Annotated in this window: 59 protein-coding genes, 2 tRNA genes and 1 pseudogene (1 of these 62 running past the window's edge); 36 read left to right on the forward strand and 26 right to left on the reverse strand. The window is 57.4% G+C overall.

The window, feature by feature from the left end; genetic code table 11:
• Positions 1 to 161: 161 nt before the first annotated feature.
• From FIL88_RS00005 to FIL88_RS00015, 3 genes are all read left to right on the forward strand, one after another.
• The gene (locus tag FIL88_RS00005; RefSeq protein WP_142851778.1) at positions 162 to 446 is read left to right on the forward strand and encodes a hypothetical protein; all 285 of its coding nucleotides are present in this window, start codon (positions 162 to 164) and stop codon (positions 444 to 446) included.
• Positions 447 to 538: 92 nt separating this feature from the next.
• Entirely contained in the window at positions 539 to 934 is a 396-nt protein-coding gene (locus FIL88_RS00010; RefSeq protein ID WP_142851779.1) for a YybH family protein, read from the forward strand.
• A gap of 119 nt (positions 935 to 1053) precedes the next feature.
• Positions 1054 to 1839, forward strand: a complete 786-nt coding sequence (locus FIL88_RS00015; protein WP_142851780.1) for an NAD(P)/FAD-dependent oxidoreductase — start codon at positions 1054 to 1056, stop codon at positions 1837 to 1839.
• Between the two features lie 173 nt (positions 1840 to 2012).
• On the opposite strand, the gene FIL88_RS00020 is transcribed toward FIL88_RS00015, so the two are convergent.
• A tRNA-Met gene (locus FIL88_RS00020) sits at positions 2013 to 2089 on the reverse strand.
• Positions 2090 to 2233: 144 nt separating this feature from the next.
• On the opposite strand from FIL88_RS00020, the gene FIL88_RS00025 reads away from it, so the two are divergent.
• Positions 2234 to 2746, forward strand: coding sequence for an acyloxyacyl hydrolase (locus tag FIL88_RS00025; protein WP_142851781.1), 513 nt, complete (start codon positions 2234 to 2236; stop codon positions 2744 to 2746).
• A 333-nt stretch (positions 2747 to 3079) separates the two neighbouring features.
• Here FIL88_RS00025 and FIL88_RS00030 read toward each other — a convergent pair whose 3' ends face one another.
• The 6 genes from FIL88_RS00030 to FIL88_RS00055 all read right to left on the reverse strand — a co-directional run bounded on the left by FIL88_RS00030 (position 3080) and on the right by FIL88_RS00055 (position 6510).
• Positions 3080 to 3481 carry a hypothetical protein gene (locus FIL88_RS00030; RefSeq protein WP_142851782.1) on the reverse strand — a complete coding sequence of 134 codons (402 nt, stop codon included), beginning with the start codon at positions 3479 to 3481 and terminating at the stop codon, positions 3080 to 3082.
• Positions 3471 to 4109 carry a DUF5671 domain-containing protein gene (locus FIL88_RS00035; RefSeq protein ID WP_142851783.1) on the reverse strand — a complete coding sequence of 213 codons (639 nt, stop codon included), beginning with the start codon at positions 4107 to 4109 and terminating at the stop codon, positions 3471 to 3473. Before FIL88_RS00035 ends, FIL88_RS00030 begins: the two co-directional genes overlap by 11 nt.
• A gap of 129 nt (positions 4110 to 4238) precedes the next feature.
• Entirely contained in the window at positions 4239 to 4976 is a 738-nt protein-coding gene (locus FIL88_RS00040) for an alpha/beta fold hydrolase (protein WP_142851784.1), read from the reverse strand.
• 64 nt (positions 4977 to 5040) lie between these two features.
• Entirely contained in the window at positions 5041 to 5355 is a 315-nt protein-coding gene (locus tag FIL88_RS00045; protein ID WP_142851785.1) for a DUF1244 domain-containing protein, read from the reverse strand.
• 75 nt (positions 5356 to 5430) lie between these two features.
• On the reverse strand, positions 5431 to 5670 hold the full coding sequence (locus FIL88_RS00050; protein WP_142851786.1) for a DUF6868 family protein: 240 nt from the start codon (positions 5668 to 5670) through the stop codon (positions 5431 to 5433).
• Positions 5671 to 5769: 99 nt separating this feature from the next.
• Positions 5770 to 6510: an N-formylglutamate amidohydrolase gene (locus tag FIL88_RS00055; RefSeq protein ID WP_142853391.1), complete on the reverse strand. Its 741-nt coding sequence runs from the start codon at positions 6508 to 6510 to the stop codon at positions 5770 to 5772.
• A gap of 126 nt (positions 6511 to 6636) precedes the next feature.
• Between FIL88_RS00055 and pyk the strand changes: the two genes are divergently transcribed.
• The 15 genes and pseudogenes from pyk (at position 6637) to FIL88_RS00125 (ending at position 18975) form a co-directional block, all read left to right on the forward strand.
• Positions 6637 to 8076: a pyruvate kinase gene (gene pyk, locus FIL88_RS00060; protein ID WP_142851787.1), complete on the forward strand. Its 1440-nt coding sequence runs from the start codon at positions 6637 to 6639 to the stop codon at positions 8074 to 8076.
• A gap of 86 nt (positions 8077 to 8162) precedes the next feature.
• Positions 8163 to 8399: a hypothetical protein gene (locus FIL88_RS00065; protein ID WP_142851788.1), complete on the forward strand. Its 237-nt coding sequence runs from the start codon at positions 8163 to 8165 to the stop codon at positions 8397 to 8399.
• 130 nt (positions 8400 to 8529) lie between these two features.
• A complete protein-coding gene (gene rpmI / locus FIL88_RS00070; protein WP_142851789.1) occupies positions 8530 to 8730 on the forward strand; it encodes a 50S ribosomal protein L35 in 201 nt (66 codons plus the stop codon).
• 14 nt (positions 8731 to 8744) lie between these two features.
• Entirely contained in the window at positions 8745 to 9110 is a 366-nt protein-coding gene (gene rplT, locus FIL88_RS00075; protein WP_142851790.1) for a 50S ribosomal protein L20, read from the forward strand.
• Positions 9010 to 10833 carry a hypothetical protein gene (locus tag FIL88_RS16880; RefSeq protein WP_246066569.1) on the forward strand — a complete coding sequence of 608 codons (1824 nt, stop codon included), beginning with the start codon at positions 9010 to 9012 and terminating at the stop codon, positions 10831 to 10833. The genes rplT and FIL88_RS16880 overlap by 101 nt, the downstream gene beginning before the upstream one ends.
• A gap of 14 nt (positions 10834 to 10847) precedes the next feature.
• Positions 10848 to 11027: pseudogene (locus tag FIL88_RS16885) on the forward strand (50S ribosomal protein L20); the annotation flags it as partial.
• A gap of 170 nt (positions 11028 to 11197) precedes the next feature.
• The gene (locus tag FIL88_RS00085) at positions 11198 to 11695 is read left to right on the forward strand and encodes a GNAT family N-acetyltransferase (RefSeq protein ID WP_142851792.1); all 498 of its coding nucleotides are present in this window, start codon (positions 11198 to 11200) and stop codon (positions 11693 to 11695) included.
• A 125-nt stretch (positions 11696 to 11820) separates the two neighbouring features.
• Positions 11821 to 12171 carry a YciI family protein gene (locus tag FIL88_RS00090; RefSeq protein ID WP_142851793.1) on the forward strand — a complete coding sequence of 117 codons (351 nt, stop codon included), beginning with the start codon at positions 11821 to 11823 and terminating at the stop codon, positions 12169 to 12171.
• A gap of 6 nt (positions 12172 to 12177) precedes the next feature.
• Entirely contained in the window at positions 12178 to 13425 is a 1248-nt protein-coding gene (locus tag FIL88_RS00095; protein WP_142851794.1) for an RNA polymerase sigma factor, read from the forward strand.
• 70 nt (positions 13426 to 13495) lie between these two features.
• Positions 13496 to 14569, forward strand: a complete 1074-nt coding sequence (gene pheS / locus FIL88_RS00100) for a phenylalanine--tRNA ligase subunit alpha (protein ID WP_142851795.1) — start codon at positions 13496 to 13498, stop codon at positions 14567 to 14569.
• A gap of 35 nt (positions 14570 to 14604) precedes the next feature.
• The gene (locus tag FIL88_RS00105; protein WP_185960792.1) at positions 14605 to 15228 is read left to right on the forward strand and encodes an SMI1/KNR4 family protein; all 624 of its coding nucleotides are present in this window, start codon (positions 14605 to 14607) and stop codon (positions 15226 to 15228) included.
• Positions 15229 to 15237: 9 nt separating this feature from the next.
• Positions 15238 to 17634, forward strand: coding sequence for a phenylalanine--tRNA ligase subunit beta (gene pheT, locus FIL88_RS00110; RefSeq protein WP_142851797.1), 2397 nt, complete (start codon positions 15238 to 15240; stop codon positions 17632 to 17634).
• Positions 17635 to 17748: 114 nt separating this feature from the next.
• Positions 17749 to 18198 carry a YtoQ family protein gene (locus FIL88_RS00115; protein WP_142851798.1) on the forward strand — a complete coding sequence of 150 codons (450 nt, stop codon included), beginning with the start codon at positions 17749 to 17751 and terminating at the stop codon, positions 18196 to 18198.
• 128 nt (positions 18199 to 18326) lie between these two features.
• A complete protein-coding gene (mscL, locus tag FIL88_RS00120; RefSeq protein WP_142851799.1) occupies positions 18327 to 18755 on the forward strand; it encodes a large conductance mechanosensitive channel protein MscL in 429 nt (142 codons plus the stop codon).
• 143 nt (positions 18756 to 18898) lie between these two features.
• Positions 18899 to 18975 (forward strand) — tRNA-Met (locus tag FIL88_RS00125).
• Positions 18976 to 19027: 52 nt separating this feature from the next.
• Here FIL88_RS00125 and FIL88_RS00130 read toward each other — a convergent pair.
• On the reverse strand, positions 19028 to 19438 hold the full coding sequence (locus FIL88_RS00130) for a DUF1801 domain-containing protein (RefSeq protein WP_142851800.1): 411 nt from the start codon (positions 19436 to 19438) through the stop codon (positions 19028 to 19030).
• A gap of 87 nt (positions 19439 to 19525) precedes the next feature.
• Positions 19526 to 20644, reverse strand: a complete 1119-nt coding sequence (gene ald / locus FIL88_RS00135; RefSeq protein ID WP_142851801.1) for an alanine dehydrogenase — start codon at positions 20642 to 20644, stop codon at positions 19526 to 19528.
• 162 nt (positions 20645 to 20806) lie between these two features.
• On the opposite strand from ald, the gene FIL88_RS00140 reads away from it, so the two are divergent.
• Complete coding sequence (locus tag FIL88_RS00140) at positions 20807 to 21265, forward strand: Lrp/AsnC family transcriptional regulator (protein WP_108855201.1); 459 nt, start codon at positions 20807 to 20809, stop codon at positions 21263 to 21265.
• A gap of 214 nt (positions 21266 to 21479) precedes the next feature.
• Here the strand turns inward: FIL88_RS00140 and FIL88_RS00145 are convergent, their stop codons facing one another.
• Positions 21480 to 22721, reverse strand: coding sequence for an MFS transporter (locus FIL88_RS00145; RefSeq protein WP_142851802.1), 1242 nt, complete (start codon positions 22719 to 22721; stop codon positions 21480 to 21482).
• Between the two features lie 98 nt (positions 22722 to 22819).
• Here FIL88_RS00145 and zapE point away from each other — a divergent pair, with 98 nt between their 5' ends.
• Positions 22820 to 23905: a cell division protein ZapE gene (gene zapE / locus FIL88_RS00150; RefSeq protein ID WP_142851803.1), complete on the forward strand. Its 1086-nt coding sequence runs from the start codon at positions 22820 to 22822 to the stop codon at positions 23903 to 23905.
• 414 nt (positions 23906 to 24319) lie between these two features.
• Here zapE and FIL88_RS00155 read toward each other — a convergent pair whose 3' ends face one another.
• From FIL88_RS00155 to FIL88_RS00165, 3 genes are read right to left on the reverse strand one after another with little or no spacing between them, the layout of a single operon-like run.
• Positions 24320 to 25594: a bifunctional folylpolyglutamate synthase/dihydrofolate synthase gene (locus tag FIL88_RS00155; protein WP_246066570.1), complete on the reverse strand. Its 1275-nt coding sequence runs from the start codon at positions 25592 to 25594 to the stop codon at positions 24320 to 24322.
• The gene (gene accD, locus FIL88_RS00160; RefSeq protein WP_142851804.1) at positions 25591 to 26550 is read right to left on the reverse strand and encodes an acetyl-CoA carboxylase, carboxyltransferase subunit beta; all 960 of its coding nucleotides are present in this window, start codon (positions 26548 to 26550) and stop codon (positions 25591 to 25593) included. Before accD ends, FIL88_RS00155 begins: the two co-directional genes overlap by 4 nt.
• A gap of 31 nt (positions 26551 to 26581) precedes the next feature.
• Positions 26582 to 27508, reverse strand: a complete 927-nt coding sequence (locus FIL88_RS00165) for a CPBP family intramembrane glutamic endopeptidase (RefSeq protein WP_142851805.1) — start codon at positions 27506 to 27508, stop codon at positions 26582 to 26584.
• Positions 27509 to 27734: 226 nt separating this feature from the next.
• On the opposite strand from FIL88_RS00165, the gene FIL88_RS00170 reads away from it, so the two are divergent.
• The 6 genes from FIL88_RS00170 to FIL88_RS00195 all read left to right on the forward strand — a co-directional run bounded on the left by FIL88_RS00170 (position 27735) and on the right by FIL88_RS00195 (position 33742).
• Positions 27735 to 28442 carry a hypothetical protein gene (locus tag FIL88_RS00170; RefSeq protein WP_142851806.1) on the forward strand — a complete coding sequence of 236 codons (708 nt, stop codon included), beginning with the start codon at positions 27735 to 27737 and terminating at the stop codon, positions 28440 to 28442.
• Positions 28443 to 28512: 70 nt separating this feature from the next.
• Positions 28513 to 29286 (forward strand): DUF6478 family protein, encoded by a 774-nt coding sequence (locus FIL88_RS00175; RefSeq protein WP_142851807.1) that lies wholly within the window; start codon positions 28513 to 28515, stop codon positions 29284 to 29286.
• A 24-nt stretch (positions 29287 to 29310) separates the two neighbouring features.
• Positions 29311 to 29691, forward strand: coding sequence for a hypothetical protein (locus FIL88_RS00180; RefSeq protein ID WP_142851808.1), 381 nt, complete (start codon positions 29311 to 29313; stop codon positions 29689 to 29691).
• Entirely contained in the window at positions 29688 to 30173 is a 486-nt protein-coding gene (locus FIL88_RS00185; protein WP_142851809.1) for a 2-thiouracil desulfurase family protein, read from the forward strand. The genes FIL88_RS00180 and FIL88_RS00185 overlap by 4 nt, the downstream gene beginning before the upstream one ends.
• Before the next feature lie 179 nt (positions 30174 to 30352).
• The gene (locus FIL88_RS00190; protein ID WP_142851810.1) at positions 30353 to 32380 is read left to right on the forward strand and encodes an NADPH-dependent 2,4-dienoyl-CoA reductase; all 2028 of its coding nucleotides are present in this window, start codon (positions 30353 to 30355) and stop codon (positions 32378 to 32380) included.
• A gap of 456 nt (positions 32381 to 32836) precedes the next feature.
• Entirely contained in the window at positions 32837 to 33742 is a 906-nt protein-coding gene (locus tag FIL88_RS00195) for a LysR family transcriptional regulator (RefSeq protein WP_142851811.1), read from the forward strand.
• Positions 33743 to 33818: 76 nt separating this feature from the next.
• On the opposite strand, the gene FIL88_RS00200 is transcribed toward FIL88_RS00195, so the two are convergent.
• Genes FIL88_RS00200 through FIL88_RS00215 form a run of 4 tightly spaced genes read right to left on the reverse strand, consistent with a single transcriptional unit; the run spans position 33819 to position 36783 of the window.
• The gene (locus tag FIL88_RS00200) at positions 33819 to 34742 is read right to left on the reverse strand and encodes an OmpA family protein (protein WP_142851812.1); all 924 of its coding nucleotides are present in this window, start codon (positions 34740 to 34742) and stop codon (positions 33819 to 33821) included.
• Positions 34739 to 35314: a peroxidase-related enzyme gene (locus tag FIL88_RS00205; RefSeq protein ID WP_185960793.1), complete on the reverse strand. Its 576-nt coding sequence runs from the start codon at positions 35312 to 35314 to the stop codon at positions 34739 to 34741. Before FIL88_RS00205 ends, FIL88_RS00200 begins: the two co-directional genes overlap by 4 nt.
• A gap of 12 nt (positions 35315 to 35326) precedes the next feature.
• Entirely contained in the window at positions 35327 to 36058 is a 732-nt protein-coding gene (locus FIL88_RS00210) for a GNAT family N-acetyltransferase (RefSeq protein ID WP_142851813.1), read from the reverse strand.
• Entirely contained in the window at positions 36055 to 36783 is a 729-nt protein-coding gene (locus FIL88_RS00215; RefSeq protein WP_142851814.1) for a competence/damage-inducible protein A, read from the reverse strand. Before FIL88_RS00215 ends, FIL88_RS00210 begins: the two co-directional genes overlap by 4 nt.
• 38 nt (positions 36784 to 36821) lie before the next feature.
• Between FIL88_RS00215 and sfsA the strand changes: the two genes are divergently transcribed.
• Together sfsA and map are read left to right on the forward strand one after the other, a co-directional pair.
• Positions 36822 to 37520, forward strand: a complete 699-nt coding sequence (sfsA, locus tag FIL88_RS00220; RefSeq protein WP_142851815.1) for a DNA/RNA nuclease SfsA — start codon at positions 36822 to 36824, stop codon at positions 37518 to 37520.
• A 35-nt stretch (positions 37521 to 37555) separates the two neighbouring features.
• On the forward strand, positions 37556 to 38404 hold the full coding sequence (map, locus tag FIL88_RS00225) for a type I methionyl aminopeptidase (RefSeq protein WP_142851816.1): 849 nt from the start codon (positions 37556 to 37558) through the stop codon (positions 38402 to 38404).
• A 61-nt stretch (positions 38405 to 38465) separates the two neighbouring features.
• Here map and FIL88_RS00230 read toward each other — a convergent pair whose 3' ends face one another.
• Positions 38466 to 39707 carry a hypothetical protein gene (locus FIL88_RS00230; protein WP_142851817.1) on the reverse strand — a complete coding sequence of 414 codons (1242 nt, stop codon included), beginning with the start codon at positions 39705 to 39707 and terminating at the stop codon, positions 38466 to 38468.
• Positions 39708 to 40069: 362 nt separating this feature from the next.
• Here FIL88_RS00230 and FIL88_RS00235 point away from each other — a divergent pair, with 362 nt between their 5' ends.
• Complete coding sequence (locus FIL88_RS00235) at positions 40070 to 41128, forward strand: TRAP transporter substrate-binding protein (protein WP_142851818.1); 1059 nt, start codon at positions 40070 to 40072, stop codon at positions 41126 to 41128.
• A 96-nt stretch (positions 41129 to 41224) separates the two neighbouring features.
• Entirely contained in the window at positions 41225 to 41740 is a 516-nt protein-coding gene (locus FIL88_RS00240) for a GNAT family N-acetyltransferase (protein ID WP_142851819.1), read from the forward strand.
• A gap of 226 nt (positions 41741 to 41966) precedes the next feature.
• On the opposite strand, the gene rsmD is transcribed toward FIL88_RS00240, so the two are convergent.
• Positions 41967 to 42533, reverse strand: coding sequence for a 16S rRNA (guanine(966)-N(2))-methyltransferase RsmD (rsmD, locus tag FIL88_RS00245; protein ID WP_142851820.1), 567 nt, complete (start codon positions 42531 to 42533; stop codon positions 41967 to 41969).
• The gene (locus FIL88_RS00250) at positions 42530 to 43738 is read right to left on the reverse strand and encodes an NAD(P)/FAD-dependent oxidoreductase (RefSeq protein WP_142851821.1); all 1209 of its coding nucleotides are present in this window, start codon (positions 43736 to 43738) and stop codon (positions 42530 to 42532) included. The genes rsmD and FIL88_RS00250 overlap by 4 nt, the downstream gene beginning before the upstream one ends.
• A gap of 150 nt (positions 43739 to 43888) precedes the next feature.
• Between FIL88_RS00250 and FIL88_RS00255 the strand changes: the two genes are divergently transcribed.
• A complete protein-coding gene (locus FIL88_RS00255) occupies positions 43889 to 44383 on the forward strand; it encodes a peroxiredoxin (RefSeq protein ID WP_142851822.1) in 495 nt (164 codons plus the stop codon).
• Between the two features lie 4 nt (positions 44384 to 44387).
• Here FIL88_RS00255 and FIL88_RS00260 read toward each other — a convergent pair whose 3' ends face one another.
• From FIL88_RS00260 to FIL88_RS00280, 5 genes are all read right to left on the reverse strand, one after another.
• Positions 44388 to 45575, reverse strand: coding sequence for a GNAT family N-acetyltransferase (locus tag FIL88_RS00260; protein WP_142851823.1), 1188 nt, complete (start codon positions 45573 to 45575; stop codon positions 44388 to 44390).
• Positions 45576 to 45606: 31 nt separating this feature from the next.
• A complete protein-coding gene (locus tag FIL88_RS00265) occupies positions 45607 to 46374 on the reverse strand; it encodes a glycerophosphodiester phosphodiesterase family protein (RefSeq protein WP_142851824.1) in 768 nt (255 codons plus the stop codon).
• Complete coding sequence (locus tag FIL88_RS00270; RefSeq protein ID WP_142851825.1) at positions 46371 to 46832, reverse strand: RidA family protein; 462 nt, start codon at positions 46830 to 46832, stop codon at positions 46371 to 46373. Before FIL88_RS00270 ends, FIL88_RS00265 begins: the two co-directional genes overlap by 4 nt.
• A gap of 118 nt (positions 46833 to 46950) precedes the next feature.
• A complete protein-coding gene (locus FIL88_RS00275) occupies positions 46951 to 48273 on the reverse strand; it encodes an HlyD family type I secretion periplasmic adaptor subunit (protein ID WP_246066571.1) in 1323 nt (440 codons plus the stop codon).
• The gene (locus FIL88_RS00280; protein ID WP_142851826.1) at positions 48270 to 49994 is read right to left on the reverse strand and encodes a type I secretion system permease/ATPase; all 1725 of its coding nucleotides are present in this window, start codon (positions 49992 to 49994) and stop codon (positions 48270 to 48272) included. The genes FIL88_RS00275 and FIL88_RS00280 overlap by 4 nt, the downstream gene beginning before the upstream one ends.
• A 191-nt stretch (positions 49995 to 50185) precedes the next feature.
• On the opposite strand from FIL88_RS00280, the gene FIL88_RS00285 reads away from it, so the two are divergent.
• Positions 50186 to 50929: an MlaA family lipoprotein gene (locus FIL88_RS00285; protein WP_142851827.1), complete on the forward strand. Its 744-nt coding sequence runs from the start codon at positions 50186 to 50188 to the stop codon at positions 50927 to 50929.
• Positions 50910 to 51527: an MlaC/ttg2D family ABC transporter substrate-binding protein gene (locus FIL88_RS00290; RefSeq protein ID WP_246066572.1), complete on the forward strand. Its 618-nt coding sequence runs from the start codon at positions 50910 to 50912 to the stop codon at positions 51525 to 51527. Before FIL88_RS00285 ends, FIL88_RS00290 begins: the two co-directional genes overlap by 20 nt.
• An 82-nt stretch (positions 51528 to 51609) precedes the next feature.
• Here the strand turns inward: FIL88_RS00290 and FIL88_RS00295 are convergent, their stop codons facing one another.
• The gene (locus FIL88_RS00295) at positions 51610 to 53835 is read right to left on the reverse strand and encodes a transglycosylase domain-containing protein (protein ID WP_142851828.1); all 2226 of its coding nucleotides are present in this window, start codon (positions 53833 to 53835) and stop codon (positions 51610 to 51612) included.
• 385 nt (positions 53836 to 54220) lie between these two features.
• On the opposite strand from FIL88_RS00295, the gene FIL88_RS00300 reads away from it, so the two are divergent.
• Positions 54221 to 54559, forward strand: coding sequence for a P-II family nitrogen regulator (locus tag FIL88_RS00300; RefSeq protein ID WP_142851829.1), 339 nt, complete (start codon positions 54221 to 54223; stop codon positions 54557 to 54559).
• A 14-nt stretch (positions 54560 to 54573) separates the two neighbouring features.
• Positions 54574 to 55673: the 5' portion of an ammonium transporter gene (gene amt / locus FIL88_RS00305; RefSeq protein WP_185960794.1), read on the forward strand. Its footprint extends 211 nt past the window's final position; the window shows 1100 of its 1311 coding nt (coding positions 1-1100); the start codon lies at positions 54574 to 54576; its stop codon lies beyond the right edge, outside the window.

Consider the following 55673-nt stretch of genomic DNA (forward strand, 5'->3'; position numbering starts at 1 on the left):
ATGAACGACATGAACCTGATCGCAGCCAGCGTTCGTATGTTCCCAGCGATGAAGCGTGGTCTGGGCTACGCATCGACCTGCCAGATCCTACTGGCGTCTTAGTCAGATGATCTGAGCCAAAGGTCGGTGGAAACAGCGGCTGGGTGAGGAGGGCCCTACAAATGCAAACCGAAATGAGAAACGGCGCGGCTGATAGGCAAACCCGCATTCGAACAATAGTGGCCTTGGCATGCATTGTTGTTGCGGTGCTGAGCCAGACTTGGTTGTGGGGAGTGCTGTTTGCGGCTTGGGCGGCCCAAGGTACATTGACCGGGAAAGCGTACCTCCTTGAGGATCTTACAAGCAAAAACTTCCCGATGTTGTGCCGTGCCATCAATTTGGTCTGGTTCGCGATAGGCCTTCTTATGATCGTTGAGACATTCGGACCCGAATGGACATTATTTTAAGAAAGGCCAACCGAGAAGCAGATATTCTGGCCTGTTGCGCGGGCGACGTTGCTACGCATCACCAAAATTCCTGACAAGATGGAGGAAAACCCATGACACAAGTCCAAACAGATAAGGCAGAGTGTCTGGCTCTAACGGGCGCTTTGGCAGAGGCCTATAGCGCAAATGATCCACAGGCCGTTGCATCCTTGTTCGCCGAGAACGCGGTTTTCTATAACTCAAATGGTACAAACCATGTTGGTCGGGACAGCATTCTCAATGCGACGCATGAGATCATGTCGATGGGTGGTCTGCACTTCGTTGTCAAAGATGCTGTGGTCGAGGAAGCCGTTGGCAAGGTTGTCACACATTGGCTGCTTATCATCTCTGGACCAACAGGACCCGTTGCCAAATTAGAAGGTACCGATGTTCTGCATTGGGCCGACGGTCTGCTGGTCTACAAATCCGCGTTTTTAAAGACTGGCGCACCCAAACACATGCCTGCCTGACAGACTGGGTTCCCACCTACGCTGAAGGGTTTTGACCTTAGTCGCAGGTGAATTCTTCGCACCGTTTCTGAACCGGCACCACCTGCCTCGAACACTAAGTAACCGCGATCGGAACTCCGATGATGAACACAAGCTATTCCTTCTGGGAAGACAATTATGGATGCTACACCCTAAATGTACCTCTCACAGGAGATCACACAGCTGATGTTGTCATAGTCGGCGGAGGGTTTACCGGTCTTACCGTTGCAAGAGAAATAAAGTACGACAATCCCAGTGCGCGTGTCGTTGTTCTCGAGGCGCAGTATGTTGGTTTTGGCGCGTCGGGTCGAAACGGCGGGTTCAATGCCTCTCAGTTTGGTTTTGAGCCAGGCTTAGTGAAGCTCATGCGGGGGAAAGAGCGCGCGAGCGAGGCCCAACTCTATATGAAGAAAGCCGTCGACTATGTGCGCAACCTCAGCAAGGAGCATGAACTAGACAATGATTACGAGCACAAAGGCGGACTGAGGATCGCCTACACCCCGCCACAAGTCGCGCGCCTCAGAAAAACCTTTGAGCTCCTGAACGAATTCTCGCCAAACAATAGCGAATGGCTAAATGCACCAGAGGTTCAAGCACGGGTTAATAGTCCAAGGCCTCAGGCGGCATTCTTTGAGCCAGACGTTGGTGTCCTAGACCCGACCAAACATGTGCGCGCATTGAAAAGACTGGCTGAATTTGCGGGCGCCGAGATATACGAGAACACACCCGTTACCACTTTCAAGCGTCGCCATGCTGGTGTCGACGTCATTTACCGCGATGGCCGGATCAAAGCTGAGCGAATCGTCATTGCGCTTAACGCTTGGGCCCACCTGTTTGAGGGCCCAAGAAAGCTGAAAAGCGCGACAGGTCCAAAGGGAAGCATCTGAGCTTATTCGCTCGATGATCGAAGCGATTGTAATCACCTCGTCAGAAGACAGGGACGGTTCGATTGTTGATTTGTTTGACGATCTGGCAGGTACTCTGTCGACAGCCTCAAAACGCAACAAGTCCTCGCTGAGCGAGGACTTGTTGAACTTTCACCCTGATGGGTGCGAGGCGTTGGTTGCGGGAGTAGGATTTGAACCTACGACCTTCAGGTTATGAGCCTGACGAGCTACCGGGCTGCTCCATCCCGCGCCAGCGGTGAGGCGTGTATAGCTCCGGCTTTCGGGAAGCTCAAGCGCAATCGGCAAAAAAACTGTTACAAAATGATTGGTGGTGATCTCGTAGGTGACTCGGCCTGTGGACTCCGCTAAGTCTTTGGCAATAAATGAGGGTTTTATGGACGGTACTCTGGCCATTTTATTTCTGCTGACCGCGTTGATTGATATGTGGGTCAATCACTGCGGTCGTGGTTGTGTTAAGCCCGCTGTGGAGATAGCGCGCCATACCCTGTCGGTTGGTAGTCTGATCTTCGACGCAGATTCGATCGGCGGCGAAGCCTATTACCGTCACGACCTTCCAGTCAGCTTCGGCCCCTTCCGTCCAGTGGTGGGGATTTCTGTGGACAGCCTTGGCGATGTTTGGATCGGCGCGGGTGCTGTGAATGAGTTTAGGATGCCAAGCGGTCCTGGATACGCCGAATTCAGTTTCATGCCAGGCTGGTGGATGCGCTCCGAGAGCGGTCCGCATCTTGGTTATCCTATTGAGTTCCGCTCGGGGATCGAGGCAGGAATCTATCGCAACACGGGCGAGCGGATCGGATTGTCATTGGATCATCGCTCGAACGGAGAGCTAAGCTATCCGCTTCCCAATCCCGGTTTGGAAACAGTCCTGATCAGAGTTGGACGCTAATCGGAGTTAACATGCGACCCTTGCGGTTCTTGAAACCAGAAGAATGACTTGAGCCAGGTGCGGGCGCTCATGGGTGCCCCGGACGTGTCCGGTCAGGCGTCTATGCGGATGACGCATGAGTGGTCAGATGGTTTCGCGGCCGAGGGCGCGTCGAACAACGTATACAGCGTCAAAGACGGCAAAATCCTTAAGCCTGGCCTGCTCAACGACTCCTGCAGGGCATCACCCGTGCCGCCATTCTGCGCTTCGCTGAAGAAGCCCAGATGGAGATCGAGGCGCGCTTTTACTGTCGAAGAAGCCCGGAACGCGGATGCTGCCCTTTACGCTTCGGGATTATTTCAACGTAAACCGAAAACACTCCGATTCTTTCTGCCATTGGCCAGATGGTCTGGTATAGCGACTATAGCTCTGGAAACGCTCGGGCAATTCGAAATCGGCACATAGATCGAAACTGTTTTCCGATATCACATTGTATCGGTACGGCTGCCTGTTGGTTTGGTCAACCAGGGGTGCAGCCTTGCAGCGTTCATCGGACTTAAGGGTATCCGGCAGCGCATCATCATGCGATTTGATGCAAGATACCAGCCGAGATAGATCACGTATGTCCCGATGTCTTGCGTCATCGCGCTTTTCTGCCCGCGCGGTGTTTGGTCCGCCAGTAAACATCAGGCCGGCAGCAATGGCCGCAACGGCCAGCACACCAATCAGCGTTGGGGCGATGACATCACGCTGCATCGTCAACCTCGCGAATTTCAGATCTGAAATAGATGAATATTGTTCCCGCAACTACGGCCACTGACAGAGCTTTCAGTGCGAAGCGTAGCGTTAGGTCCCCATTCAAAAGGGCATAGATTGTTGCGGTCAAGTCCCCAAGAAGGGCGAGTGCAGAGAAGAAAAGGGTTACATAGATAAACCACTTTCGTACGCCCGACCGGCGCTTGCCGGGGTCCAGTTTTGCGGATTTCGCGGCCGCGCGGTTCATCATAAGGAAGGTCGGTGCAAAGACGATCAAAGCTGCGATCGACCAGCGTGCCCATTCCAAATCATATCGGCTTGTATAGTCACTCAGCGGGTCATCGACCCAATGATTGATCAGCCGATGGGCCAAGTCCACCAGATGCCATGCCGTCATCGCAAGTGCCGCGAACATGATACCATAGAAAAAGGCTTCCTTGGCAGAGACATATGGGCGTGGACGCGGGACCGGCGTTGGGAAATCGATATCTGCCCAAGCGTCCAAAGCTCCAGCTACTTCGTTCGGTGCCCAGCCCGCTTGGCTGAGTGCGTCGCGGATATCTTCGCGCGATTTTCCAGCTGATATTGCCTTGCGTGTGAACTCGGCAAGTTGGTCTGATGGTCGCATTTCTTGCCCCTTGGTTGATTGTGTCTAGCGTAGGTTGTCACGACAGGGTTGATTGTGGAAGGTCAGCATATCCGGACCTAAAGTCAGGCCGGGCATCTCAGCACGTTATGGGGTGCTTCCTCAATGCAGCTAGCTGTCGCCTAAAGCTGCCCTCAACGCATTATTCGTGAATTCGACGGCATCGCGGTTGGCGATGTGGCCGGCACCGGGGATTACCCGGAAATTGGCGGCTTTGATTGTGCGTGATGCGTCTTCGGCGCGTGCATGGGTCGCCTTGTTTTTCTCGCCTACCATAATGGTCGCAGGCATAGATATATGCGGCAGATGCGGGCGACCGTCATAGGCGAGCGCCGCGCGCATAACTGCATAGATATTGCTGGTGCTCATACGCCCGATCGCGCCCTGAACGTATTTGGCGGCGTCATCAGTCTCGGCACCCATAGAACGTCCGGGCAGCTTGGCCAGAAGTTTAACGGGGATAAGTCTTAGCAGCATCAACATGACGTGCGCAAATGGCCGGGCGATCCGCGAGTCGATTGCGTTGGGGACGGACTCGATCATCACAAGGTGTGAAACGTGGTCCGGATGCCGAGAGGCAAGCTCTAGGGCGACCATGCCGCCAAGAGACAGCCCAATAACGCAATATCGATTTATGCCAAGATCGGTGAGTTGGCGATGCACCCAATCTGCCATGTCTTCGACGCTGCCAACCGCAGGAACGGTGCCGTGACCGGGAAGGTTAAGGGCAATCACACGGTGCGTCTTCTCGAAGACAAGAAGCTGTGGATCCCAGAGCCGGTTGTCAACGCCTGCGCCGTGCAGGAAGACCAACACAGGTCCCTGTCCGTGATCGATAATATCAGCCATGTCGGAACCTGTTGGTGAATGAGAAAAGAGGAAACCTGCAGCACATGTTGCTGTCGCTGTATGTCTATTCTTTGTCTGTAACGTTTTCTTTAAATGCCACCGCAAACTTCGCCTGTTTCTCTGGGCTGGTGTCGGTCTGATAGTTCGCCTTCCACTCGGCCATGGTCATGCCATAGAACGCCTCGCGGCCTTCGTCTTTCGTCATCTCGATGCCACGTTCATTGGCCGCTTCCTGATACCAGCGGGCGAGGCAGTTGCGACAAAAGCCAGCCAGATTCATCAGGTCGATATTCTGTGCGTCGGTGCGGTCTTCCATCAGGTGCTTTTGCAGGCGGCGAAAGGCGGCGGCTTCGATCTCGATACGGGTCTGGTCGTCCATGATGGGCTCCGATAGGTTTGTGGGTCGCGGTATTGGAACGGTTGCGCCCGGTAAGGTCAACCGGGCGCGTTTGGCTTACATCAGTTTCAGTGCCAGCCACGGGGCCACACAGAGGACCAGCGTCAGGATCTTCAGGTTGGCGAGGTAGTTGAAATAGGCGCGGTTCAGCGCGTCCTCGTTCAGCGAAAAGAACACTGTGTGAAGCCGAACGGCCACAGGGCGCAGCAGCGACAGGCCAATGGTTGCCAGCAACAGAAAGGTGATGTTCAAGACTGACATCCAGCCGAAAAACGTCGTCAGTTGTTCAAGTGTCATGGCAGGTCTCCTTTCATTGAAGCCTGCTATATATATGGGGTCCGAGGGCGGTATGGACAAGAAGATCCATATGCGTCAAAGCCGCCCGGTCGTTGCGTGTTACAGGCCGTTTTGGGCCAAAACTTCAGTTAAGATCGGTGCCAAGCGCTTGGCCCAGGCGCGTTGCTGGTCCTGAGTTTCGATCAGGTCATTTCGGATCTCGATCAGCACGTTGGGACGTTTTTGTACAACCGCGTGGCGGTCGATGGAATCTCCGTCCAAATGGCCGCCATATGGTTCATTCTCGCCGACGCATAGATCGGGCTCTTGCTCTAACCGTTTGATCAAGGGCGTTGCAAGGCGGCTGTCGCGCTCGTGCAAGACTGCAATGTGCCACGGGCGCGGTGCCCGGCCATTCAGCTTGGGCGTATAGGAGTGCATCGCCACGATCACGGTATTGTCTTGACGTGCCGCCAGATCCGCCAGCGCATTGTGATAGGGGCGGTGGAAGGCATCCAATCGGCGGGCTTTCTCGGCGGCGTCCGCATGGCGGTTTGCAGGGATCACTGTACCGTCATAAAGTTTCATCAGAAGCGTCGGGTCGTCTTCGCCCCGGTTGGGGTCGATCACAAGGCGCGAGAAATTAGATAGGATCGCGGGTGCGTCCAGAAGTTCGGCCAGATGGATGCTGACCCCAGCGGCGCCAATGTCATACGCGATGTGGCGGTTCATATCCTCGGGCGCGATGCCCAGATCCCCCCCACCGACGCAGGAGGGCACGGTATTTGCGGCATGATCACAGGTGATCAGCCAGCGCGAAGGCCGATCTGGGCCGTGAACGTGAAATGGAAGGTATGTCATCTTGGCGTTGTTTTTCTGTTTCATATCCCCTTTAAGCGAGGTCAAAGCCAAGTGCCAGTTGTCAGCGCTAACATTTTGCGGCATAGGTCCCCTGACCCCGCGTAAGAAATGAAAGAGAGGTGCGCCGTGAGACGCCATCGTAATGTCAAGATCGTTGCAACACTGGGCCCATCTTCAAATGACTACGATACAATTCGTGCGCTTTTTGAAGCTGGAGCCGACGTGTTCCGCATGAATATGTCCCACGGCACCCATGATGAACAACGCGCGCGCCACGCAATGGTGCGGCAGGTGGAAAAAGATCTGGATCGTCCCATCGCGATCTTGGCAGACCTTCAGGGGCCGAAGCTGCGTTGCGGTGTTTTCGCGGCGGGCGCCGCTGACATTGAAGAAGGTCAGGATTTCCGCTTTGATCTGGATGACACGCCGGGTGAAGGTCATCGTGTTTGTTTGCCCCACCCCGAAATTTTTGCCGCGCTTGAGGTCGGGTCCACTTTGTTGGTCAACGACGGGAAGTTGCGTTTGAAGGTGCGTGAATGTGGTGCAGACTTTGCCGATTGTATCGTTGAAGTTGGCGGGACGATCTCGGATCGCAAAGGGGTAAATGTGCCGGATGTTGTGCTGCCGCTGGCCGCCTTGTCCGACAAAGATCGCGCAGATTTGGAATTTGCCTGTCAGCTGGGCGTTGACTGGCTGGCGCTCAGTTTTGTGCAGCGTCCAGAGGACGTGGAAGAAGCGCGCGAGTTGGCGCACGGCCGTGCCGCCGTTTTGTCGAAAATTGAAAAGCCTGCCGCCGTGAATGCGTTTGACGCCATCTTGGAAGCGTCCGACGGCATCATGGTTGCACGTGGCGATCTGGGGGTCGAACTGCCCGTGCATGCCGTGCCGCCGATCCAGAAACGTCTGGTGCATTCGTGCCGTCGCGCGGGCAAGCCTGTGATTGTCGCTACCCAGATGCTGGAAAGCATGATCGAAAGCCCGATGCCCACACGTGCCGAGGTTTCGGACGTGGCAAACGCGATCTATGACGGCGCTGACGCGGTTATGCTGTCGGCGGAAAGTGCCGCTGGTCAATACCCGGTCGAGGCCGTGGCCACCATGAATGCGGTCGCCATCGAGGTCGAGAATGACGAGACCTATCGCGAGCAGCTGGAAGCGTCGCGTGTCGCAAGTCGCAGTGGGGTCAATGACGCCATTGTTGCCGCCGCGCGTGAAATCGCAGAAACCACGGACATCAAAGCGATCTGCTGCTTCACGCAATCTGGGACCACCGCGCTGTTGACCGCACGCGAGCGCCCCCGCGTGCCGATCATCGCCTTGACACCTTTGCGAGGCACGGCGCGCCGGCTTTGTCTGTCTTGGGGTACGAACTGTTTCGTAACCGCGTCGGTCGTCGAACGCTTTAAAGCAGCTGTCGTATCCGCTGCTCGGGCGGCCAGAAGTTCAGGTTTCGCGGAGGAGACGGATCAAATCGTTGTGACCGCAGGTGTGCCGTTCAACGTGCCCGGCACGACCAACATTCTGCGCGTCGCGCCGTGTGACGAGAGTTTGATCTACGCAACCTGATAAACTTGATCTACGCACCTTTCCCAAATTGGGCTATGATGTTTGAATAAGACATCAGATTGGTTCTTTGGGGAAGGGGCGAGATCGTGGTTTATGATAACTTTTTTGTAGTGGGGCTTTTCGTTATTGTGTTGTCAGTACCCACAATTATGGGTGCGCTTCGGCGTGGAGATGCGCCACGCATACCGGCGATAATGTTTCTAATGGGTGGCGGATTGGTAGCTTTGGCGGTCAGCGCAAAGCCGGATAGATATAGCTTGGGCACCATTCCGCAGGTGGTGGATGCTTTTGTCAATCGCTGGATGGCGTATTTCCAAGCCTGACCTTTGATCGATACCGGCAAAAAGCCCTTGCGAGTCGGGCAATCTGCCCCTATACGGCCAACTTCATGTGCGCGCGGGCTAATGTGGCATGCCCGCCGTGCATCAACGTAACCTTTGTTTGGAGACGAAAATGCCCAAGATGAAGACGAAATCGAGCGCCAAGAAGCGCTTTAAGGTTTCCGCGACCGGCAAGGTCATCGGAGCCCAGGCTGGTAAACAGCACGGAATGATTAAACGGACGAAGAAATTCATCCGCAACGCACGCGGTACGTCCGCTCTGTCCGCCCCCGACGCTAAGATCGTCAAGGGCTACATGCCCTACGACCGCTAAGAGGAGATACTGATATGTCCCGCGTTAAAGGTGGAACCACAACCCACGCCCGTCACAAAAAAGTCGTCAAGGCCGCCAAAGGCTATTACGGTCGCCGCAAGAATACCTTTAAGGTAGCGCGTCAGGCCGTCGACAAGGCGAACCAATATGCAACTCGCGACCGTAAGAACCGCAAGCGTCAGTTCCGTGCGCTGTGGATCCAGCGTATCAACGCTGCTGTCCGTTCGCATGACGAAAACCTGACATACTCGCGCTTCATCAACGGCCTGAACCTGGCTGGTGTTGAAGTGGACCGTAAGGTTCTGGCTGATCTGGCCGTACACGAGCCGGAAGCATTCGGTGCCATCGTTGAAAAAGCACAGGCTGCACTGGCTGCCTAAGCCAATCACAGCGAAGAAATCAAAAGCCGCGAGGGGGAACCTTCGCGGTTTTTTCATGTGTGGTGTCGCCACCCAAGGTCCGATTTTCTGTCTTACCCGGTCGGCCGTTTTCAACTTGGCATTGCGAAGGTTCTTTTTTCCAGTAGGTTGCCTTCATTCTGGATGCTTTAAGGTGAAATCTACATTGAAACGGTTCTCGGTCGACATTCTTGTGCTCTTCGTTGCGATCGGTGTGTTGGCGGCGTTGCTCGTCAAGCATCAGGAATTTTTCCACGATGATGCTTACATCACGTTGCGCTATGCACGGAACTTTGCAGAGACCGGGCTAATTCAGTGGAACCGCGGGGAATGGGTGGAAGGTTATACAAGCTTGCTGCATGTGGTGTTGACTGGTGGTTTCTTGCGGCTGGGGATCGATGCCATCGAAGCAGCGCAACTAGTGAATGTCATTGCAGTTCTAGTGCTGCTTGTTGCGACGGGAATGTCGGCGCGGGCTGTATTGCCTGGGCGGGACAACTGGCTCCCACGGGGGTTGACTGTATTGACCGTGGCAGGTTCGACACCCGTTTCCGTATGGGTGCTGGGGGGGCTCGAGGCGGTGGTTGCCGCTGCCTTGCTTGCTGCTGGATTGACGGCTTTGTTGTGCTATCTTCGTAAACCACGCCCTTGGCTGTTGGTTGCCGCTGCAGTTGCCTATTCACTGGCAATCCTGACGCGTTTGGATACGTCGGTATTCATCGCGGGATCTGGGCTAGGGTTGCTGATGATCAATTCCTCAGCGTGGCGGGCACGTTTTCTGGCTGCTGCGATCGTGGTCGGGGTTCCCGCTGCCGTCTCCTTTGTCCAGATGGGAATACGCTGGCAGGTCTATGGCGAACTATTTCCGCTAACGTTCTATGCGAAGGCTGATTTGCCTTTGCTGGACAAGCTTTCAAGCGGCGCTGACTATATTGCCTTGGGGTTGATTATGGTGCCGACGGTGGGGATAGCGTTTCTCATCACGGGCATAGTGTCGAGAAGCGCACAACTAAGCGTGGCGACGAAGTTGTTGGGCATCGCAGTGTTTCTACAGTTGTTGTACATCTGCTGGGCGGGCGGAGATCACATGCCATGGGCGCGGATGTTCGTTCCAATTATCGCACCATGTGCTTTGCTGCTTCTTGCATCAGTCTCTGACATTGGGGTTCAGACAAGACATATTGTTGTTGGGAGCTCGGCGCTTGCAGCGTTGATCGTTGCGATCATTGGCCCATCCAGTGTGAGGGACCGGGCGGCCCAGTACGGCGAAATCGTGGGCCGGCATATAGACCGCACGTGGCCCGCAGGTATCACAGTTGCGCTGAACACTGCAGGGTCTACCCCATTTATCGCAGGTCAGGGCCGTACATTTATCGATATGCTCGGTCTGAATGATCCAATCATTGCGAAAAGGAAGAATGTACCCATTCTGACACAGCAACAACACTGGCCTGGACATACAAAGGGGGATGGCGCCTATGTTCTGTCACGAGCACCGGACCGGATTATTATTGGCCCAGCTCACGGCGTGGATATTTCCGCCGCGTGGTTTCTGTCTGGGGCGGAAATGGCTTCTATGCCTGAATTCGCAAGGTGTTATCAAAGGATGATAGAGACAATTCCCTATCTGGAAGACGGGGGCAAGCTGGATGGCACGCTCCCAGACACGTTTGTGTTCACGTATTACAGACGCGTGTGCTCTTAGAGTGGATGCTATTTCAGCGTATCAACGCTGCTGTCCGTTCGCATGACGAAAGCCTGACATACTCGCGTTTCATCAACGGCCTGAACCTGGCTGGCGTTGAAGTGGACCGTAAGGTTCTGGCCGATCTGGCCGTTCACGAGCCCGAAGCATTTGGTGCCATCGTTGAAAAAGCACAGGCTGCACTGGCTGCCTAAGCCAATCACAGCGAAGAAATCAAAAGCCGCGAGGGGGAACCTTCGCGGCTTTTTTGTTTTTGGTGGTGGATGTCAGCTGTGCGGACTTTGTAGACCTTCAAAGTTTAGCTACACATGCAAGAATACATCCAACACTGTTAGCTTTGTTCTAAGTAAGGAAGGCATGAATTATGACTGTCATTCCCACATTGAAAACTGAACGTCTATTATTGCGCGCTCCAACCTTCGAAGACTGGCCTGACTTTTGGGAACTGATGAAATCGGAACGATCTGTGTATATGGGTGGTCCATTTTCAACGGTGCATGCATGGGGCGATTTCTGTCAGGGGATTGCACAATGGAAAATGTTTGGTTTTGGAAGTCTTTCGATTGAGGTTATTTCTACAAATCAGTGTGTTGGAAGAGTCGAGATTAACTATGGGCCACGTTGCCCGGAACCAGAGCTGGGTTGGCAGGTTTTCGATTTTGCAGAAGGTAAGGGGTATGCGTTCGAAGCCGCGATTGAGATGCGGCGTTGGGCATTTGAAGTGCGTGAACTGCAAACTCTTGTGAGCTACATCGACCCAAGAAACCAGCGTTCGCAGGGGCTAGCAGAAAGGCTAGGGGCTGCGCTTGACGAAACGGCTGAAAAACAGGACCCAGATGATTTGGTGTATCGACACTCATGAAAGCCTCAGTAGGGCTCAAAAGTGGACAATCCCGAATTTTCGGTCCCCATGTCGATTTTGCCAATCGTCAAACGTCTGGTACACAGAAAGGCTAAGACCTTTCCCAACAGACGAAAGGAAGAAAGATGCAATTTATCTGTTTGATTTATAACGCCGAGGACAATGGCCCGCAGCCCGGCACGGACGAATTTGGTCCATATATGCAGGCCTATGCGGACTACACGCAGGAAGTTCAGGATGCGGGCGTGATGGTTGGCGGCGAGGCGTTGCAGCCCATTGCGACCGCCACCACTGTATCTGTGCGTGACGGCAAGACCGAGCTGATGGACGGCCCCTTTGCCGAAACGAAAGAGCAGTTGGGTGGCTATTATATTCTCGACTGCAAGGACCTGGACGAGGCGCTGAAATATGCAGCCAAGATCCCGGATGCCAAATATGGGCGCGTGGAAGTGCGTCCCGTAATGGTCTTCGACTGATCCTAGATGCTGTCCCCGGTCGACGTATCTGCGCAGATCGCGCGATTGATCCGCGAAGACTGGGGGCGCATCCTGTCTGCGCTTGTGTCCTCGACTGGCAACTATGCGCTGGCCGAGGACAGCTTGCAGGACGCGGTGGTATCCGCGCTTGAGGTCTGGCCGAAGAAGGGCATTCCCATCAACCCCGATGCGTGGCTGATCACGGTGGCGCGGCGCAAGGCGCTGGATCGGATCCGGCGCGGCGAAACCGCTGATCGTAAATCTGGTGAACTGGCGCTGTGGCTGGAACAGCACCGCGCAGATCCCGAGGATCGCGACATGGTCATTCCCGATCACCGTCTGGAACTGATGTTCACCTGCTGCCACCCCGCGCTTGAGGAAAAGTCGCAGGTGGCGCTGACCCTGCGTGCCTTGGGCGGGCTGACCACGGATGAAATCGCGCGTGCCTTTCTGGACAAACGTGCCGCGATGGCCGCGCGCCTGACACGGGCGAAGAAAAAACTGGCCGGGGCGGGGATTGCCTTCAAACTGCCCGAGCCTGAAGACTTGCACACCCGCACCGATGCTGTGCTGCGTGTGATCTATCTGATTTTCACCGAGGGCTGCCACGCGTCCTCGGGCCAGATGATGCGCGAGGAACTGGTGCAAGAGGCTATTCGGTTGGGCCGTATCCTGACCGGCCTATTGCCGGATCATGCCGAGACGCGCGGCCTGTTGGCGCTTATGCTTCTGTCCGACAGTCGTCGCCTGACGCGCCGGGGCGCGGATGGCAGCTTTGTCCCGCTTGATGCCCAGAACCGCGCCCGGTGGGATCAGGCGCGGATCCGCGAAGGGATCGCCCTGACCAAATCCGCGCTGGGCGCGGGGGCCGCTGGCCCCTATGCGCTGCAAGCAGCCATTAGCGCCGTACATGCCGAGGCACCCAGCTTCGCAGACACCGATTGGCCGCAGATCGTCGCCCTGTATGACCTTCTGTATCGGGCGCAACCCAACCCGGTTCTGCGCGTCAATCAGGCGGTCGCTCTGTCCTATGCAGACGGCCCGCAGGCTGGGCTGGATCTGCTGACGCGGATCGAAGGCGAGGGCCGTCTGCAATCCTATCAACCCTTCCATGCCTGCCGCGCCGACCTTCTGGCGCGTCTCGGGCGGTTGGACGACGCCACCCAAAACTATCGCGCCGCCATCGCCCTGTCCCAAGCGCCCGAGGAAGCCGCGTTTCTGGAAAAACGCATGGACGCCCTGAACGGCCCGTAATCCGCGCAGCAACCTTGCCATTTTGCACTCTATTCGCTAGCTGGAAACGGTGCGAAGCAAAGGGACCGAGATGGACGAGCTCAGAACAAAATATCTGGACGCAATCGGTGGTGCGGCTGACGAGGCTGCGCTGGAAGATATCCGTGTGCAGGCGGTCGGGAAGAAGGGTGAAGTGGCCCTGAAAATGCGCGAGCTGGGCAAGATGACGCCCGAGGAACGGCAGGTGGCCGGGCCGAAGCTGAACGCCCTGAAGGACGAGATTAACTCGGCCATTTCCGCCAAGAAATCCGCGCTGGCCGATGCGGCGCTTGATGAACGTCTGCGCACCGAATGGCTGGACGTCACTTTGCCGGGGCGCCCGCAGCGCCGTGGCACGATCCACCCGATCAGCCAAGTGACCGAGGAAATATCGGCCATCTTCGGCGATATGGGCTTCTCGGTCGCGGAGGGTCCGCAGATCGAAAGTGACTGGTACAACTTCGACGCCCTGAACATCCCGCCGCACCACCCTGCGCGGCAGGAGTTCGACACGTTCTATATGCACCGTGATGAAGGTGATAACCGCCCGCCACACGTGCTGCGCACCCATACTTCGCCGGTGCAAATCCGCGCGATGGAGAAGACCGGCGCGCCGATCCGCGTGATCGCACCGGGTCGCGTCTATCGCTCGGACTACGACCAGACCCACACCCCGATGTTCCATCAGGTCGAGGGGCTGGCGATCGACAAAGACATCTCGATGGCGAACCTGAAATGGACGCTGGAAGAATTCTGCCGCGCGTTCTTTGAAATCGACGAGATCGAACTGCGCTTCCGCGCCTCGCACTTCCCCTTCACCGAGCCGTCGGCAGAAGTCGACATTCGCTGCTCGTGGGAAGGCGGCACGCTGAAACTGGGCGAGGGCGACGATTGGATGGAAATCCTTGGCTCCGGCATGGTGCATCCGAAAGTGCTGTCGGCGGCGGGTGTGAACCCCGACGAATGGCAAGGCTTTGCCTTTGGCCTCGGCATCGACCGTCTGGCCATGCTGAAATACGGCATCCCCGACCTGCGCGCGTTCTTCGACAGCGACCTGCGCTGGCTGCGCCACTATGGGTTCAGCTCACTTGACGTGCCGACCATGCGTGGGGGGTTGAGTAGGTGAGCTCAACGGATTGGCTCCACAGATACTTAGAAAGTTTGGCCGCAATCAACGCGCCGGTGCTCGAGTGCTTGCTGCCACCTGCGAGTGAGAGTGAGATTCAAGTGTTGGCGCAAGAGACAGGATTAAGTATCCCATCATCTTTGCGTGCATTTTGGCAACGTGTCGGAGGTATCCAGCAAGGGTTAACCTACCACAATGCAGCGTTTGCCGGATATCTGTTTGCACCAGTTTCTGTACAGGAATCACTCGAGGACTTTCGTTTGGCTGAACAGTTGCGTCGCGAAAACCCAATGGAGGATCAGGAGTTCGCTGATCAGTTTTGGCCAGCTGGTATGATCAAGTTTGCTGGCGAGGATTCAAACGGTTTCTGGGTAAATTGTAGACCAGAATCGCCGACGTTTGAGAGTGTTTATGTGCGTTTTGTGAATAGCGATCCGCTGTTGCGTTGGTCGACAAACATTAACGCGCTATTTAAAACGCTTTGTGCGGCCGTGGCCGAAGGAACGATCCGGGTCGCGGGAGAAACCGACGCCGATTGGGACGCGGGATCGCTGGCTACAGATGAAACCGCCTTAGATGTGTTAGCTAAAAAAATGAATCCGGGATGCGCTGCGCATGACGATGAGTCAGCAGTTCATGCTATCCCCGACTGGAATTAAGAGGTTCAAATGAAATTCACCATCTCCTGGCTGAAAGACCACCTCGACACCACGGCCTCCGTGGAAGACATCGCCGAGGCCTGCACCGATCTGGGGCTCGAGGTTGAAGAGATCTTCAACCCCATGGACCGTCTGGGCGCCTTCACCATCGCCAAGGTCAAATCGGCCGAGAAACACCCCGACGCTGACCGTCTTCGCGTGTGCACGGTCGAGACGAACGAGGGCGAAAAGCAGATCGTTTGCGGTGCGCCGAATGCCCGCGAGGGGATCACTGTGGTGCTGGCCAAACCCGGCGACTATGTGCCCGGCATCGACGTGACCCTGTCTGTCGGTAAAATCCGCGGCGTGGAAAGCCACGGCATGATGGCCTCTGAGCGCGAGCTGGAGCTGTCGGACGAGCATGACGGCATTATCGAGCTGCCTTCGGGCGAAGTGGGCGACAAGTTCGTCGATTGGCTCGCCGCCAATGACCCCGAGAAAGTCGACCCGGTGATCGAGATCGCCATCACGCCGAACCGCCCGGATGCGCTGGGCGTGCGCGGCATTGCGCGCGACTTGGCCGCCCGTGGTCTGGGCACGCTGAAGCCCTTGAAAGAACACAAGGTTGAGGGCAACGGCCCCAGCCCGATCAACGTGACCATTGACGAGGATACGCTGGACGCGAACCCCTTGTTCATGGGGCGTTTGATCAAGGGCGTGAAGAACGGACCCAGCCCCGCGTGGTTGCAGGCGCGTTTGAAGGCCGTGGGCCTGCGCCCGATCTCGGCCTTGGTCGATGTCACCAACTTCTTCACCTACGACATGAACCGTCCGCTGCACGTGTTTGACGCCGACAAGGTCAAAGGCGACCTGCGCGTACATCGTGCGAAGGGTGGCGAGACCTTGGTTGGTCTGGACGAGAAAGAATACACGTTCGACGCTGGCATGATCATCATTTCGGATGATGAAGGCGTAGAAAGCATTGCAGGCATCATGGGCGGTCTGCCCACCGGCTGCACCGACGAGACCACCAACGTCTTCCTTGAAGCCGCTGTCTGGGATGCGATCCGTGTCGCGAAAACGGGCCGTGTGTTGAAGGTCAACTCGGACGCGCGCTATCGCAACGAACGAGGCATTGACCCGGAATACAACGCGCCCGCGATCGAGGCTGCGACCCAGATGATCCTTGATCTCTGCGGGGGCGAGGCATCAGACGTTGTGGTCGCTGGCGACGTGCCGGATGTTTCGCGTGCCTATAAGCTGGACACCGACCGTGTTCAGTCGCTGGTCGGTATGGACATCCCTGCGGACGAGCAGCGCAAAACGCTGACCGCGCTGGGCTTCACCATCGACGGTGATATGGCCCATGTGCCGTCTTGGCGTCCTGACGTGCTGGGGTCGGCAGATCTGGTCGAGGAAGTGGCCCGCGTCGCATCCCTGACCAAGCTGGTTGGCAAGCCGCTGCCGCGCACCCATGTGGGCGTGCCAAAGGCGATCCTGTCGCCAATGCAAAAGCGTGAAGGCATTGCACGGCGCACCGTGGCGGCTCTGGGCTACAACGAATGTGTAACCTACAGCTTCATTGATCAGGCGAGTGCGAAACGCTTCGGCACTGGTGGTGACAACGTGGCCTTGGCGAACCCGATTTCGTCCGAGATGAGCCACATGCGCCCCTCGCTTCTGCCCGGTCTTCTGCAAGCCGCCGCCCGCAATCAGGCACGCGGGTTCATGGATCTGGCACTGTTCGAGGTTGGCCCAGCGTTCAGCGGCGGTGAGCCGGATGAGTACGAGCAGATGGTCACCGGCATTCTGGTCGGCCACACCGGCCCGCGTGATCGCTTCGGTGCACGTCGCCCCGTGGACACCTATGACGCTAAGGCGGATGTCGAAGCTGTGCTCGCGGCCATCGGCGCACCTGCCAAGCTGACCTTCGTGCGTGACATGAACGCGTGGTGGCATCCGGGACGCTCGGCTAAGCTGGGACTGGGTCCGAAGAACATCCTTGGCGCATTTGGCGAGCTGCACCCGAAAACGATTGCCGAGATGGACGTGAAAGGCCCCGTTGTGGCCTTCGCCGTGCATTTGGCGAAAGTGCCGTTCCCGAAAGCCAAAGGCACGGGCCGTACGGCGCTGGGCGCATCTGACCTGCAGCCGGTTGAACGCGACTTTGCCTTCGTGGTGGACGCCAATGTGGAAGCGATCAATCTGGTGAACGCTGCGGCCGGTGCCGACAAGGCGCTGATCACCGATGTGAACGTCTTTGACGAATTCATCGGTGGCTCGCTGGGCGAGGGTAAGAAGTCCCTTGCTATCACCGTGCGCCTGCAACCGCGCGATGCGACCCTGACCGATAAGGATATCGAGGCTGTCAGCCAGAAGATCGTTCAGAAGGTCGAGAAAGCGACAGGCGGCAGCCTGCGCGGATAAACTCTTCGCCGGGGCGCTTTGCGGTCCGGCACACGCCCGCCCGCCCCATGGCGGGCGTGTTCCACGCCCACCCGTGCGGTCGCGTGCCTAACGTTTGGGGCGAAAGGAACTCCTATGACCCTGAACGTTTATCTTTCTGGCGAAATCCACACCGATTGGCGCAAGCAGATCATCGACGGCGCGAAAGGGTTGGATGTGGCTTTCAGCGCCCCTGTGACGGATCACGATGCCTCGGACGACTGCGGCGTTGCTATTCTGGGCGACGAGCCCAACAAGTACTGGCACGACCACAAAGGCGCGATGATCAACGCCATCCGCACCCGCAAGGGGATCGAGGAGGCCGACATTGTCGTCGTGCGCTTTGGCGAGAAATACCGCCAGTGGAATGCCGCCTTCGACGCGGGCTTTGCTGCCGCGAAGGGCAAGTCGCTGATCATTCTACAGCTGCCCGAGCATGATCATGCGCTGAAAGAAGTGGATGCCGCAGCACTGGCCGTGGCACGCGAGCCAGCACAGGTGGTCGAGATCCTTAAATACGTACTGACCGGCGCCCTGCCGGACTGACCAGCACGTCAATATGCGGTGACGGCAGCCAAATTTTTCCCCAACAATACTCGCGGTTTCCGTGTATATTGGGCCCAATGCGAACAGGGTCATGCATGGTGCACGATCACGAAACATACGGGGACAGTATGCTTAAAGAATTCAAAGATTTCATCGCCAAGGGCAATGTCATGGACATGGCCGTTGGTATCATCATTGGTGCCGCGTTCACCGCGATTGTCAGCTCGCTGGTGGCCGACCTGATTAACCCGATCATCGGGTTGTTCATGGGTGGTATCGACTTCACTAACATGTACGCTGTGCTTTCCGGCGATGTTGCTGCCGGCGCTTCGTTGGAAGCTGCACGTGAAGGCGGCGCTGCGGTCTTCGCCTATGGCTCGTTCATCATGGCCATCATCAACTTCCTGATCATCGCTTGGGTGGTGTTCATGCTGGTGCGCTATGTCAACAAAGCCAAAGACGCTGCCGCCAAGGAAGAAGAAGCCGCAGAAGAAGCACCGGCCGGCCCGAGCGAGTTGGACCTGCTGACCGAGATTCGGGACGCCCTGAAGAAGTAAATTCGTCCCTCAAGGACCGCGCAAGGGCGCTGCGATTTGCGGCGCCCTTTTTGTTTGGATTTTCTTGCCCCGTTTCCGGATTTTCCGCGTTTTTCGTTTGACACTGGGCACGTGCCGGAATATTCGAACCTCCGATATGAGATGGCGTGGTAGCTCAGCTGGTTAGAGCACAGCACTCATAATGCTGGGGTCGGCGGTTCAAGTCCGCCCCACGCTACCATCTCAATCTTGAAGAAAGCCCTGCCTGCTGGCGGGGCTTCTTTCGTTCTGGCCTAGGTTAGGTGATAGGTCAGCGCGCGCCGGATCAACAATGCAACGGCGTCATGCGGGATATCTGCAGGATCTTCGAATATGACTGCGCGATTTCCATCGAATTTCAGCGACTTGGGAAACAACGCGCGGACATCTGACATCACGCTTGTTTGGCAATGCGTATAAATCGCAATGCCGCCCGATTTGGGGATGCCCAGACGCACGGTCGTGCCGGATTTGGAGTGGCTGGTCAGATATGCGGGCTGTCCCCACTTCAATGTCTCTTCCAGCGGGCCGATGGCGGCATCTTCACGCGCAACCTCGAATATCATGCGCCGAAGGGCAAGCAGTCCGCGCCGTGCGGATGGTTCGAATGCGTCAAATGCGGCCTGAACTTCAGGATCGGTGATTTTTTTGGGCGGCTTTTCCATGTCCCGACCGTGACGTCTTGACCTGCGCCCTGTCAAAGAAAAAGCCCCACCAGAAGGCGGGGCTTTCAAAAGACCTGAAAGGGAGGATCAGGCCTTCAGCGCCAATGCTGGCGACAGAACGTCAAGGCCAAGGGCTTCGCCGACCGCGTAATAGGTCAGCTTGCCTGCGTGTACGTTCAGGCCGTTCAACAAATGCGGATCATCCTCGCAGGCCTGCTTCCAACCTTTGTCGGCCAGTGACAGCATGAAGGGCAGGGTGGCATTCCCCAGTGCGATGGTCGACGTGCGCGCAACCGCGCCCGGCATGTTGGCCACGCAGTAATGCATCACGTTGTCGACTTCATAGATCGGGTCGGCATGGGTGGTGGCTTTCGAGGTCTCGAAGCAGCCACCTTGGTCGATGGCGACGTCCACAAGCACGGCGCCCGGCTTCATGGTCGGCAGCTGTGCGCGGCTGATCAGTTTGGGGGCAGCTGCACCCGGGATCAGAACGGCGCCAATCACCATGTCGGCCTGCTGGACCAGCTCGGCAGTTGCTGCGGCGGTCGAGTACTGGTTCTTGAAGGTGCCACCATAGACGTCATCCAAATAGCGAAGACGCGGCAGCGAACGATCCAGAACGGTCACATCTGCGCCCATGCCAGCAGCGACCTTGGCGGCGTGGGTGCCGACGACACCGCCGCCGATCACAACGACCTTGGCCGGGCCTACACCGGGCACACCGCCCATCAAGACGCCCCGACCGCCATTGGCCTTCTGCAGGGTCCATGATCCGACCTGAGGGGCCAAACGCCCTGCAACTTCCGACATAGGGGCCAGCAGAGGCAAGCCACCATTGCTGTCGGTGACGGTTTCATACGCAATTGCAGTGCAGCCCGACGCCAGCAGGTCATGGGTCTGATCGGGGTCCGGGGCAAGGTGCAGATACGTGAACAGAAGCTGCCCTTCACGCAGCATCTTGCGCTCTCCGGCTTGCGGCTCTTTCACTTTTACGATCATGTCGGCTTTGGCGAAGATCTCTTCCGCCGTGTCCAGAACAGTCGCGCCAACGGCACGGTAATCGTCATCCGAGAACCCAGCACCCATCCCGGCACTGGTTTCAACGATGACAGAATGGCCACGTCCGATGGCCTCGCCTGCGGCGGCGGGCGTCAATCCGACGCGGAATTCTTGTGGCTTGATCTCTTTTGGGCATCCGATCAGCATGGGGGTGTCCTCCTTCTCCCTGGTGCTGAGACATTAGGCTCTCATCTTTCGATCTTGGGGGGGCTGGGATGCAATTGCTTTGAAAAGATGTGGCGCAGCGGGTATGGTTCTTCGAAGGAATCCGCGCAAATGGCGCAAATAGCGCAAGGAATGTGATCATAATTGGAACTTGATAGTGTAGATCGCCGCATATTACGGGCATTGCAACGCACTGGCCGTATTTCAAACGCTGAGCTGTCCGAGAAGGTGAATCTGTCCCCATCCGCGTGCCATCGCCGAGTGCAAAGGCTTGAGGCTGAGGGCTTCATCAAGAACTATGTGGCCCTTCTGGATGCGCGAAAGTTGAACTGCCCGACCACTGTGTTTGTCGAAATCACGCTGTCCGGTCAGGCAGACGAAGTTCTGGAAGCCTTCGAGCGCGAGGTCGCGCGTGTGCCGGACGTGCTGGAATGTCACCTGATGGCGGGCACGGCAGACTATCTTCTGAAAGTCGTTGCACAAGACACTGAAGACTTTGCCCGGATTCACCGCCAGTACCTTGCACGCCTTCCAGGCGTTCAGGGAATGCAATCCAGCTTTGCCCTGCGCACGGTGTTTAAGACTACGGCACTGCCCGTCTGAACTGCTCCCGCGCCCTTATGACCTGATGGTCAACAGGCTTGGGGGTGGCCGCGCATTCTGCGCGGCGGATTTCAAGCCTTCGGCGAGGATATTTGAAACAAGAAAAGCGATCAGATCCTGATATCGCGTCTTTTTCTTGTTCAAATATCCCGGGGTGAGCCCCGGCAGGGGCGAGGGGCAGCGCCCCTCAGGCTCACGAAGTGAGCCACCGTTGCTATGCTGCGCGTGCTGCCAAGGGTTGCTCTTTCACAGGCAAATGCACGATGGCCGAGAACGCACCGACGCCAACACCGATCCACCAGACCAGTGTATAGTCGCCAAACGCGTCATACATCCGACCACCTAACCAAACGCCAAGGAAGCTGCCCAACTGGTGCGAGAAGAAGACGATTCCGTACAGCGTTCCCATATAGCGCAGGCCATAGATATGCGCGACAAGGCCTGATGTCAGCGGGACTGTTGCCAGCCAGAGCGACCCCATCGCGATTGAGAAGATGATGACCGAGGTCGGCGTGATCGGCATTAGGATGAACAAGGTCGCCACGATTGTACGCCCGGTATAGATCGCCGCCAGAAGGTACTTTTTCGAATAGGTCTTACCCAGATACCCTGCCAGCAACGTCCCGCCGATATTGGCGAGACCAATCAGGGAAATCGAGATCGCACCCAGAGCGGATGTGGTTGAAACGCCCACCGCAGCCAACGTTCCCGACGGATCAATCGCCCCGCACATCTCGGTCACGAAGGCTGGGAAATGTGCGGTGATGAACGCCAGCTGATAGCCACAGGAAAAGAAGCCCAGAAAGATCAAAGTATAACTGGGGTCCTTCAGCGCCTTGATCAGGATCTGCCCCATGCTTTCTTCCAGTTCGGATTTGCTGACGAGGCTTTCGGTTTTCATCAACGGGAGCAATGCCAGCGTTGCCAGAATGGCGGCGGCGAAAGCGATGAAGACGCTTTGCCATGTCATGAAGGTCAGCAGGTATTCGGCCAGCGGCGCACCAAACACCTGACCGGCGGATCCGGCAGCAGTGGCGATTGCCAAGGCCATCGAACGATTCTCGTCACTGGCGGCACGGCCGACAACGGCCAGAATAACGCCAAACCCGGTGCCCGCGATGCCGAAGCCCACCAGAACCTCAAGCATTTGATGTGCTTCTGGTGTTACGGCGGTCGAGCTGGCGACCAATCCAACAGCATAGATAATTGCACCCATGATGATGGCTTTGCGGTCTCCGATCTTCTCGGCAATGGCGCCAAAAATGGGTTGCCCGATGCCCCACGCAAGGTTTTGGATCGCAATCGCCAGCGAAAATTCGGCCCGTGGCCAGTTGAATTCGGTCGCGATAGGGATCTGAAAGACGCCAAAACTGGCCCGGATCGCAAAGCTGATCAGGATGATGAAGCAGCCTGCCACAAGGACCGGCGTAATAAGGGGTGCGCGCGTGTGTTCCATTGGATCAATGTCTGGCAATTGCCGCAGTGCGTCAATTCGTGCTTTGTGATGCGCGACGTAACCTTTTCTTATGTGTCGCGGGGCTTTATCTGTCAGGCATGGGAAATCTGATCCAAACCTATGACGCTCTTGCCCAATCCGGCGAGATCACCCGCGACCCCGCGCAAGAGGCCTGCCTGCCTGCGTTGGAAGATATCCGTGCGCATCTGGATACGGCGCCCAAGCGCAAGCGCGGTATTCTGGGGGGGCTGTTTCATTCCAAGCCCGAAGAGGTGCCGCAGGGGCTGTACCTGTGGGGGGGCGTTGGGCGCGGCAAATCCATGTTGATGGACCTGTTTGTCGACAGTCTGGAAAATACCCCCGCCCGCCGCGTGCATTTCCACGCCTTCATGCAAGAGGTGCACGAGGGCATGGCCGAGGCGCGCAGGACGGGTGTGGATGACCCTCTGGCTCCGGTTGCGGCGAAGATTGCTGCGGATATCAAGCTGTTCGCCTTCGATGAAATGCAGATCACTGACATCACCGACGCGATGATCGTTGGGCGTCTGTTCGAGAAGCTGTTCGATGCGGGCGTCGTGGTGGTTACCACGTCGAACCGTCACCCAGATGATCTGTATAAAGACGGGCTGAATCGGCAGCTTTTCCTGCCGTTTATTTCGCTTCTGAAAGGTCAGATGGTGGTGCACGAGCTGGTTAGCCCGAATGACTATCGTCAGGACCGTCTGTCGGGCGAGCAGGTCTATTTCAGCCCCGCGAATGCGGACGCGCGGCAGGCGATTGATGCGCTTTGGAAAGATTTGACGGGTGGAAGCAGCGAGCCTTTGGTGCTGAGCGTAAAAGGGCGCGAAGTTGTTTTGCCCGCCTATCGAAATGGGGCCGCACGTGCGCGGTTTCATGACCTTTGCGGCGCGATGCTGGGGCCCGGTGACTATCTGACCGTCGCCAACGCTGTGAAGTTGCTGGTGCTCGAGGATATCCCGCGTCTTAGCCGGCAAAATTTCAACGAAGCCAAGCGCTTTGTCACGCTTATCGACGCGCTGTACGAGGCAAAGGTTCGGTTGATCGCATCTGCGGCAGCCATCCCCGAGATGCTGTATGTCGAAGGTGAAGGATCGTTTGAGTTCGAGCGCACAGCCAGCCGCTTGCGCGAGATGCAGGATAAGGACTGGGGGGAAGAGGTCTGACGCGGCGTGGACGAGGGGCCGCGCACCTGCGACCCCTCAGGTTTGCACCTGCCTGCCTAACTCGGATGAAGGGTGCTTGCGCACCCCGTCGTCGGCCAAGGGTCTGGCATAGGGTCGTCGTCGTGATTTGTGATCACGTATACGCTTTTATCCCCAGCGCATTTCGAATCACTTAGCCACCCCGGCATAAAGTACTGCTCGATAAGCCGTCCGCTTAGTGCGGACTTTGCCTATAGAATACCCTATTTATAGGCGCTAACCCCTTAATAGGTCAACATTTTACATCGAATCGCTGCCGATTCGCGAATCGGATAAAAAAGTGATTCTTTTCCGTGGCTTGAATTGTGTTCTTGAAGCGATCGGACGTGGTTACGCAAATTTAATTTTGTGATCACGACCGAATATTGCGCCGTTTCACCCGTTTTCGCGTAGGATGGCGCCCGCAAGATACAGCGATCCGCAAATCAGGATGCGCGACTGTGGGTCCTGCTGGGTGACTGCGTGGATGGCGTCCTTGACCGACGCGGCCACCGAGGACGTCATGCCGACCTTCGAAGCTTCGTCCGCTGTGGTGTCAGCTGGCAGTGTATTGGGCTCGTCCGGGATCGACACGGCGGTCAGGCTGTCGGCCACGCCCGCAAGCGGACGCAGATAGCCTGCAATATCCTTGGTGTTCAGCATTCCGCAGATCAGGTGGGTCGGACGTTTGGGCAGGTCGGCCAACACAGTCGCCAGCATTTCACCCGCTGCCGGGTTGTGACCGCCATCAAGCCACAGCTCGGCATCTCCGGCGGCATCAATCAGCGGACCTGTGCGCAGGCGTTGCATCCGTGCGGGCCACGTGACGTCGCGCATGGCGGCTTCGCAGGCGGCTTCGTCAAAGCCCAGTGCGCGCAGGGCAGCAATCGCAGCACCTGCATTTTCGATCTGGTGCGGGCCGATCAGGGCGGGCAGGGGCAGATCCAGCAAGCCGTTTTCGTCTTGGAAGATCAGGCGTCCGCGCTCTTCCCAGAAATGCCAGTGCTGGCCATGCACGAATAAGGGGCAGCCCAGCTTGGCCGCGCGTGCCTCGATCACATCAAGCGCTTCGTCTTTCTGTGGGCCAACCACGCAGGGCACGCCGCGCTTCAGAATGCCGGCTTTTTCGCCCGCGATTTCAGGCAGGGTTTCGCCCAGAAACTGCGTGTGGTCGATCGAGATCGGCGTGATCACGGTCAACGCGGGTTTATCGACCACGTTGGTGGCGTCCAGCCGTCCGCCCAGCCCGGTTTCCAGCAGGGTGTAATCCGCGGGCGTTTCGGCAAAAGCCATCAGGCCTGCAACGGTCGTGATCTCGAAATAGGTAATGTTCTCTCCGCCATTGGCGGCATAGCAGCGGTCCAGAACTTCGGTCAGGGCTTCTTCGCTTATCAGATCGCCCGCCAAGCGGATGCGTTCGTGAAAACGTGCCAGATGTGGCGAGGTATAGGCATGCACCGCCTTGCCCGCGCCCTCAAGCCCCGCGCGGATCATCGCTTGGGTCGAGCCTTTGCCGTTCGTGCCTGCCAAGTGAATCGCCCCAGGCAGTTTGTCCTGAGGATTGTCCACGGCCTTTAAAAGCCGCCAAACACGATCAAGCGTCAGGTCGATGATTTTCGGGTGCAGCGACATCATCCGGTCAAGGATGACGTCCGAACCTTGGGCGCTCACGCTTTGTCAGCCTTGTCTGCGTCAGCGGGCGCGCTTTCTGCCGTTTCAGGCTCTGCTGGCGCTTCGGCTTCAGGCTCGGGTTTGGGTAGGTCACCTTTCACGGCAGGCGGCTGGTTTGTCAGCATGCGAATAATGGTGACCAGCTCGTCCTTCATGTCCTCGCGTTTGGTCACGCGGTCTAGCATCCCGTGATCCAGCAGGTATTCGGCACGCTGGAAGCCTTCGGGCAGTTTTTCGCGGATGGTCTGTTCAATAACGCGGGGGCCAGCGAAACAGATCAGGGCATTGGGTTCGGCGATATGCACATCACCCAGCATCGCATAGGATGCAGTCACGCCGCCCGTGGTTGGGTGTGTCAGCACAACGATATAAGGCAGGTTTGCTTCTTTCAGCATCTGCACGGCAACAGTCGTGCGCGGCATTTGCATCAGAGACAAGATGCCTTCCTGCATGCGCGCGCCACCTGCGGCGGAAAACAGAACCAGCGGGCGCTTCAAAGCAACCGCACGTTCTGCTGCAGCGATAATCGCATTGCCCACATACATACCCATGGAGCCACCCATGAAGCTAAAATCCTGTGCGGCGGCAACGATTGGTGTGCGGCCCATCTCGCCTTCGGCCACCAGCATCGCCTCGCGTTCGCCTGTGCCTTTGCGGGCGGACTTCATGCGCTCGGGGTATTTTTTCTGGTCCTTGAAGACCAGCGGATCGTCGATTGGGGCGGGGACGTCCACCTCGGTAAAGACGCCGCCGTCAAATAGGTGTGTAAAACGGTCACGCGGCGTGATCGCCATGTGATGTCCACAATTGGTGCAGACGTTCTGGTTCTCGGAGAATTCGCGGTGGAACAGCATGGTTCCGCATTCACCACATTTGGTCCAAAGATTTTCCGGCACCTCGCGGCGCGAGAAAAGCGAGTTGATGCGGGGGCGGACGTAGTTCGAGATCCAGTTCATCGCCAGACTTCCTTGTTGCGTTTGGCCTTAGTTAGTCTGCCTCGACGGCATTTGCAATTGGGCGGTTACGTTGGGACACGCGCCACCAGATCGCAAAGGCCAGCAGAACCATCGTGGTTTGCAGCACCATCGACGCTGTTGTGGCCGATCCCATCAGATCCACCTCGGCGACGAAAAGGGAAAATCCATCCATATTTCCCGCATTGCCCACTAGCACCATCGACATGTTGTTGCCAAAGTGAAGTCCTGCCGCCGCGCCGATATTGCCAGTGCGCACGGTCACAACGCTAAGAACGATGCCGACGACGCTGGTGTGGAGCACATAGAAATATGCGTTGTTTCCCCATGTCGCCGGGTCTGCGTGAAGAAGGCCAAAGGCGACCGAGGGCAGGATGGCCCAGATCCAGATGGACCGAAACCGGGCGCGCAATTGTTGCAGTATATAGCCGCGGAAAACCAACTCCTCGGCAAAAATCTGGATGAAGATCAGGATCAGCGCTGGGATAAGCACCACAAGCCATTCCGAAGGCGGCAGATTGCGTTCAAGCTGGGTTTGGTCTTGCGGAACAACGAACAGCGGTTCGAGCATTTGCAAGATCATGGCCGCAAATGACACAGCCAAGGCGATCAGAATGCCAATGCGAAACTGGCGCCAGAACACCCGCTTCTGTGGCCCAAATAGGGTCGCGAAGCTGCGTTTGTGCAGAAACCGCACGACCAGCCAAAGCCCAAGGTGATAGCCTAGAAAGGTCAAAAAGAAGATGCCCAGATGTACTGGAGTGACTGCATTAAGAATTATCGCGGGATGCTGACCGGTCAGCCAAGCACCCGCCGTGAAGATGCCGAATGTTGCGCCCAGAAACACTATGTGGATCAGGACGAAGCCCAGAATTGATCGCCAAATCTGGCAGCTGGGCTGCGCGGGCGACCAAAAGGACTGTTGAGGGAACGATGGCACGATGGAGCTCCTGACCGAATAAACTGGCAATCAACGACACTGTGTCGCGGATTACGCGGAAGAACAATCTTGTTTTCCGTGACTTGCCTTGATGCATGCTGACTTGCTATCCGGTGGCCAACGACAAAAAAGATCGGGCAACGTTCCCGGTAATGTAGGGTTGGGAGAACTGGTGCTGAGTGTAGGCAAGCCGGCGTTATTTAGAAAAGCTGCACGCCAGATGTCAGTGGCTGCGCTGACTTTTTCATTGGCAGCGTGCTTCGGCGGAGCAAAGACCGAAGACGTGCGCAACAGCCCGTTGTTTTCCAAGCAAGCGCCGACTGCGTCGGGCAAGTTGGTGCAATCGCGCACGGTCATGTCTGGCGCTGTGACTGTTGCCGCACCCAAAGGTTATTGCGTCGATGTCAGTTCATTGCGTGATCAGGCATCGGGTGCGTTTGTCCCGTTTGGAGCTTGCGCAGCATTGACCCGAAACGCGGCCGATCCCAGCCCCAAGGCCCCGGCATTTCTTGTGGCCAGCGTGTCGCCTTTGCCAATTGCAGCAGAAGCCGCTGCCGAGGATCCCGAAGCAGTGATGGCCCAAGCGCGCGCCTTTCTGGAAAGCAACGCAGGGCGTGCGGCGCTAAGTCGTTCAGGCGATGCCAGTACCGTCGAGGTTTTGGATCTGAAAACATCGTCGGGCGTCGTAAAGGTCTTGACGCGCGACGGATCCGACAACCGGCCAGAATCCTTGTCTGACACCACGTGGCGCGCGTTTCTGCCCATTGATGACAAACTGGTCGTGGCAAGTGTGACCGGTTTTACCAAGACGAAGGTCGACCGGCGCAATGGGTTGGGGCAGTTGAATAAATTCGTTGCTGCAATCAAGGCCTCTAACCCGGGCAGTTCCAAAGGCGGCGGGGTTTTGGCCGCGATCTTTGGCAAATTGCGCTAGCAGCTATTATCTGGTTTAGTTGCAGCCAACCTGACACCTGATCACCACCAGTACGGGCAGAAATACAGACATGAAAAGCTGGATTACCTCGCTTTCAGATCGATTGACGGATCGCAGGGCGTTGCGTCGTTGGTCACGTGTTGCGCGCGATGCGAATGCGATCGACAGATTGACATTGCGCACCATGCGGGTCCGCGCGCGCGAGCTGCGCCAACAGTTGGATCAGGTGTTGTTCACAGCAGACAGCAGGCTTGCGCTGCCCCTTTTGGGGTCGAACACACTTCAGAAACCGCTGCACGCAGATTGGGCCTATCGCCCGCGGGCATGGCGTGGTTCGGCTGCTCCGTCTGGGATGGCTGGCGTTCGAAATGGAAGTTCATTTGGCGACGAAGTGAAGTTGTTTCACGACTGCCCCCTGTCCGAAATCACAATGCGCCAGGTGCGTAACACCCGCGAGGCTGATCTTGCCCCTTTCGGAGTAGCGCTTGAGGTCTATGGTTTTCAGGGGTCTTTTCTGTCCATGGTGGTGGACATGCCACCCGAGGCCGCCGTTGACCTAAGTCGTAATCACATCGTGCGTGTCGCTGTCACGTCCGAGGTCGAGCGGCCCATAGACGCGTTTGCGCGCCTGAATATTCAGTACGGTCCGAATAATGATCAACTGAATCAGCACCAAATGCTTGAGAACGGAGAGACCAAGTTCGAGTTCGATCTGGCCTATTCCAACATGAACGAAAAACGCGTTCAGAAAATGTGGGTGGATTTGGTGTTCAGTAATCCTGAAATGAATCGGGTGACGCTTCGTGACCTGACTTTGTGCCGCTATCCCCGCGCAGAAATCTAAGGCGCACGCCGGTTAGGAGCCATCATGACGGATATGTCACTTCAGAAAGCCCGCATACACGCCGGTGTTTGGGAGGGTACGCTGACCACCTCGGGCACCACGGCGCCCGAACTTGAGGTCACATATCAAGATCAGGCCCTGTCCGAGGTCGATGTGGCCGAGATTGCGGACCAGCCCGGTCAGTTCAGCGTGCGCATTCAAATCCCATCGGGTCTTTTATGTGATGGGGTTCAAACCTTCCTGATTTGTGACAAGTCGTCTGGCGATACGCTGGACAGTTTCGTGATCGTCGCCGGTCAGCCGCTCGCCTCGGACATTCGCGCCGAGATGGATCTTCTGCGCGCCGAGCTTGATCTTCTGAAAAGATCTTTTCGGCGTCACCTGCGGGATGGCGGGGGCAAATGACCTCGATCCTCGTTAGTGCATGTTTGCTTGGGCAGAAGGTGCGCTATGACGGGGCCGCGAAGACATTGCCAGATGATCGGCTTGCTGATTGGGACCGGAAAGGCTGGTTGCATCCGATTTGCCCTGAGCTTCTGGGCGGTTTGCCAGTTCCGCGCCTGCCTGCTGAAATCGAACCGGGCCATGATGGTGCGTCGGTTCTGTCAGGGCAGGGGCGCATACTGGATCTGCATGGCGGTGATGTCACGGGCGCTTTTCTGATGGGGGCCAAGATCGCAGTGGCCAAAGCACAAAAGCACCGGTGCACATATGCCCTTCTGACCGAAGCGAGCCCCTCTTGCGGTACTGACGTTATATACAGCGGACATCACGATGGGGTTCGGCGGGTCGGAATGGGTGTTGTGACGGCGGCGTTGATACAGGCCGGTGTGCAGGTGTTTTCGTCTGATCGGATCGACGAATTGGCGGTTGTGATCGGCGCATGAGCGTTCGATCCTAGATCTGAAACACGAATACCCTGACATGCCTTCGGTATTCGCCGGACATTCGTGTCACGTATTGGCTAATTGGGAAGATCGAACGCTCTAGATTACGCAGCGTTTCGGGTGACAGGGCTTTACGTGCGCGTCAATACTTCTGGGAAATAGGCAGCCCGAGGACCGCTATGACCCGCTACCCACATCTTCTTGCCCCGTTGGATCTTGGTTTCACCACGTTGAAAAATCGCGTGCTGATGGGGTCTATGCACACCGGACTTGAGGAGCGTGGCGATTGGAACCGCGTGGCCGAGTTCTATGCCGCGCGTGCCCGCGGCGGGGCGGCTCTGATCGTGACGGGCGGTATGTCTCCGAATGAAGAAGGTGGTGTGTTCCCAGGAGCAGCCGGGTTGTTTTCCGACCAAGACATCGGGAACCACAAGACGGTCACGGATCGCGTGCATGCTGAGGGCGGCAAGATCGCCATGCAGATCCTGCATGCGGGGCGCTATGCTTATGGTCCGAACTGTGTGTCGGCCAGTCCGGTGAAATCCCCGATCTCGCCCTTCCCACCGAAAGAGCTGGACGAGGATGGTATCCAGAAGCAGATCGCTGACTTCGCAACCGCCGCTGCCCGCGCCAAGGAAGCCGGGTATGACGGGGTCGAGGTCATGGGCTCTGAAGGCTACTTCCTGAACCAGTTCCTTGTGACCCATACCAACAAACGCGAGGATCGCTGGGGCGGATCCTATGAGAACCGGATGCGCCTTCCGATCGAGGTCGTGAAAGCGGTACGTGCTGCCGTAGGGCCGGACTTTATCGTGATCTATCGTCTGTCGATGATCGACCTTGTGCCCAATGGGTCAAGCTTCGACGAGGTGTTGCAGCTTGCGAAAGAAATCGAAGCGGCCGGTGCGACCATTATCAACACAGGTATCGGCTGGCATGAAGCGCGTATCCCGACCATCGCGACGTCTGTGCCGCGTGCGGCGTTTGCTTGGGTGACGAAGAAACTGATGGGGCATGTCGCGATCCCGGTGATCACGTCGAACCGGATCAACACGCCGGATGTGGGTGAGGATGTTCTGGCCGGGGGTGCTGCCGACATGGTGTCGATGGCGCGTCCATTCTTAGCGGATCCAGATTTCGTCGTGAAGGCCGCCGAAGATCGCGCGGGCGATATCGCGCCCTGTATCGCTTGTAATCAGGCCTGTCTGGACCACACGTTCGGCGGCAAGATCTCGACCTGTCTGGTGAACCCACGCGCCTGTTACGAGACCGAATTGCGCTATGACCTGACCGATACGCCGAAATCCATCGCCATCGTGGGCGCTGGGCCTGCCGGGTTGGCGACCGCTCTGGTGGCGGACGAACGCGGCCATAAGGTGACGTTGTTTGACCGTGCTGATCAGGTGGGTGGACAGTTGAACATGGCCAAGAAAATTCCGGGCAAGGAAGAGTTTGTCGGCTTGGTCGACTGGTATGACCGGATGGTGCAGGCCTCGGACATTGATGTGCAGTTGGGCCGCGAGGTTCAGGCCGACGACCTGATCGGTTTCGACGAGGTGGTGATCGCCACCGGTGTCGTCCCGCGTGATCCGCAGATCGACGGGCAGGACGGGCAGAATGTGCTGTCTTATATCGACGTGCTGCGCGACGGCGCGCGGGTGGGCGACAAGGTTGCCATCATTGGCGCGGGCGGCATCGGCTTCGACGTCGCCGAATTCCTGACGCAGGCGGGCGACAGCCCAACCGAAAATCTGGAAGAGTGGCTTTCCGAGTGGGGCGTTACGGATCCCGCCGCCGCGCGGGGCGGTTTGGCGCCAGAAGGCCCGAAACCTGAAGCGCCCGCGCGACAGGTCGTTATGTTGCAACGCAAGGCGCAGGCGCTGGGCAAGGGACTGGGCAAGACGACAGGCTGGATCCATCGCGCGACGCTGAAAATGAAAGGCGTCGAGATGCAGGGTGGTGTGAACTATGAAAGCATCTCGGATGAAGGGCTGATGGTCAGTTCGGGCGAAGCACGCGAGAACCCGCGCGTGATTGACGTTGATAATGTGATCTTGTGCGCAGGACAGGTGCCCGAGCGTACCCTTTTCGACCAGTTGGTAGAAAAGGGTATTGCCGTGCATATCATCGGGGGCGCGGATGTCGCAGCCGAGCTGGATGCGAAGCGCGCGATTGATCAAGGCTCCCGTTTGGCGGCATCTTTTTGATGCGGGTTGACTGATTGGAGGGGGCGGGCTGCACAGCACGGTAATCGCGATGCTTCAGGGCCCGCTCCTTTGTCAACCTATTGTATGTATGCGGTTTTCGAATTCGCCTGCGCATACTCGCGATGGCCTGATCGTCGCCACATAATTGGCACAAACGTTAATCCTTTCTGGAAAGAGCGTTGTTTTTCAATAAATAACGCAAGGGTTGTGCTTCCCTAACGTAAGGTAGACAAGCCTTCCAGACGGCCGTGTTTTTCTTGGCTTAGCCCGCGTGCATCGTCTGCAAGTGTTAGCGCTCTCGCAGGAATTGTTAGCGTTTGAGGTGTCAATACAACCTCTTGTTTCCAATTTGAGGACATAAATTGATTTACCCAGTTAATGTCGGCTGGGCTTCACAGTCTTGCCCTAATTGGCCGCGATACAAAAGTTGCTGGGGAAATTCACAGAGAGTAACTTATGGATCGATTGACCGAAATGGAGGCTTTCGCGACTGTGGTGGACCAAGGGGGGTTCACCGATGCGGCCAAGAAAATGGGGATTTCGAAATCTGCGGTGTCAAAGCATGTTTCAAGTCTCGAGGCGCGGTTGGGTGCGCGCCTATTAAACAGAACAACACGGCGTGTCAGCCCGACCGAAATTGGTCTGGCCTATTACGACCGCGCCCGACGGGTATTGAATGATGCGGGCGAAGCGGATGCGTTGGTGACGTCGATGCAATCGGCGCCAGCGGGGATGCTCAGGATCTCGGTGGCGACAGACTTTGGCGTGAACCACTTAAGCCCGGTTCTGGGTGAGTTCCTAAGGGATTTTCCTGACGTCAATGTGACCATGGAATTGGCCAACCGCTATGTCGAGTTGATCTCGGAAGGTTTTGATATGGCGATCCGCGTGGGCGAGCTGGAAGACAGTTCGCTGCGGGCGCGCAAGATTGCAGAAACCACGCGCCGCATGGTGGGTAGCCCCGCGTATTTTCAGCGTTACGGGCGCCCGACGCGAATTGACGATCTGAACAATCACAAGCTGTTGCATTATTCCAGCCAGAGTTCTGGCAACGTCTGGAAGATTCCCGCCCCGTCTGGCGAGATGCGGCAGGTGCGTTCGGCAGGGTGGCTTAGCGTAAATGACGGTCAGTCGCTGCTGAATGCCGCGATCTCTGGCTTAGGTATCGCATATTTGCCAAGCTTCCTCTACGCCGACGCGATGGAGAAGGGATTGGTCGAGGACGCCATTCCAGACCTGCCCGCCGATGTGCAGGGGATCTATGCGGTCTATCCACCGGGTCGATTCACGCAGCCCAAAGTGCGGGCATTTATTGATTTTCTGGTACAGGCCTTTGCGCATAAAGGTCCCGACACCTGGTAGGAACAAAGTTGTGAGCGTGACGAGTTTCGCGGCGGGCTGGTCCCGCCGCTTTTGCTGTATCTGTAGCTCGCAGTGTCTATTCGGTGTTAAGTAATACTGCTTCGACACGCCGGTTCAGGTTGCGACCTTCAGGGGTGGCATTGCCCGCCAGCGGTGCCAGATACCCAACTCCATTCGCGGTCAGTTGGTTGGCATCTACGCCATAGCGATTGATTAGTCGGTTCATGACAGATGTGGCGCGCTGGCGAGACAGGGTTGCGTTCCCCTCGAGACTGCCTTCGGCGTCGGTATGTCCAACCAAAACGATCCTCTGATCTGGGGCATTGGCCAGGAATGCGGCAAGCTCGGCCAGAGCAGGGACTTCGCCGTCAGCAAGGTCTGATGATCCAGTGGCGAAGGTCAGGCCAGACAGAACCGCGCGCCCTACGGATGTCAGCTGAACACCCATAGGGTCAGTGGGGTGCCCCGCCGAAACTGGAGTGGTTTGCGTGACCGACAGAACTGGCGCGTCGTCTTGCAATGGCGTGACAAAAGTCAGTTCGAAGAATGTGTCATGGGTGCTTTGGCTGATCAGAATCTGAGCGAAACTACTGCCTTTTCGAATGCTAAGAAAGTGGTAGTCGCCCAGATCGATGTACATGTCGGGCGCTTGGAAGTGCCCAATCTGAAAACGGAAATCGAAACCGCCACAGGACACGGCCTGACATTGATAGAGGATCTGGTAGCCGTCCTGCACCAATTGTTCGCGCAGCGAGGTCAGGATCTGATAGCTGTGATCGGATTGCCCAGGTACGCGCCAAGCCTGCCGGTTCACATGCCCAACAGCCATGATCGCGGGCACAGTGCCGCCGTCAAAACGACTGGTGGCGATTTCAACTTGCTCATTCTCGGAAGTTTCGGACTGAAGTTCAGATCCGGCAGGCAGGCTCAGCGCCTGTGCCCCAACAGGCAGCAAGGCGATCAGTGAAGCAAGGGCCAGAAAGTGTCGGGACAGAATCATCGGCTTTGAGCGTGGTATTCGTCGTTCGGCTTCATGCCAACGGCAGATGCCATGCGGTTGGACATCGAGAAAAAGCCAACAGTTGCCGCAATATCCCAGATATCCCGATCCGAGAACCCGACGTCGCGCAGCGCTTGGCGGTCAGCTTCCGAGGTTTCCGAGGACGCTTTGGTGATCTTCTCAGAGAATGTCAGCATCGCCGTCTGACGCGCGTCCAGATCGGCCATACGCCAGTTCATCACCATCGCCTCGCCCAGCAATGGATTGCCCGACAACTGACGCACAGCCGCGCCATGGGCGACTTGGCAATACCAACACCGATTGATCGAGCTGACGACGACCGCGATCATTTCGCGTTCCAGCTTGGACAGGCCACTGTCGTCCAGCATGATCTCGTTATACATGTCCATGAAGGGGCGCAGTTTGGCCATATCAAAGGCATAGGCCTTCAGCACATTCGGGACCAAGCCCAACTTCTCGTCACAGATGTCGAAATATTTCTGAATGTCTTCGGGAAGCGGTTCGACCATCGGCAGGTCAAGTTCGGTGACCTCGTTCGTTTTACGCACCATGCTGTGTCCTTCTTAGCGTTTCACGCGGTAATGGTAGTGTCCGACCAGATGCATGCCAAGATTGGCGTAAAGCGGGTTGGCGGCGTGGTTGCCTTGGGTGACGATCAAAGACAAATACTCGGCGCCCTGTTCTTCTGCCCATTTGGCGGCTTGCTTCAGCAGGTTTTGTCCGGTGCCCATGCGGCGCAGCTTGGGATCCACATGCAGGGCATGCGCCATGGCGATGCCGTTATGTATGCCGACAAAGCCCACGCCAGCAGGCGTATCATCGGTGCGTGCCAGAAGGGCGGTTTTGGGGCAGTCCGCACGCTCCATCACCGCGCGGCGGTGTTCGCTGATGCCACCTTCGTCCCAAAGCTCGGTCATGATTGAAAGCATTGGCCAAATTGCGAAGGCCGAAACGGGTGGAAGTGGTTCGTCGGTTAGTTCTGAAACCGGAATGACCCAGATATTCACCGGGTCGATGATGTCATAACCATGTTGTTCCAACATATCGTCCAGATGCTCGTCGCCTGCACGGATCTGGAATAACGGATCCATCCCAATATCGCGCATCGCTTTCTCGGCGGTGGGCAGGTCAGCTTCGGTCGTCGGCCAGTTTTCCGTGGCAGCCGACACGCGTTTGCCGCCGCCTGCGCCGTTGCGTACGACCCATGCGCCCACGTGATTGGTTTCGGCCGGTGGCCAGGTGGCTTCGCAGACCTCGATCAATTGCTCGGCGGTGGGAAGATGGGGCGTTGTCATGAGGCCTCCTTGAACAGGTCTTGAAGCGCACGGGTGGCGTTGTCCAGTTGGGTCACATCCGTGCCGCGAATAACGATGTTGGCGCCGTATGCACCGTTTTCGACAAACGGATAGGACCCAAAGCTGAGTGTAGCATAACGTTGGGCCAGCTGTCCCAATGGACCGGCAATGTCGCCTTCTCCGCGATTGATCCGCACCGTGCGCGACACCAAGGGTGCACCTCCGATCAGGCTGGGCAGGACGCTTTCGACCATGGCGGTGAAGACGGACGGAACCCCGGCCATCACATGTACATTTTCCAGCGTGAAACCGGGCGCGACTGAGACAGGATTGTCGATCAGCGTCGCGCGATCCGGGATGCGCGCCATGCGTTGGCGGGCTGCGTTGAATTCACGCCCCGAGGCCGCATAATGCGCAGCCAGCAGATCAGCGGCGTCTTTCCGAATGTCGATGTGATCATCAAAGGCCCGCGCGATGCAATCGGCGGTGATGTCATCATGGGTCGGACCGATCCCGCCCGAGGTAAAGACGTGGTCATATCCAGCAGAAAGGGCCTTCACGGCAGCCACGATGGCGTCGGCGTCATCCGACACCACACGCACCTCTTTCAAATCAATCCCGTGTTCGGTCAGGCGGCCTGCAAGGTGATGCATATTCGCATCCCGCGTCCGACCCGATAGAATCTCGTCTCCGATCACCAGCATTGCGGCAGAGGGGTTGGGCATCGCTTGTTCCTTTCCTGTTTCCGGTATAGGCCTGAGATATGGAATTTCCCAGCCCTCTTGTACCCGCCACGCTTGTGCGTCGTTATAAACGCTTTCTTGCCGATTGCCTGCTGACAGATGGTCGCGAAATCACCGCGCATTGTGCCAACCCCGGATCCATGATGGGGCTGGCAGAACCGGGGTCGAAAATCTGGCTGGAACCCAATGATGATCCCAAGAAGAAGCTGAAATTCGGCTGGCGGTTGGTCGAGCATGCGGATGGAAACTTTACGGGCGTGGACACTTCGGTTCCGAACCGGGCGCTGAAGGCCGCGCTTGAAGCACGTGCAGTGCCCGGTCTGGGCGACTATCACACCGTCCGCGCCGAGGTGAAATACGGCGAGAAAAGCCGCATTGATTTCCTGTTGGAAGGTGATGGCCTGACCTATGTCGAGGTGAAGTCCGTCACCCTGTCGCGCCAACCCGGACTGGCCGAGTTTCCTGACAGCGTGACCACCCGCGGCACCAAGCATCTGGGCGAGTTGGCGAAGATGGTGGGCGAAGGCCATCGTGCCGTGATGCTGTATCTGGTGCAGCGCACCGATTGCGACCGGTTCGATCTGGCGCGGGACATTGATCCCGCGTATGGGCAGGCCTTTGATGTCGCCCGCGCCGCCGGGGTCGAGGTGATCGTTCTGGGCACCCATATCACCCCATCGGGTGTTGATGTCGCCGGCCCTCTGGTGTCTTTGGCTTGAACACCCTATCTAAGGGCGAACGGAAGGAAACCAGCATGGACGACAAGATGCGCGTAACCAAGGAAGGCATTCGCCTGTACGACCCGGCGGATTTCGCCGGAATGCATGCAGCAGGCAAGCTGGCGGCTGAAATTTTGGACCGGGTGGCCCCGATGATCGCCCCCGGTGTGACCACCGCCGAACTCGACGCCGCGATCGAAGCGATGGTGGACGAGGCGGGCGCCGTGTCGGCCACGATTGGTTACAAAGGCTATAAACACGCATCCTGTATTTCGCTGAACCACGTGGTTTGCCACGGCATCCCCGGCTCGAAAACGCCGAAGATGAAGAATGACAAGACCGGCCGCAAACATGACGAACTGGTCGAGGGTGATATCCTGAACATCGACGTCACTGTGATTGTTGATGGTTGGTATGGCGACACCAGCCGCATGTTTAAGGTCGGAAAAATCAAGACATTTGCCGAGCGTCTGATCCAAGTCACGCATGACGCGCTGATGGAGGGCATCGCCGCCGTCAAGCCGGGCAACACGTTCGGCGACATCGGCCACGCGATCCAGAAATATGCCGAGGCGCAGCGCATGTCTGTTGTCCGCGATTTCTGCGGCCACGGTCTGGGCCGTGTCTTTCACTCACCGCCTAATGTGCTGCACTATGGCCGCCCCGGAACCGGTGCTGTGCTGGAAGAAGGTATGTTTTTCACCATCGAACCGATGATCAATCTGGGCCGCCCGGAAACCAAGATCCTGTCCGATGATTGGACCGCGATCACCCGCGATAAGTCGCTGTCGGCGCAGTTCGAACACTCAGTCGGTGTGACAGCGGATGGGTGCGAGATTTTCACCCTATCGCCTGCTGGGAAGTACCACCCGACCTGGGGCTAACGGGAACTGGTTGAACCTATGCGTTTCGGCCTGACCTGATTTCGGGGCAGGCCGAAATGCTTTAGTGCCCGAACTGAATGGTTTCTCCGGCCGTGATCTCGGCCTCGTAAACCTCGGCCAGTGCGTAAATCAATGTCCGGGCGTCGTTGTCCCACCATGTGGGATAGGCCACGCGAAGCTCGGTCCGCACTAGCTTTTCAAACAGTTCGCGCAGCTCGTGGTGGACATGGCGCTGATGGTCTGGCTCGTCGCCCCAGATATCGCCTTCCTCCATCGACAGGAAATACAGCATGCCGCAAAGCAGATTGACGGCCACGTCGCGGTCTTGGCTCATGTCGATCAGGTCGCCGATCCCGTCAACCAAGCGTGCGATATCGAAGCCGCGATATCTGTCGTCTTCATCTGACATGGCTGCGGTCAGTGCATAGACGGCATAACCGGCGGCCTTTGTTTTCGCCTTCGACCGCTCGAATACATCCTCGGACATATCGACGTACAATTCCGCGTCCCCAGTGGTTTGCGGCAGCAGCGCCAAGGCCAGCATGCGATAGGCTTCAAGGCTTTCCGGCGCGACGCTTTGCCATTTGGCATAGGCTGTCATCGTTTCCGCCGTTGATGCCACGCCCGCGCGTGTCAGGAATTCGGCACGACGGAACTGAGCGGTATCGTGTGTGCTTTCAGGCAGTTCCAGCAACAGGCTCTGGGCAAGCTTGCAGATGTCACCCTGTGCAATCTCGGGATCATAATCGGTGCTTTTCGCGAACGCACCGCCCCACTTCCCCCACCCCAGAAAGACCAGAAGATCCACCACAAGAAAGCAAATCTGCGGGTTCTGCCCGTCGTTGGTCGCGGCGATGAGCGGGGCGAGGATATTATCCGGGACGGCATGTTCTGCCGCTGGATGTTCGCGGCTCAGGATCAGATAGGGCTCTGACACATGTTCCCACACATCGCTGGCGATGTTGTTCATATATGTCACGCCGATCGTGTGCGGTTGTTGCAGCTCTGGCTGCGCAAGGAATGCTTCCAGCCCATCCCAGTCTTTCGCATCGACAAGGGCTATGGCGTTGGCGGACAGCTTTTCCAATTTTACTGAGATCGGATCGTCTTCTACGAAATCTATACGCAGCTGCGCGCACAATGTGTCTTCGTCCAAAAGATGGACGCCACTTTCCTCTTCGATGAACGAGTTAACGATCTTGAAAAATCGAAAAATGAAGTACGGAAGGAACAGAATGTTAACCAAGATCCGAATGGGCGCAGGCGCATTTGCCGTCAAACGCGTGTGAAGAGCTTTCAACATGATTTCAGACCATCATTGTGTTCGGTTGCTGGCATCTAGTATACGTGGATTACGATAGTCAATTTAGAAGGTTGCCCGTCTAAAATTGGGGGGCCGAAGGTTGATCCGCTGCAACAGAAAACCACCCTGTGGCGCAAGATTACCTAGGGGAAGTTTTTGCGATTCTTCCCCATTCTCAGGAAAATATTCCGTGAAATCAACATGGCGTGAGGGAGGGTGTTCCATAGGTCAATATTGTTGCCGTTTTCTCGTTGCGCAGGGCCGATGTGCCACCTAGATATGCCTTGTCGGGCCGCAAGAGGTGGTTCGACTACCGCGACATACATGCGCGGCTGACTGCAAGAAATAACGGAGGGTGTCTTATGAAACACTTCCGCACTTTCACCCCGAAATCCATCATCACATCGCTGACCGCCGCTGCGGTTTTAGCGATCTCGGCCAGCACCGCCGCCGCGCAAGAAGTCACGCTGCGCTTCCAGCATTTCGTGTCGCCCCTGTCGGCGAACCCGACCCATTTCATGGCCCCTTGGGCCGAGAAGATCGAGAAGGACTCGAACGGGCGTATCAAGGTCGAGCTGTATCCCGCCATGCAGCTGGGCGGCAAAGCAACCAGCCAGTACGACTTGATCCGCGACGGCGCGATTGACGGCGGCTGGGTTATTCCGGGCTATCAACCCGGTCGCTTCCCGGAAGCCGAAGCCATGGAACTGCCCTTCATGGTGACAAAATCGGCCGAGGAAGCGTCGAAAGCCGCATGGGTTTATACGCAGAAATATCTGATGGATGATTTCGCCGATGTCAAAGTCATCGCCGCCCACATGCATGGTCGCGGGATCGTGCATAAGAAAGGTGGGCCAATTGCGTTGGTTGACGATTTACAAGGCCTGAAACTGCGCGGACCCTCGCGCACTGCAACCCGTCTTCTGGACAAACTGGGTGCGACTCCGGTGGGTATGCCGGTTCCGGCCTTCCCCGAGGCCCTGTCGAAAGGCGTTGTCGATGGCGGCGTCATCACGTGGGAGATGTCGCCGTCCCTGAAGCTGAACGAGTTGACCGACAGCCACACGGACGTTGCGGGCGAGAAATCGCTGTATAACCTCTATTTCATCTGGGCGATGAACAAGGATGTGTACGAAGGCCTGCCAGATGACCTGAAGGCTGTGATCGACGCGAATTCGGGCTTCTATGCTTCGGCTTGGGCAGGTCGCGCGCATGATACCGGCGACATTACCGGGCGCGAGAAAATGGCCGCGGATGGTAACGCGATCTCTGAGCTGTCCGAGGAAGAGACCGCCAAGATCCGCGCATTGGGGGACGAGGTCATTGCCGAATGGATCGCCGATATGACCGCCAAAGGTCTGGACGGCGAGGCAATGGTGAAAGACGCCCGTGCGGCTGTGGACGTGACCCGCGCCAAGTAAGTTTACTGTGGCTGAACAGAAAGCCGCCCCATCGGGGCGGCTTTTCCATTGGTGAATACGCGTTGACCTGTATGCCAAAACGGGCGACGAACGGGCATGACCTTACGCGACGCAATCCCCTCAGACGCGCCCAGCATCGCCGCGATTTCGATCGAAGTTTGGATCGGAACCTATCTGAAGCGCGGAGTTCGCCCGTTCTTTGCCGATTACGCATTGTCCGAGTTCACAGTTGCGAAGACCGAGGCACTGATACGTGATCCCAACCAGTTCATGCTTGTTTCTGAAAATGAGGATGGAATTGATGGCTTCATACGCGTTTCATTTGGCAGCGCAGACCCTGTCGGCGGGTCCGCGGCCACAGAGATTTCGACATTGTACATCCAGCCCAGACATCACGGAAAAGGCATAGGGAAGCACTTGTTGGAAGCTGCGTTTCAGAAGTGCCGGGCACAAGGTGTCGATGCGGTGTGGCTGGCCACGAACGCTGAAAATGATCCGGCAATCGCCTTCTATCTGTCACAGGGTTTCAAGCAGGTTGGCGAGACATATTTTAGTATTGATGATCAGCGCTATCTGAACAACGTGTATGTCTATCGTCTCGTTGTGGATTGATCGCGCTTATGGAGAAAGTCTAATGGCGCTTTCTGGAACCTCTACTGTGCTTCCGTTAGAAAACTCGACAAGATAGACGGTGGAGCCAAGTGGCGCGCAAAATTTCAGGGATCCCTCTTCTGAGGCGATACTGCTGATACCACAGATAGACTCTTGTTTTAGAAGTGCAGGCTTGTTGTGAGGATCGCCGGCAATTGTTACGACATCACCATATGTGAACCGAGCTTTACCGTTCATGCGTTGAATACTCACAAATCGTGATCACCGTGTCGCCATAGCGGCGGCTGTCCAGTTGGGTGACACCGGCGGGCGGGATCACGGGGATGTTGTCTTCCCACACGATCAGCGCGCCCTTGGCGATCCAGCCGGATTGCAGCGCCGAGGCCAAGGCTTTCTCGCCCAGTCCTTTGCCGTAAGGCGGGTCCAGAAAGATCAGGTCATGCGGGGTGCCGTCAGGCAGGCGGGTGGCGTCGCGTTTCAGGATTGTGGCTTCGTCCGCGCAGCGGCATTTCTGCACGTTTTCGCGGATCAGCGACAGCGCTTTGCGCCCGTCATCGACCAAGGTCACATGCTTTGCCCCACGCGACAGAGCCTCAAGCCCCAGTGCGCCGGTACCGGCAAACAGGTCCAGCACGCGGGCATCTTCGATAGGGTCGCCAAACCGGCCTCCGGTCAGCATGGAAAACAGGCTTTCGCGCACGCGGTCGGTGGTGGGGCGCAGATGTGCGCCCGCATCCCCTTTGCCGACACTGGCCAGCGCCAGTCCGCGAAAACGACCTGCGATGATCCTCATGCCAGAAGAGCTTTCAACTCGACGCTTGTGTCCGCCACGGCGGCTTTGTCCGGCGACTTCCCGCCTTCAACCAAGCGTTTTCCGACCATATAGGCCCGCGGGTCGTTCATCGCGTCCACGGCCAGCAGCGTGTCGCCCTGATAATACCAGAAGCTGGTGCTGCCCTCTTTGTCGCCGGGGCGTGTGACGATGTTGTCATAGCCTGTATTCAGGCCTGCGATTTGCAGTTTCACATCGTACTGATCTGACCAGAACCACGGTTTTGCGATGTAATCGACGCCTTCGCCCAGTATATTGCGGGCGACGATTTCGGCCTGATCAATGGCGTTGGGCGCGCTTTCCAGTCGGATGCGGGTGCCGCGATAGGGGAAGGATGCGCAATCGCCTGCGGCCCAAATCGACGGGTCCGATGTGCGGCCCTGCGCGTCGGTCTTGATGCCGTTATCCAGATCCAGCCCAGCACCTTCCGCGAGCGCGCTGTCCGGTGCAATGCCCACACCGACGATGGCGAAATCGATATCCAGTTCGGTGCCATCCGACAGGGTGGCCCCCGTCACACGACCCGCACCGGTCAAACGCTCCAGCCCGACGCCCTCGCGGATATCGACGCCGTGCGCGTCATGCAAAGTGCGGAAATAATCCGAAGTCTCGGGCGCGGCGACCCGTTGCAGGATACGGTCGGCCATTTCAACCAGCGTAACCTTCAGGCCTTTCTTGGCGGCAACGGCTGCTGCTTCAAGCCCGATATAGCCGCCACCGATGATCAAGACGCTGCGGCCTTCAGAGAACTCAGGCGCCATGCCGTCGACATCGGCCAAAGTACGCACCACATGCACCCCGTCCAGATCGCCGCCGATCGCGGCGGGCAGGTAACGCGGGGCGGATCCGGTGGTGATTGCCAGCTGGTCATAAGCAATGCGCCGGTCCCCGATCACAACCTCTTTCGCTTGCGCATCAATCGCATCGACACGTGTATTCAGGCGCAAGGTAATGTTCTGATCCGCATAGAAGTTTTCGGGTCGCAGATAGAGACGCTCAAGCTCCATATCGCCCAGCAGATACGCCTTGGACAGGGGCGGGCGTTGATAGGGTGGTGCGCTTTCAGCCCCAATCAATGTGACGTCGCCGTCAAACCCGGCGTTGCGTAGTTTAGCGACCAAAGATGCCCCGGCCTGACCGGCCCCGATCACGACAATATGGCTCATGATGTTCTCCGCGTTTCTGTCAGGCGACGATAGGCTGAAATTAGTTGCTTTGGCAACGATTAGCCCCGGCACCACACAAGAATGTTGGATGACATCGTTACGAAAGCGCGCGACGCTTGTCACGACGAATCACACAAAAGGACTGCGCGAATGACACTGAATGTCGGAGATAAACTGCCTGATGCAAACCTGTTGCGGATGGGCGCGGATGGGCCTGAAGCTGTCAGTTTGGCGTCGCTGTTGGATGGGCGCAACGTGGTGCTGTTTGCATTGCCGGGGGCGTATACCGGCACCTGCACCACTGCCCATGTACCCAGCTATATCCGCACCAAAGCCGCACTGAATGACGCAGGTGTGGATGATGTGATCTGCGTTTCTGTCAATGATCCCTTTGTGATGGGGGCGTGGTCTGACAGCACTGGTGCAGGCGATGCAGGGGTTTTGTTCCTTGCTGATTCTCAGGCCGAGTTCACCAAAGCCGTGGGCATGGATTTCACCGCGCCGCCCGTCGGTCTGGTCGACCGTTCGCAGCGCTATAGCGCCTATGTTGTGGATGGCGAGGTAAAGATCCTGCACGCCGAAGAGAATCCGGGTGTATGTGAAACCTCGGCCGGCGAAGCCATGTTGGACGCCATCAAGGGCTAACGTCCTAGTCGTGTTCCGACACGTCCACGGATTTGAACGGGCCATAGGATGTCAGGATGTCGATATCCTGCGCCACGGCCCGGCGTTCTGATTGAAGAAACTGGTCAACGGCCTCGCGAAAGCTGGGGTCGTTGATCCAATGCAGCGAATGAGTGGTGACGGGCAGATAGCCGCGCGCCAGTTTATGTTCGCCCTGTGCGCCCGCTTCGACGCGCGTCATTCCGTTTTGAATGGCAAAGTCGATGGCTTGGTAATAGCACAGCTCGAAATGTAGAAAGGGGTGGTCTTCGACGCAGCCCCAATAGCGGCCAAACAGCGTGTCGCGCCCGATCACGTTCAGCGCGCCTGCGATGGGGTGGCCGCCCCGTTCCGCCAGAACCAGAAGCAGATCGTCTGCCATTGTGTCATGGAGCTGATCAAAGAAGGCACGGGTCAGATAGGGGCTGCCCCATTTGCGCGCGCCCGTGTCCTGATAGAATTGCCAGAAGGCGTCCCAATGCTGAGGTTGGATCTGGTCGCCCGTTAGGGTCAGGATATCGCCGCCAAAATCTTGCGCAATGCGGCGTTCCTTGCGGATTTGCTTGCGCTTGCGGGAACTCAGCGCGCCCAGAAAACCGTCGAAATCTGCATAGCCATCGTTCTGCCAATGATATTGCAGCCCTTCACGCGTCATCAGCCCCATGGCTTTTCCCGCCTCGGCCTCGTCATCCGCACAAAAGGTCACATGGGCCGAGCTGACCTGATTGTCCGCCGCGATCTGGACCATGCCCTGCACCAGCGCGGCCTGTCCGATCTGCGTATACTCGGGTCGTGTCAGAAAACGTCGTCCGGTGACGGGCGAAAATGGCACAGAGGATTGCAGTTTCGGATAATACCGTCCCCCCGCCCGTTCATAGGCCTCGGCCCAGCCGTGATCGAATACATATTCTCCCTGACTGTGGGTCTTCACGTAAAGTGGCATCGCGGCAATCATTTGTCCCTCCGCGTGGACCGTCAGGTGCTGAGGGTGCCAGCCCGTGCCTTCACCGACGGATCCCGACATTTCCAGCGCAGACAAAAACGCATGTGTCGTGAAGGGATCGATTGCTCGACCGCCATCCGCGCGTTCAGGGCACGCGCAGCGATCCCAGTCCTCGGCATGGATGGTGTCGAGGCTTTGGTGGGTTCGAATGTCGACCTGAGTTTCGCTCACGGTCCTATTGGGGGGCAGAGGGACGGTTGGGTCAAGCCAGATAGCCTTCGAACGTCACGTTGTCGGCAATCTTGCGGGCCTCGGCTTCAATCTCGGAGGACCGTACCGTCCAACACAGAACCGGCACGTCGCGTTCTTTCAACCGGGTCACCGCTGGGTTGCCCAGATCACGTACGTCATGGCTGATGAAGCTTGCCCCCACACGGTCAAAATCCGGGATATCCCGCAGATACTGGCGCGTGGCGGCGGGCAAAAGCGGGTTGTGTTCTTGCAGGTACGCCTCTGTTGTCAGGCCAAGGGGCAGGGTCGTGTTGTGCTTGCCAAATTCCGCGACCGAATGGGGATTGAAGGACATGACGGCGATGTCGCCAGTATAGCCTTCAAGTGCTGCCGCGGCGGCTTTCTCCATCACCCCATCATGTGGGCCCATGGCGCCGTGCTGGTCTTTCAGCTCGACCAGCAGCGGCACGCGGCCTGCGACGATGTCTAATACCTCGGCGAAGCTTGGAATGCCTTCTTCCCCGCCGGACAGTCCGATCCCCTCCAGCTCGACCGCGTTGCGTCCACGCACTGGACCGGTGTCGCTGGTCAGGCGGGACAACTCGTAATCATGAAAAACCATAGCCTGCCCGTCTTTCGACATTTGCAGGTCGATCTCGATCCCATATCCGGCCTCGACCGCGGCGCGCATGGCCGCGCGCGAGTTTTCCGGACGCCCGGCCGAAATATCATGCAGGGCGCGGTGGGCGATGGGCCGATCAAAGAAGCTTTGCGGCAGGGAAACAGGTGTCCGTGTCATTTGATCTGGAAGATGCCTTCGATTTCAACCGCCACGCCAAAGGGCAGGCTGGCAGCAGAGACCGCTGAACGTGCGTGGCGGCCGGCATCCCCCAAGGCTTCGACCATGAAGTCAGACGCGCCGTTGATCACGATTGACTGCTCGCCGAAATCTGCAGTCGAATTCACGAATCCAACCAGTTTCACAACGCGCTGAAGGCGATCCAGATCGCCACCACAGGCAGCTTTTACCTGAGCCAAAAGCGCAATGGCGCAGCTGCGTGCGGCGGCGGCCCCTTCATCAGCGCTCATGTCGTCACCCAGCTTGCCGGTCAGAAACGCTCCATCCTGTGTCGAGATTTGACCCGAAACATGTACAAGGTCGCCGACCTGAACATAGGGAACATAGTTTGCAGCAGGGGCAGGCGCGTTGGGCAGGGTGACGCCCAATTCAGCAAGGCGGGTTTCAAATGCGCTCATCTTGCGATCCTTTCGTTAGACGGGCCTGACACGCAGGCGTTTCCCGGACGCTAGCCCGCGTCTGGGATCAGGGGAAGAGCGAAACCGACACCCGTGTAATTTTCCCCGTCGTGTTGGATCACGTTTCGCGGAACGCTTTCTTGAAATAATCCCACAGAGGTTCGAGCAAATAGTGCATTGGGCTGCGGTCTGCGGTGCGGATAAAGGCGGAAACAGGCATGCCGGGAATCAGAACAGCCCCTTCCGGCAGCCGTTTGATCTGGCCGTCATCCAGTTGAACTTCGGCTTGGTAGTAAGGTTGGCCCGTAACGTCGTCGACAAAGGAATCCGCCGAGACACGCGTCACGCGGCCCAGAAGATCGGGGGTTTCGCGGCTGTTGAAAGCCGGAAATTGCAGATAGACGGGCTGTCCAACAAAGATCTGGTCGATATTAAGCGGGTCGACCCGTGTCATAATCACAAGATTGCGGTCCTGAGGAACAACGAACAGCACCGGCTGGGCAGGTTGAACGACAGCACGTTCAGAAAAAACCTGAAGCCCATGGATGACGCCGGTCACTGGTGCCCGGATCTCTAGCCGCCCCAACTGTTCCAGCGTGCTGCGCCGTTGTTCGGCCAGATCGCGCGTCTTGGCACGGGCATCCCGCAGCTCCGAGATCGCAGTCTCGCGCAGATCGGTTTTCAAGGAAATGCTTTGCAATTCGGATTCGGTGATCCGCAGTTCGGCCTCAGCATGGCTTGCTGAAAGCTCGCCCAGCCGACCCAGAATACCTGCCTCTTCCCGCTTCAACCCCAAAACACGTGATGCTTGCGAAAGGCCTTTATCCAGCAGGGATTGCTGGTTTTCCAGCTCTTCCCGGATCAGGTTCAATTGTTCGCTGAGCGCAACGGACTGGGCATCCAGCCCGTCCAATTGGCGTGATATCTGTGTCTTGCGCTTGTCGAGCTGTTCCAGCTGTGTCGACAGCCCATCCATCCGCGAGTTGAAAAGACGGATTTGGCCCTGCATCAGGCTGTCTATCTCGGGGTTTCTTTTGGCGGCTTCCAACAGTTCTTCCTCGAAGGAGAGCACATCTTCCGCGTCGCGCTCGGCCTCGTAGCGCGCCTGACGTGCCAGAAGTTCAAAGTACTGCCCTTCAGTGATTGTCAGCTGCGAGGCAAGGCGGCCCGCGTCCAGGCGGATCAGCACGTCGCCAGCCTGTACCGTATCGCCTTCATCAATCAGGATCTCGGTAACAATGCCGCCGTCAAGATGCTGGACCACTTTGCGGTTTTGTTCGATTTGCACTTGGCCGTCTGCAACGATGGCGCCAGACAATTTGCTGGCGACGGACCATGTGCCAAAACCTCCGACAAGGAACAGCAGTGTGACGAATCCCAAAATCAGTGGGCGGCGCGCCGAGAAGCTTGGCAATTCATGCATATGTGTGCCCTGCATCATTGCGTTCCCCCGTTGGTCTGCGTTGACTGAATTTGCTGTGCGTTCTGGACATGCGCTTTTAGCACATCGTCACGCGGGCCAAAGCCGCGCGCCGTGCCGCCATCAATGATCAACAACAACTCGCATTCTTGAATGGCTGCCGGGCGGTGGGCCATGATCATGATAGCCCCACCGCGTGCTTTCACCGCGCGGATTGCGCGGTTCAAAGCTTGCGTGCCCTCGTTGTCGAGGTTCGAATTCGGTTCGTCCAGCACCAGTAGAACCGGTTCGCCATAGAGCGCGCGCGCCAGCCCGACTCGTTGCATCTGCCCGCCGGAAAGGGTCGCGCCTCCGGGGGAGATCGGCGTGTCATAGCCATCCGGCAGCGATAAGATTAGTTCGTGTGCACCCGCCATTTGCGCGGCCGCGACGACGGCTTCTGAATCAGGTTGCAGATCAAGACCCGCAATGTTTTCGGCTATCGTGCCTTCGAATAACTGGACCCGTTGCGGTAGATAGCCGACATAGCGTCCCAATGCTTCTGGTGAATAGTTGTCCAGTGATGCGCCGCCTAGGCGAACCACGCCGCCATCTGGCGTGACGACACCAGTCAGAACCCGTGCAAGTGTCGATTTTCCCGCACCTGATGGTCCGATCACTCCCAAGGCCTCGCCCGGTTTCATGTCGAAGTTCACCTGTCGCAGGACCGCACGATGTGCGCCTCGCGGAATCACGGTCAGGTTTTCGACCCGCAGATTGGCTTCGGGACGAGGCAGGGCGGTGCGTTCCTGTTCTGGGGGCGTATCGGCCAAAAGCTCGGCCAGAGCCTGCCAACCAGAGCGCGCGCGCTGCACGACTTGCCATTGGTTTACAGCTGTATCCACGGGCGCTAATGCGCGGCCGAGAAGGATTGAACCAGCAATCATAGCCCCTGGTGAAATCTCGCCCTTCAAAGCCAGATAGGCACCAAGTCCCAGCATCGCGGATTGCAGAAACTGCCGGAACGTCTTCGACATCGCCGAAAACTGTCCCAACCGGTCCGAGGCGCGCAGGTTTTCAAACAATGACTGTTCACGCGACTGATACCAGCGTTTATACGCGCCGCTGGACATGCCAAGTGCACGCACCATCTCGGATTCCACGCGCATTTGTTCTGCCATCTGCTCGGCTCGGTGCGATGCAATGGTGGCTTGGGTCAGCGGGCCTTTGGAGAACATTTGGTTCAATACTGTGATGGCAATCAAACAGCCGCCACCCGAGACTGCCAAGATACCCAGCCATGGGTGAAAAACGCTGATTGCGAATAGAAAGAACGGAGTCCAAGGGATGTCAAACGCTGCGGTGATGACAGGGCTGGAAAGAAGTTTTTGGACGGCTTCCAGATCTTTTAGGCCAGCGGTGCTGCCTCTGTTATCCGCTTGGCGCATCACGGCGGAGAAGACCCGCTGGTCAAGAGATGCCTGAAACTGAGCCCCAGCACGGGCGAGAATGCGCGTGCGGGAATAGTCAAGCACGCCCATGATCAAAAATAGAAATGCCATCAGCAGCGTTAAAGCAATCAAGGTCGCTTCGGACCGGCTACCCAGAACCCGGTCATAGAGCTGGAGCATATAGATCGGTGCGGTCAGCATTAGAAGGTTTACAAAGACTGAGAACAGGCCGACGCTCCACATCAAACTGCGCAGTTTTCGGCGTTGTGTGCGAAGCTCTTCCAGCCCCTGAATTAGTTGGATTTGTTTCATCAACTCTGCTCGTTCTTTGGGCGCAGGTGTACTAAGCTCCACAGGATCATGGAATGGGCAAGTTTCTGCTTGCAACTGTCTCTAAATAGTCACATTCAATTGCTGCAGAAGCCTTAACATCTGTGCATCGTGTCTGCATCTACTATGTGTGGCTTGAATAGGCAAAAACACCAAAATTAGCGATTGTTCACGTGACGAAAACAAATTTCAAAGCAACGGTCGTGCTGGCCGGTCTGGCACTGATGGGTCTTAGCGCCTGTGCATCTGCGCCTGCGCCGTCAGGATATTCCGACCCGCACGAAGATCAGAACCGCTGGACACACCGTGCGAATGTTAAACTGGATCGTGCGCTGGTGTCGCCCGCGTCGAACACCTATGGCACCATTTTGCCTCAACCGGTGCGCGATTCGGTGTCGTCTTTCTCGGACAATGCTTCCTTGCCGGGGGTTGTCGCGAACAACCTGCTTCAGGGCAACATCGAGGATGCGGTGCATAACACCGTCCGGTTTGCCTTCAATTCTACGTTGGGTTTGCTTGGCATTTTCGACGTTGCCACGGGTGTTGGTCTGGAAGAGCGTGACAGCGACTTCGGCGAGACCCTGCATGTCTGGGGTGCGCCGGAAGGGGACTATGTGGTTCTGCCTTTCTTCGGCCCATCGACCGAGCGTGATGGGTTCGGGATCTTGGTGGACTTCGTTTTGAACCCACTAAGCTTGGCTTTGCCGACGGAAGTAAAACACCTTCCAAAAGCCGCTTGGGTGCTGTCTAAGTTCGGTGATCGCTATCAGTTCAGCGACACGATTGACGAGTTCTATGAGAGCGAAGATGGCTATGACCTGATGAAACTCTACTATCTGGACTCGCGCCGTTACGAGCTGGGTATTGAAGTCGAAGATGATGAGCTTGAGGATCTTTATGATGCGTATGATGGGTAACGAAATCTCGATGACACGCCGTGCCTTTGTGGGCGGTTTGGCGGGGCTGGGTGTTTTGGCTGCAATGCCAGGGCGCGCGCTGGCTGCAATCTCTGCCGGGCAGGCCGAAAGCCTGATCAACAAAGTTGTCGCCGACATTAATTCGATCATCAATTCGGGCGGATCTGAATCCGCGATGATCAAGAAATTCGAAGGCGTTTTCGCGAAATACGCCGACGTAAACTTTATCGCCCTGTCGGCTTTGGGGCCGGATGGCCGCTCGGCCAGCTCGGGGCAGAAAAGTGCCTTCGTGAAAGCGTTCCGTGGCTATATCGCCCGACGCTATGGCAGCCGCTTCCGCGAATTCCAAGGTGGACGTATCGATGTTGTCAGCACAAAGCAGGTGAAAAGCCGCTTTGAGGTTTTGACGAAAACGACGCTGAAGGGTCACTCGCCGTTTGATGTTGTGTTCATCGTGTCGTCCAAGAACGGCAAGTTCATTGATATGCAGGTTGAAGGCATCTCGATCGTGAAGTCCGAGCGCAAGGAAATTGGCGCTATGCTGGACCGTCGCAAAGGTGACCTGAACCGCCTGATCGCGGATCTGCAAAAAGGCTGAGAAACGCCCACCTAGAATTAGAAAAGCCCCGGTCCTTGTGCCGGGGCTTTTTCGTTGTGTGATCTAGATGCCTTTGACCTAGTCAGTTGCCCTGCCCAAAGATCGAGCGCAGCACGCCGATAAACGCATCTTCGACCGCGTTCCCCACGGATTGGCCGCCACCTTGGTTCTGCGGCACGCCGAAATCTTGCGGGCCGCCCGAGTTCATGGTGCGCCCGTCGAACTGCGGAACGAAGTTCGGACGGATCATCGGCAGGGGTGTCGGCACCAGTTGTGATTGGATGTTTACCATCGCCTCGCGCCACATTTCGGCCGGCAGGCCGCCGCCGGTCACACCTTTCAGCGGCGTGTTGTCGTCATAGCCCATCCAGATGCCCATGACGTAATCCGCCGTGAAGGCAATGAACCACGCGTCTCGGGCCGAGGTCGTCGTTCCGGTCTTGCCCGCAATCTCTAGCCCCTCAATCCGGGCACGTGTGCCGGTGCCCGCTTCGACAACGCGGCTCATCATATATGTCAGCTGTGCAGCTGCCTCGCGCGAGATCACGCGCTCGCCAATACCACCGGTCTGGGTCATCAACGGATCCCGGTCACCAACAAGGCGCAGCTCGGTCAGGCCATAGGGCGTCACCGACGACCCGCCGTTCAGAATACCCGCATAGGCGCCTGTGGTTTCCAAAAGCGTGCCGTCGGACGCCCCAAGTGCCAGCGCCGGGCCTGCGGCCAGATCACTTTCGATGCCAAACATCGACGCGACCGAGCGGACAGCTTCACGCCCAACTTCCTCGGACACTTTTACGGCAGGGATGTTCAGCGATTTGGCCAACGCTTCGGTGAAGCTGACCGGACCATAGAATTTCTTTGAGTAGTTCTTGGGGCACCACTCACCTGATCCGGGGATGTTCAGGCAATACGGTTCGTCCACCACATAGTCATCCCACTGATACCCCATATCCAGCGCGGCGGCGTATACAAAGGGTTTGAAGGCCGACCCGGTCTGACGTTTGGCTTGCGTCGCGCGGTTGAATGCGCCCGTCACGCGGGTTTCGCGTCCACCGACCAGCCCGCGCACAGCGCCATCTGCACTCATCACGACGATCGCGGCTTGCGCCTTCGATCCGGCCGAGACTTTTTCAGCAAAGATCTTGGCCATCGCATTTTCCGCCGCTTTCTGAATACGCGGGTCCAGCGTGGTTTTGATGATCACGTCTTCCGTGGTTTTGCGGGTCAGGAAGGCGGGCAGATCGCCCATGATCCAGTCTGCAAAATACCCACCTGCCTGCGCCTTCGCGGCTTTCGATAGCACGGCGGGGTTCTGCTGATAGTAAGCCGTGTCTTTGTTCGACAGGTAATCCTGTTCGTTCATCAGGCGCAGCACAGTCGCTGCCCGATCCTGCGAGCGCTTCAGGTTGTTGGTCGGCGCAAAGCGCGACGGCGCGGTCAGCATGCCCGACAGCATCGCGGCCTGCGCTGGGTTCAGCTCGGACGCGGGGATCGCGAAGTAGCGTTGCGAGGCCGCATCAAATCCGAACGATCCCGCACCCAAATAGGCGCGGTTCATATAGATGGTCAGGATCTCGTCCTTGGTGAACTTGGTTTCCAATGCCATCGCATAGACGGCTTCTTTCATCTTGCGCCACAAAGACCCCTGACGACAGTCCGCCTCGTATGCGGCTTCTGTCTTCCAGACGTCGGCATCATACGGAACACCAAGGCACAGCAGCTTGGCCACCTGCTGTGTCAGGGTTGAACCACCGTGACCAGACAGCGGTCCACGCCCCTCGCTCATGTTGATCTTCACAGCGCTGGCAATGCCGCGCGGGCTGAGGCCGAAGTGGCGATAGAAGCGTTTGTCCTCGGTCGCGACAACTGCGTTCTTCAGGTGGGGGCTGACCGTTTCCGTGGTGATCGTGCGTCCGCGCTGGTCCCCGCGCCAAGCATAAACTTCGCCATAGCGATCCAAAATGGTGACCGACCCCTTGGCGCGGCCATCCAGCATCGCGTTCAGCTCGGGCATTGTGGAGGCAAAGTAAAATACCGCTCCGCCGATAATCAGAGCTGTTACCACAGCGCCTTTCCACATCAGGCGCCAGAACATCCGCAAAACCCAGCTGATGAACACGAAAGGCCACATCAAAATCGAACGCGGTTTCTTCGGCCCGCCCCCACCGCCCGTGCGGCGTCGCTTGGGCGCGGCTTTGCGCTTGGTGGTCGTGCTGCTTCGCGCAGGCTTCTTGGGCGCTGCCTTTTTTGTCGGGTAACGCTTGTCTGCCACCAGTGCGGGGCGCTTTCGGCCAGATTGGCTCATGATACTCGTCCGGGTCTGCTCGGTGCTTGTCTTTGTGACATACAGCGTTTCGGTTTTATTTTGGGACAGAGTAAAGCCGAAACGCCCGGAACACACCAGCATTGCGGGCGGGTTTAAACAATACCTGTCTTAATCTTCTTCTCAAACGCTTTAGCGATTCGTTCGAAACAAGTGTAGCCCGAACCCCGCCACCGCGCGACTTTTCGCGCTGCTTGAAATTTAATCACCGCCCTAGGCAACTGCGTCAAATTCCGGGCGTGTCCGGTTTTCAAGTCAGCTTCCCTGCCCAATTTCTACCCGCTCGCGTGCATTTTCTGCATCGCGGCGGCTGTCTTGCTGCAAGCGCATGGTGAACACGCCGTGCCGAAAAGGGAAAGGAAAGAACGTGAAACTGATCATTGCAGCGATCAAACCGTTCAAGCTGGAAGACGTACGCGAGGCCCTGACGACTGTGGGTGTCACCGGCATGATGGTTTCTGAAATCAAGGGGTTCGGGGCCCAGTCGGGTCACACCGAGATCTATCGCGGCGCTGAATACGCCGTGAACTTTCTGCCGAAAATCAAGCTTGAGATCGTCGTGAATGATGATCTGGCCGCCGAGGTTGTCGAGACCATCTCGAAGGCCGCGCACACCGGCAAAATCGGTGACGGCAAGATCTTCACTCTCGACGTGTCGGACGCCATGCGCGTGCGCACCGGCGAAACTGGCACTGACGCCGTATAAGCGTGAAAGGACAGATGATGACACGCAAACTTCTGATTTCGACGGCCCTTTTGGCCGCACTGCCGGGACTGGCCTTCGCGGAAGGCGAAGCTGCTGCGCATACCGGTTTCATCCTGACCTCGGTCCTGTTCCTTCTGGGGGGTGTTCTGGTGTTCTGGATGGCGGCTGGTTTCGCCATGCTGGAAGCCGGGCTGGTGCGGTCCAAAAACGTGACCATGCAGCTGACCAAAAACATCGCGCTCTTTTCCATCGCGGCGATCATGTATTGGCTGGCCGGTTACGGCATCATGTATCCCGGCGACTGGCTGATCGAAGGCTGGCTGGGTCCGTTCTTCGCCGTGACCTCGCTTGATCCGGTTGGCGTTGCTGCTGATGCGGTGGACGTCGGCTATGCCTCGGGTGCATCGGACTTTTTCTTCCAGCTGATGTTCTGCGCCACCACGGCCTCGATCGTGTCGGGCACGCTGGCTGAACGCATCAAACTGTGGCCCTTCCTGGCCTTCGTGGTTGTCCTGACCGGCTTCATCTATCCGATCGAAGCAAGCTGGCAGTGGGGCGGCGGCTGGCTGTCGGAGGCTGGCTTCTCGGACTTTGCCGGGTCGACCTTGGTACACGCTGCGGGTGGCTTCGCTGCACTGGCGGGTGTCCTGATCCTTGGTCCGCGTATCGGCAAGTATAAGGACGGCCGTACCGTTCCCATGCCGGGTTCGAACCTGCCGCTGGCAACCTTGGGTACGTTTATCCTGTGGCTGGGTTGGTTCGGCTTCAATGGCGGCTCGCAGCTGGCCATGGGCACCATCTCGGACGTCTCGGACGTGGCACGTATCTTCGCCAACACCAATATGGCTGCTGCCGCAGGTGCTGTCGTTGCGATGATCATGACGCAGGTGATGTTCAAAAAGGTCGACCTGACGATGACCTTGAACGGCGCGCTGGCTGGTCTGGTATCGATCACTGCCGAGCCTCTGGCACCCTCGCTGTTCCAAGCGCTGATCATCGGCGGCATCGGCGGCGCAATCGTAGTCTTCGTAGTTCCGCTGCTGGACAAGCTGAAGATCGACGACGTGGTTGGCGCCATCCCGGTTCACCTGGTAGCAGGCTTCTGGGGTACGTT

This window comes from Aliiroseovarius halocynthiae (genome assembly GCF_007004645.1).
GTDB classification, from domain to species: Bacteria; Pseudomonadota; Alphaproteobacteria; order Rhodobacterales; family Rhodobacteraceae; genus Aliiroseovarius; species Aliiroseovarius halocynthiae.

Bases quoted from the DNA above. Each gene is read 5' to 3' on its own strand.
- FIL88_RS00005 (WP_142851778.1), top strand. From the start codon at position 162: ATGCAAACCGAAATGAGAAACGGCGCGGCTGATAGGCAAACCCGCATT.
- FIL88_RS00010 (WP_142851779.1), top strand. From the start codon at position 539: ATGACACAAGTCCAAACAGATAAGGCAGAGTGTCTGGCTCTAACGGGC.
- FIL88_RS00015 (WP_142851780.1), top strand. From the start codon at position 1,054: ATGATGAACACAAGCTATTCCTTCTGGGAAGACAATTATGGATGCTAC.
- FIL88_RS00025 (WP_142851781.1), top strand. From the start codon at position 2,234: ATGGACGGTACTCTGGCCATTTTATTTCTGCTGACCGCGTTGATTGAT.
- FIL88_RS00030 (WP_142851782.1), bottom strand. From the start codon at position 3,481: ATGCAGCGTGATGTCATCGCCCCAACGCTGATTGGTGTGCTGGCCGTT.
- FIL88_RS00035 (WP_142851783.1), bottom strand. From the start codon at position 4,109: ATGCGACCATCAGACCAACTTGCCGAGTTCACACGCAAGGCAATATCA.
- FIL88_RS00040 (WP_142851784.1), bottom strand. From the start codon at position 4,976: ATGGCTGATATTATCGATCACGGACAGGGACCTGTGTTGGTCTTCCTG.
- FIL88_RS00045 (WP_142851785.1), bottom strand. From the start codon at position 5,355: ATGGACGACCAGACCCGTATCGAGATCGAAGCCGCCGCCTTTCGCCGC.
- FIL88_RS00050 (WP_142851786.1), bottom strand. From the start codon at position 5,670: ATGACACTTGAACAACTGACGACGTTTTTCGGCTGGATGTCAGTCTTG.
- FIL88_RS00055 (WP_142853391.1), bottom strand. From the start codon at position 6,510: ATGACATACCTTCCATTTCACGTTCACGGCCCAGATCGGCCTTCGCGC.
- rpmI (WP_142851789.1), top strand. From the start codon at position 8,530: ATGCCCAAGATGAAGACGAAATCGAGCGCCAAGAAGCGCTTTAAGGTT.
- rplT (WP_142851790.1), top strand. From the start codon at position 8,745: ATGTCCCGCGTTAAAGGTGGAACCACAACCCACGCCCGTCACAAAAAA.
- FIL88_RS00085 (WP_142851792.1), top strand. From the start codon at position 11,198: ATGACTGTCATTCCCACATTGAAAACTGAACGTCTATTATTGCGCGCT.
- FIL88_RS00090 (WP_142851793.1), top strand. From the start codon at position 11,821: ATGCAATTTATCTGTTTGATTTATAACGCCGAGGACAATGGCCCGCAG.
- FIL88_RS00095 (WP_142851794.1), top strand. From the start codon at position 12,178: ATGCTGTCCCCGGTCGACGTATCTGCGCAGATCGCGCGATTGATCCGC.
- pheS (WP_142851795.1), top strand. From the start codon at position 13,496: ATGGACGAGCTCAGAACAAAATATCTGGACGCAATCGGTGGTGCGGCT.
- pheT (WP_142851797.1), top strand. From the start codon at position 15,238: ATGAAATTCACCATCTCCTGGCTGAAAGACCACCTCGACACCACGGCC.
- FIL88_RS00115 (WP_142851798.1), top strand. From the start codon at position 17,749: ATGACCCTGAACGTTTATCTTTCTGGCGAAATCCACACCGATTGGCGC.
- mscL (WP_142851799.1), top strand. From the start codon at position 18,327: ATGCTTAAAGAATTCAAAGATTTCATCGCCAAGGGCAATGTCATGGAC.
- FIL88_RS00130 (WP_142851800.1), bottom strand. From the start codon at position 19,438: ATGGAAAAGCCGCCCAAAAAAATCACCGATCCTGAAGTTCAGGCCGCA.
- ald (WP_142851801.1), bottom strand. From the start codon at position 20,644: ATGCTGATCGGATGCCCAAAAGAGATCAAGCCACAAGAATTCCGCGTC.
- FIL88_RS00145 (WP_142851802.1), bottom strand. From the start codon at position 22,721: ATGGAACACACGCGCGCACCCCTTATTACGCCGGTCCTTGTGGCAGGC.
- zapE (WP_142851803.1), top strand. From the start codon at position 22,820: ATGGGAAATCTGATCCAAACCTATGACGCTCTTGCCCAATCCGGCGAG.
- accD (WP_142851804.1), bottom strand. From the start codon at position 26,550: ATGAACTGGATCTCGAACTACGTCCGCCCCCGCATCAACTCGCTTTTC.
- FIL88_RS00175 (WP_142851807.1), top strand. From the start codon at position 28,513: ATGAAAAGCTGGATTACCTCGCTTTCAGATCGATTGACGGATCGCAGG.
- FIL88_RS00180 (WP_142851808.1), top strand. From the start codon at position 29,311: ATGACGGATATGTCACTTCAGAAAGCCCGCATACACGCCGGTGTTTGG.
- FIL88_RS00185 (WP_142851809.1), top strand. From the start codon at position 29,688: ATGACCTCGATCCTCGTTAGTGCATGTTTGCTTGGGCAGAAGGTGCGC.
- FIL88_RS00190 (WP_142851810.1), top strand. From the start codon at position 30,353: ATGACCCGCTACCCACATCTTCTTGCCCCGTTGGATCTTGGTTTCACC.
- FIL88_RS00195 (WP_142851811.1), top strand. From the start codon at position 32,837: ATGGATCGATTGACCGAAATGGAGGCTTTCGCGACTGTGGTGGACCAA.
- FIL88_RS00200 (WP_142851812.1), bottom strand. From the start codon at position 34,742: ATGATTCTGTCCCGACACTTTCTGGCCCTTGCTTCACTGATCGCCTTG.
- FIL88_RS00205 (WP_185960793.1), bottom strand. From the start codon at position 35,314: ATGGTGCGTAAAACGAACGAGGTCACCGAACTTGACCTGCCGATGGTC.
- FIL88_RS00210 (WP_142851813.1), bottom strand. From the start codon at position 36,058: ATGACAACGCCCCATCTTCCCACCGCCGAGCAATTGATCGAGGTCTGC.
- FIL88_RS00215 (WP_142851814.1), bottom strand. From the start codon at position 36,783: ATGCCCAACCCCTCTGCCGCAATGCTGGTGATCGGAGACGAGATTCTA.
- sfsA (WP_142851815.1), top strand. From the start codon at position 36,822: ATGGAATTTCCCAGCCCTCTTGTACCCGCCACGCTTGTGCGTCGTTAT.
- map (WP_142851816.1), top strand. From the start codon at position 37,556: ATGGACGACAAGATGCGCGTAACCAAGGAAGGCATTCGCCTGTACGAC.
- FIL88_RS00230 (WP_142851817.1), bottom strand. From the start codon at position 39,707: ATGTTGAAAGCTCTTCACACGCGTTTGACGGCAAATGCGCCTGCGCCC.
- FIL88_RS00235 (WP_142851818.1), top strand. From the start codon at position 40,070: ATGAAACACTTCCGCACTTTCACCCCGAAATCCATCATCACATCGCTG.
- FIL88_RS00240 (WP_142851819.1), top strand. From the start codon at position 41,225: ATGACCTTACGCGACGCAATCCCCTCAGACGCGCCCAGCATCGCCGCG.
- rsmD (WP_142851820.1), bottom strand. From the start codon at position 42,533: ATGAGGATCATCGCAGGTCGTTTTCGCGGACTGGCGCTGGCCAGTGTC.
- FIL88_RS00250 (WP_142851821.1), bottom strand. From the start codon at position 43,738: ATGAGCCATATTGTCGTGATCGGGGCCGGTCAGGCCGGGGCATCTTTG.
- FIL88_RS00255 (WP_142851822.1), top strand. From the start codon at position 43,889: ATGACACTGAATGTCGGAGATAAACTGCCTGATGCAAACCTGTTGCGG.
- FIL88_RS00265 (WP_142851824.1), bottom strand. From the start codon at position 46,374: ATGACACGGACACCTGTTTCCCTGCCGCAAAGCTTCTTTGATCGGCCC.
- FIL88_RS00270 (WP_142851825.1), bottom strand. From the start codon at position 46,832: ATGAGCGCATTTGAAACCCGCCTTGCTGAATTGGGCGTCACCCTGCCC.
- FIL88_RS00275 (WP_246066571.1), bottom strand. From the start codon at position 48,273: ATGATGCAGGGCACACATATGCATGAATTGCCAAGCTTCTCGGCGCGC.
- FIL88_RS00280 (WP_142851826.1), bottom strand. From the start codon at position 49,994: ATGAAACAAATCCAACTAATTCAGGGGCTGGAAGAGCTTCGCACACAA.
- FIL88_RS00290 (WP_246066572.1), top strand. From the start codon at position 50,910: ATGATGCGTATGATGGGTAACGAAATCTCGATGACACGCCGTGCCTTT.
- FIL88_RS00295 (WP_142851828.1), bottom strand. From the start codon at position 53,835: ATGAGCCAATCTGGCCGAAAGCGCCCCGCACTGGTGGCAGACAAGCGT.